The organism is Streptomyces sp. NPDC002144 (assembly GCF_053593695.1).
In genome coordinates this window covers 1-57671 of the sequence record NZ_JBSFDB010000039.1, presented here as the reverse complement: position 1 = coordinate 57671, position 57671 = coordinate 1, and the positions used below count along the sequence as shown (strand labels likewise).

The 57671-nt window shown below is 69.1% G+C and carries 44 protein-coding genes and 11 pseudogenes (1 of these 55 running past the window's edge); 24 read left to right on the top strand and 31 right to left on the bottom strand.

From position 1 onward, the window contains the following. Window positions 1-1366, top strand: partial view of a PucR family transcriptional regulator gene (locus ACWCQ1_RS39555; protein WP_451028553.1) — the 3' portion only. It extends 113 nt beyond the left edge of the window; 1366 of the gene's 1479 nt are visible here — the last part of the coding sequence; its start codon lies beyond the left edge, outside the window; the stop codon is at window positions 1364-1366. 26 nt (window positions 1367-1392) lie between these two features. Here the strand turns inward: ACWCQ1_RS39555 and ACWCQ1_RS39550 are convergent, their stop codons facing one another. Further along, window positions 1393-2232: an SDR family NAD(P)-dependent oxidoreductase gene (locus ACWCQ1_RS39550; protein ID WP_451028552.1), complete on the bottom strand. Its 840-nt coding sequence runs from the start codon at window positions 2230-2232 to the stop codon at window positions 1393-1395. Window positions 2233-2290: 58 nt separating this feature from the next. Continuing rightward, window positions 2291-3790, bottom strand: a complete 1500-nt coding sequence (locus ACWCQ1_RS39545; RefSeq protein ID WP_451028551.1) for an FAD-binding oxidoreductase — start codon at window positions 3788-3790, stop codon at window positions 2291-2293. Window positions 3791-3971: 181 nt separating this feature from the next. Here ACWCQ1_RS39545 and ACWCQ1_RS39540 point away from each other — a divergent pair. Together ACWCQ1_RS39540 and ACWCQ1_RS39535 are read left to right on the top strand one after the other, a co-directional pair. Next, window positions 3972-4445, top strand: a pseudogene (locus tag ACWCQ1_RS39540) (FAD-dependent monooxygenase); the annotation flags it as partial. Next, window positions 4333-4875 (top strand): hypothetical protein, encoded by a 543-nt coding sequence (locus ACWCQ1_RS39535; protein ID WP_451028569.1) that lies wholly within the window; start codon window positions 4333-4335, stop codon window positions 4873-4875. The pseudogene ACWCQ1_RS39540 and the gene ACWCQ1_RS39535, both read left to right, overlap by 113 nt. A 6-nt stretch (window positions 4876-4881) precedes the next feature. Here the strand turns inward: ACWCQ1_RS39535 and ACWCQ1_RS39530 are convergent, their stop codons facing one another. Then, window positions 4882-5784, bottom strand: a complete 903-nt coding sequence (locus tag ACWCQ1_RS39530) for a LysR family transcriptional regulator (RefSeq protein ID WP_133049591.1) — start codon at window positions 5782-5784, stop codon at window positions 4882-4884. 228 nt (window positions 5785-6012) lie between these two features. Here ACWCQ1_RS39530 and ACWCQ1_RS39525 point away from each other — a divergent pair, with 228 nt between their 5' ends. The 3 genes from ACWCQ1_RS39525 to ACWCQ1_RS39515 are packed head-to-tail and all read left to right on the top strand — an operon-like array spanning window position 6013 to window position 9379. Continuing rightward, window positions 6013-7254, top strand: coding sequence for an acyl-CoA dehydrogenase family protein (locus tag ACWCQ1_RS39525; RefSeq protein WP_451028550.1), 1242 nt, complete (start codon window positions 6013-6015; stop codon window positions 7252-7254). Continuing rightward, window positions 7251-7823 (top strand): flavin reductase family protein, encoded by a 573-nt coding sequence (locus tag ACWCQ1_RS39520; RefSeq protein ID WP_133049589.1) that lies wholly within the window; start codon window positions 7251-7253, stop codon window positions 7821-7823. The genes ACWCQ1_RS39525 and ACWCQ1_RS39520 overlap by 4 nt, the downstream gene beginning before the upstream one ends. 26 nt (window positions 7824-7849) lie before the next feature. Continuing rightward, window positions 7850-9379 (top strand): acyl-CoA synthetase, encoded by a 1530-nt coding sequence (locus ACWCQ1_RS39515; RefSeq protein WP_451028549.1) that lies wholly within the window; start codon window positions 7850-7852, stop codon window positions 9377-9379. 822 nt (window positions 9380-10201) lie between these two features. Here the strand turns inward: ACWCQ1_RS39515 and ACWCQ1_RS39510 are convergent. Next, entirely contained in the window at window positions 10202-10345 is a 144-nt protein-coding gene (locus ACWCQ1_RS39510; RefSeq protein ID WP_165955185.1) for a hypothetical protein, read from the bottom strand. Window positions 10346-11212: 867 nt separating this feature from the next. Between ACWCQ1_RS39510 and ACWCQ1_RS39505 the strand changes: the two genes are divergently transcribed. Beyond that, window positions 11213-11428 (top strand): hypothetical protein, encoded by a 216-nt coding sequence (locus ACWCQ1_RS39505; protein WP_451028548.1) that lies wholly within the window; start codon window positions 11213-11215, stop codon window positions 11426-11428. Between the two features lie 109 nt (window positions 11429-11537). Then, window positions 11538-11809: pseudogene (locus ACWCQ1_RS39500) on the top strand (IS630 family transposase); the annotation flags it as partial. Between the two features lie 199 nt (window positions 11810-12008). Here the strand turns inward: ACWCQ1_RS39500 and ACWCQ1_RS39495 are convergent. Continuing rightward, on the bottom strand, window positions 12009-13769 hold the full coding sequence (locus tag ACWCQ1_RS39495; RefSeq protein WP_451028568.1) for a S8 family peptidase: 1761 nt from the start codon (window positions 13767-13769) through the stop codon (window positions 12009-12011). A 326-nt stretch (window positions 13770-14095) separates the two neighbouring features. On the opposite strand from ACWCQ1_RS39495, the gene ACWCQ1_RS39490 reads away from it, so the two are divergent. Then, entirely contained in the window at window positions 14096-14989 is an 894-nt protein-coding gene (locus tag ACWCQ1_RS39490) for an HAD-IIA family hydrolase (protein WP_451028547.1), read from the top strand. 211 nt (window positions 14990-15200) lie between these two features. Here ACWCQ1_RS39490 and ACWCQ1_RS39485 read toward each other — a convergent pair. The 5 genes and pseudogenes from ACWCQ1_RS39485 to ACWCQ1_RS39465 all read right to left on the bottom strand — a co-directional run. Beyond that, window positions 15201-15842: pseudogene (locus tag ACWCQ1_RS39485) on the bottom strand (IS701 family transposase); the annotation flags it as partial. Between the two features lie 176 nt (window positions 15843-16018). Continuing rightward, window positions 16019-17200, bottom strand: a complete 1182-nt coding sequence (locus tag ACWCQ1_RS39480) for an XdhC/CoxI family protein (RefSeq protein WP_133049585.1) — start codon at window positions 17198-17200, stop codon at window positions 16019-16021. Further along, a complete protein-coding gene (locus ACWCQ1_RS39475; RefSeq protein ID WP_451028546.1) occupies window positions 17193-19319 on the bottom strand; it encodes a xanthine dehydrogenase family protein molybdopterin-binding subunit in 2127 nt (708 codons plus the stop codon). The genes ACWCQ1_RS39480 and ACWCQ1_RS39475 overlap by 8 nt, the downstream gene beginning before the upstream one ends. Continuing rightward, a complete protein-coding gene (locus ACWCQ1_RS39470; protein WP_451028545.1) occupies window positions 19316-20308 on the bottom strand; it encodes an FAD binding domain-containing protein in 993 nt (330 codons plus the stop codon). The genes ACWCQ1_RS39475 and ACWCQ1_RS39470 overlap by 4 nt, the downstream gene beginning before the upstream one ends. Beyond that, a complete protein-coding gene (locus tag ACWCQ1_RS39465; protein ID WP_451028544.1) occupies window positions 20305-20880 on the bottom strand; it encodes a (2Fe-2S)-binding protein in 576 nt (191 codons plus the stop codon). The genes ACWCQ1_RS39470 and ACWCQ1_RS39465 overlap by 4 nt, the downstream gene beginning before the upstream one ends. A 354-nt stretch (window positions 20881-21234) precedes the next feature. On the opposite strand from ACWCQ1_RS39465, the gene ACWCQ1_RS39460 reads away from it, so the two are divergent. The 4 genes from ACWCQ1_RS39460 to ACWCQ1_RS39445 all read left to right on the top strand — a co-directional run bounded on the left by ACWCQ1_RS39460 (window position 21235) and on the right by ACWCQ1_RS39445 (window position 27109). Beyond that, a complete protein-coding gene (locus ACWCQ1_RS39460) occupies window positions 21235-21822 on the top strand; it encodes a TetR/AcrR family transcriptional regulator (protein ID WP_133049581.1) in 588 nt (195 codons plus the stop codon). 432 nt (window positions 21823-22254) lie between these two features. Further along, window positions 22255-23082: an FAD binding domain-containing protein gene (locus ACWCQ1_RS39455; RefSeq protein WP_451028543.1), complete on the top strand. Its 828-nt coding sequence runs from the start codon at window positions 22255-22257 to the stop codon at window positions 23080-23082. Then, the gene (locus ACWCQ1_RS39450) at window positions 23079-25796 is read left to right on the top strand and encodes a molybdopterin-dependent oxidoreductase (protein ID WP_451028542.1); all 2718 of its coding nucleotides are present in this window, start codon (window positions 23079-23081) and stop codon (window positions 25794-25796) included. Before ACWCQ1_RS39455 ends, ACWCQ1_RS39450 begins: the two co-directional genes overlap by 4 nt. 341 nt (window positions 25797-26137) lie before the next feature. Then, window positions 26138-27109: an antibiotic biosynthesis monooxygenase gene (locus ACWCQ1_RS39445; RefSeq protein WP_451028541.1), complete on the top strand. Its 972-nt coding sequence runs from the start codon at window positions 26138-26140 to the stop codon at window positions 27107-27109. Between the two features lie 7 nt (window positions 27110-27116). Here ACWCQ1_RS39445 and ACWCQ1_RS39440 read toward each other — a convergent pair. Beyond that, window positions 27117-27294: pseudogene (locus tag ACWCQ1_RS39440) on the bottom strand (helix-turn-helix domain-containing protein); the annotation flags it as partial. Between the two features lie 131 nt (window positions 27295-27425). After that, the gene (locus ACWCQ1_RS39435) at window positions 27426-28280 is read right to left on the bottom strand and encodes a LysR family transcriptional regulator (RefSeq protein ID WP_451028540.1); all 855 of its coding nucleotides are present in this window, start codon (window positions 28278-28280) and stop codon (window positions 27426-27428) included. Between the two features lie 81 nt (window positions 28281-28361). On the opposite strand from ACWCQ1_RS39435, the gene ACWCQ1_RS39430 reads away from it, so the two are divergent. Then, window positions 28362-28856 carry a cupin domain-containing protein gene (locus tag ACWCQ1_RS39430; protein ID WP_451028539.1) on the top strand — a complete coding sequence of 165 codons (495 nt, stop codon included), beginning with the start codon at window positions 28362-28364 and terminating at the stop codon, window positions 28854-28856. Between the two features lie 89 nt (window positions 28857-28945). Here ACWCQ1_RS39430 and ACWCQ1_RS39425 read toward each other — a convergent pair. The 11 genes and pseudogenes from ACWCQ1_RS39425 to ACWCQ1_RS39375 all read right to left on the bottom strand — a co-directional run. Continuing rightward, window positions 28946-29107 (bottom strand): annotated as a pseudogene (locus tag ACWCQ1_RS39425) (KPN_02809 family neutral zinc metallopeptidase); the annotation flags it as partial. Window positions 29108-29683: 576 nt separating this feature from the next. Beyond that, window positions 29684-29812, bottom strand: a pseudogene (locus ACWCQ1_RS39420) (ATP-binding protein); the annotation flags it as partial. Beyond that, the gene (locus tag ACWCQ1_RS39415; RefSeq protein WP_133042598.1) at window positions 29800-30435 is read right to left on the bottom strand and encodes a CoA transferase subunit B; all 636 of its coding nucleotides are present in this window, start codon (window positions 30433-30435) and stop codon (window positions 29800-29802) included. The gene ACWCQ1_RS39415 and the pseudogene ACWCQ1_RS39420, both read right to left, overlap by 13 nt. A gap of 20 nt (window positions 30436-30455) precedes the next feature. Further along, window positions 30456-31238, bottom strand: a complete 783-nt coding sequence (locus ACWCQ1_RS39410) for a CoA transferase subunit A (RefSeq protein ID WP_358610883.1) — start codon at window positions 31236-31238, stop codon at window positions 30456-30458. Between the two features lie 46 nt (window positions 31239-31284). Continuing rightward, complete coding sequence (locus ACWCQ1_RS39405; RefSeq protein WP_451028538.1) at window positions 31285-32034, bottom strand: SDR family oxidoreductase; 750 nt, start codon at window positions 32032-32034, stop codon at window positions 31285-31287. Further along, entirely contained in the window at window positions 32031-33002 is a 972-nt protein-coding gene (locus ACWCQ1_RS39400) for a fumarylacetoacetate hydrolase family protein (RefSeq protein WP_133042178.1), read from the bottom strand. The genes ACWCQ1_RS39405 and ACWCQ1_RS39400 overlap by 4 nt, the downstream gene beginning before the upstream one ends. A 114-nt stretch (window positions 33003-33116) precedes the next feature. Next, on the bottom strand, window positions 33117-34055 hold the full coding sequence (locus ACWCQ1_RS39395; protein WP_133042179.1) for a VOC family protein: 939 nt from the start codon (window positions 34053-34055) through the stop codon (window positions 33117-33119). Between the two features lie 12 nt (window positions 34056-34067). Further along, a complete protein-coding gene (locus ACWCQ1_RS39390) occupies window positions 34068-35078 on the bottom strand; it encodes an amidohydrolase family protein (protein WP_358610877.1) in 1011 nt (336 codons plus the stop codon). Next, entirely contained in the window at window positions 35075-36247 is a 1173-nt protein-coding gene (locus ACWCQ1_RS39385; RefSeq protein ID WP_133042181.1) for an FAD-dependent oxidoreductase, read from the bottom strand. Before ACWCQ1_RS39385 ends, ACWCQ1_RS39390 begins: the two co-directional genes overlap by 4 nt. A 175-nt stretch (window positions 36248-36422) precedes the next feature. Further along, on the bottom strand, window positions 36423-37421 hold the full coding sequence (locus ACWCQ1_RS39380) for a cyclase family protein (RefSeq protein ID WP_358610871.1): 999 nt from the start codon (window positions 37419-37421) through the stop codon (window positions 36423-36425). Further along, the gene (locus ACWCQ1_RS39375; RefSeq protein WP_451028537.1) at window positions 37418-38401 is read right to left on the bottom strand and encodes a fumarylacetoacetate hydrolase family protein; all 984 of its coding nucleotides are present in this window, start codon (window positions 38399-38401) and stop codon (window positions 37418-37420) included. The genes ACWCQ1_RS39380 and ACWCQ1_RS39375 overlap by 4 nt, the downstream gene beginning before the upstream one ends. Before the next feature lie 119 nt (window positions 38402-38520). Between ACWCQ1_RS39375 and ACWCQ1_RS39370 the strand changes: the two genes are divergently transcribed. Continuing rightward, on the top strand, window positions 38521-39504 hold the full coding sequence (locus tag ACWCQ1_RS39370; RefSeq protein ID WP_358610865.1) for a LysR family transcriptional regulator: 984 nt from the start codon (window positions 38521-38523) through the stop codon (window positions 39502-39504). Between the two features lie 56 nt (window positions 39505-39560). Here ACWCQ1_RS39370 and ACWCQ1_RS39365 read toward each other — a convergent pair whose 3' ends face one another. Together ACWCQ1_RS39365 and ACWCQ1_RS39360 are read right to left on the bottom strand one after the other, a co-directional pair. Beyond that, the gene (locus ACWCQ1_RS39365; protein ID WP_358610862.1) at window positions 39561-40829 is read right to left on the bottom strand and encodes an MFS transporter; all 1269 of its coding nucleotides are present in this window, start codon (window positions 40827-40829) and stop codon (window positions 39561-39563) included. A 341-nt stretch (window positions 40830-41170) separates the two neighbouring features. Then, window positions 41171-41620, bottom strand: a complete 450-nt coding sequence (locus ACWCQ1_RS39360; RefSeq protein ID WP_451028536.1) for a DUF6069 family protein — start codon at window positions 41618-41620, stop codon at window positions 41171-41173. 133 nt (window positions 41621-41753) lie between these two features. On the opposite strand from ACWCQ1_RS39360, the gene ACWCQ1_RS39355 reads away from it, so the two are divergent. The 3 genes and pseudogenes from ACWCQ1_RS39355 to ACWCQ1_RS39345 form a co-directional block, all read left to right on the top strand. Next, a complete protein-coding gene (locus ACWCQ1_RS39355) occupies window positions 41754-42257 on the top strand; it encodes a MarR family winged helix-turn-helix transcriptional regulator (protein ID WP_451028535.1) in 504 nt (167 codons plus the stop codon). Between the two features lie 21 nt (window positions 42258-42278). Continuing rightward, window positions 42279-42408 (top strand): annotated as a pseudogene (locus ACWCQ1_RS39350) (IS5/IS1182 family transposase); the annotation flags it as partial. Beyond that, a pseudogene (locus tag ACWCQ1_RS39345) lies at window positions 42405-42594 on the top strand (ISAzo13 family transposase); the annotation flags it as partial. The pseudogenes ACWCQ1_RS39350 and ACWCQ1_RS39345, both read left to right, overlap by 4 nt. A gap of 175 nt (window positions 42595-42769) precedes the next feature. Here ACWCQ1_RS39345 and ACWCQ1_RS39340 read toward each other — a convergent pair. Next, the gene (locus ACWCQ1_RS39340; protein ID WP_451028534.1) at window positions 42770-43276 is read right to left on the bottom strand and encodes a MarR family winged helix-turn-helix transcriptional regulator; all 507 of its coding nucleotides are present in this window, start codon (window positions 43274-43276) and stop codon (window positions 42770-42772) included. Window positions 43277-43388: 112 nt separating this feature from the next. Between ACWCQ1_RS39340 and ACWCQ1_RS39335 the strand changes: the two genes are divergently transcribed. Beyond that, on the top strand, window positions 43389-44522 hold the full coding sequence (locus ACWCQ1_RS39335) for an ABC transporter substrate-binding protein (protein WP_451028533.1): 1134 nt from the start codon (window positions 43389-43391) through the stop codon (window positions 44520-44522). Between the two features lie 486 nt (window positions 44523-45008). Then, window positions 45009-45332: pseudogene (locus ACWCQ1_RS39330) on the top strand (cupin domain-containing protein); the annotation flags it as partial. Window positions 45333-45488: 156 nt separating this feature from the next. Here ACWCQ1_RS39330 and ypfJ read toward each other — a convergent pair. Continuing rightward, window positions 45489-46376: a KPN_02809 family neutral zinc metallopeptidase gene (gene ypfJ, locus ACWCQ1_RS39325; RefSeq protein WP_451028532.1), complete on the bottom strand. Its 888-nt coding sequence runs from the start codon at window positions 46374-46376 to the stop codon at window positions 45489-45491. A gap of 178 nt (window positions 46377-46554) precedes the next feature. Between ypfJ and ACWCQ1_RS39320 the strand changes: the two are divergent. Beyond that, window positions 46555-46659, top strand: a pseudogene (locus ACWCQ1_RS39320) (polysaccharide lyase family 7 protein); the annotation flags it as partial. A 248-nt stretch (window positions 46660-46907) separates the two neighbouring features. Here the strand turns inward: ACWCQ1_RS39320 and ACWCQ1_RS39315 are convergent. After that, window positions 46908-47951 (bottom strand): PP2C family protein-serine/threonine phosphatase, encoded by a 1044-nt coding sequence (locus ACWCQ1_RS39315; RefSeq protein ID WP_451028531.1) that lies wholly within the window; start codon window positions 47949-47951, stop codon window positions 46908-46910. Window positions 47952-48424: 473 nt separating this feature from the next. Between ACWCQ1_RS39315 and ACWCQ1_RS39310 the strand changes: the two genes are divergently transcribed. Beyond that, entirely contained in the window at window positions 48425-51106 is a 2682-nt protein-coding gene (locus tag ACWCQ1_RS39310; protein ID WP_451028530.1) for a SpoIIE family protein phosphatase, read from the top strand. Window positions 51107-51833: 727 nt separating this feature from the next. Then, window positions 51834-52967 (top strand): outer membrane protein assembly factor BamB family protein, encoded by a 1134-nt coding sequence (locus tag ACWCQ1_RS39305; protein WP_451028529.1) that lies wholly within the window; start codon window positions 51834-51836, stop codon window positions 52965-52967. 288 nt (window positions 52968-53255) lie between these two features. On the opposite strand, the gene ACWCQ1_RS39300 is transcribed toward ACWCQ1_RS39305, so the two are convergent. From ACWCQ1_RS39300 to ACWCQ1_RS39290, 3 genes and pseudogenes are all read right to left on the bottom strand, one after another. After that, window positions 53256-54788, bottom strand: a complete 1533-nt coding sequence (locus ACWCQ1_RS39300; RefSeq protein ID WP_451028528.1) for a hypothetical protein — start codon at window positions 54786-54788, stop codon at window positions 53256-53258. A 514-nt stretch (window positions 54789-55302) separates the two neighbouring features. Further along, window positions 55303-56409 (bottom strand): hypothetical protein, encoded by a 1107-nt coding sequence (locus ACWCQ1_RS39295; RefSeq protein ID WP_451028570.1) that lies wholly within the window; start codon window positions 56407-56409, stop codon window positions 55303-55305. A gap of 318 nt (window positions 56410-56727) precedes the next feature. Then, a pseudogene (locus tag ACWCQ1_RS39290) lies at window positions 56728-56946 on the bottom strand (helix-turn-helix domain-containing protein); the annotation flags it as partial. A gap of 469 nt (window positions 56947-57415) precedes the next feature. On the opposite strand from ACWCQ1_RS39290, the gene ACWCQ1_RS39285 reads away from it, so the two are divergent. Continuing rightward, a partial coding sequence (locus tag ACWCQ1_RS39285; RefSeq protein ID WP_451028527.1) for a hypothetical protein occupies window positions 57416-57671 on the top strand: 256 nt, incomplete at its 3' end.

Below are 57671 nucleotides of genomic sequence, written 5' to 3'. Positions count from 1 at the left end.
GAGCTTTGCCGAATCCGCCCACGACGCGATGACCGAGAGGATGGCCGACAGCCTTGTCGCGCCGATCAGTGAGGGCGCCACGACGGCGCGGATGTTCGTGCTGAGCCGCACACCCGGCATGTTCACCACCGCGCACGTCGCGTTGCTCGCTGAGCTCGCGCGGATGGTCGGCGCGTTCGCGCCCGTGGTTGGTGAGCTCGAGAATCTCCGGCGCGACGCCGCTCTGCTGGACGGCGCGATACAGGCCGTAGCGACCGGATCGGGCATCGACGAAGTGGCGCGACAGGCCGGCGTCGCGCTCGGCACCGAGGTCCGGGCGGAATTCGTGTCTTCGGGTCCCGCCAGCCCTGCCGCCGCCTCGTCGCCGGCCGGGCACACCGCCGACGACGACACGTGCCACCCCGTTCCCCATAGCCGGCTCGCGCTGCGCGCGGCGGCGCGTGGCGGCTCGCACGGGACGGTCCTGGGACGCCTCGCCGACCTGCTCGGCGTCTCGATCGCCGCCAGGCGGACGGAGTTCGACCTGGAGCTCCGCATGAACGGCCGTTTCCTCGAAACACTCGTCAGCGGCCTCAGCGACCAGCTGGAATCCGCCACGGAGCGGGCCAGGTTGCTGGGGATCGATCTCAAGGCCCCGCACGCCCTGGTGGCGTTGGGAGGCGACACCCCCGCCGAACGCTCGATGCTCGACCGTGTAGCCGGCGGGCTCCGCGCCCTGTCGCCGCAAAGCCTACTGAGCACCTTCCGGGGATGCGTCATCATCCTGTGGCCGATGGCCGCGGACGGCACCGGCGAGGATCTGCGCGGCGAAGTGTCGCGGCTGCTGGACGCGGCCGTACCGTCCGGGCACTTCGCCGGGATCAGCAGGGTCTGCCATACGCCCGAGGCCTATCGGGACGCGCTGCGAGAGAGCATGTTCGCGATGCACGTGGCACGGCACACTCCCGGCACGTCGCGGGTGATGGTCGCCCAGGAGCTCGGAGTGTTCCAGATCGCGGCGTACATCGTGGGCTCCGGTGCCGAACGGGAGGCCGTCGAGCGGACGCTGGGACGCCTGCTGGACGCCGACCGGCGCCTGAAGTCCGATCTGGTCAATACCCTGCGCGCCTACCTCGTTAACGAGCGCCGGGCTGCCTTCACCGCCCGGGCGCTGTTCATCCATCCCAACACGCTGCGCTACCGGCTGGACCAGATCCGGGAGAATCTCGGCCTCGACCTCGACGACCCCGACGCCCGCTTCGAACTCCTGGCGGCACTGCAGCTGGAGTCGATCCTGAGCTCATTGCGCTCCGACGGGGACAACAGCGCGTCCCGTCTCGGATGGCTGACGCATCCCCCGAGGGAAGGTGGCTCCGTGGTCACCTGACGGGCTCGGCATGCAGGAAACCGGGGCTAGGCTCCGGGGATCTCCGGGGGTTCGTTGGTCTGCATCCAGTGCAGACGCTGGCGGAGAAAATCGAGCTGCTCGTCGGGATGGGTGAGAATGAAGAACCGGTCTTCCCGGACGGCTTGGATGACCTGTTCGGCGACTTCACTCGGCTCCTTGGCGCCGGCCATGAAACTCCGTACCGACTTTTGCACCGCGGCCCGGAGGGGGTTGGTCTCGGTGTCGGGAACGTCGGCGGGGGCATGGCGCTGCGCCCAGGGCAACTCGCTCTTGACGAACCCCGGCACGAGAAGGGACATCCCGACCTTCGATCCCTGGAGTCTCAGCTCGGCGGCCAGGTACTCGCTGAGCGACAGCACGGCGAATTTGGACACCGAATAGGGAGCGAACGTGGGCATGACGGCGTTCAGCGCCGCGGAGGAGGCGACGTTGATCAGGTGTGCCTCCTCCTGCTCGGCGAGCAAGGGGAGGAAGACGCGGCAGCCGTGCAGGGTGCCCCAGAAGTTGACGTCCATCACCCACTTCCAGCCCTCGATCGGGGCCTCCAGGAACACAGTCCCCCACTCCACGCCGGCGTTGTTGCACACCAGGTGAACGGCACCGTAGGTGTCGATCGTGTGCCTGGCCAGCGCCTGAACCGCGGACTCGTCACGGACGTCGGTCCGGTGGACACTCGCCTCACCGCCGGCGGCGGCGATCAGCCGCCTGGTCTCCTCCATGCCGGGTTCGTCGATGTCGGCGAGGACGACCTTCATGCCCTCGCCCGCGAACCCGAGAGCCAGTCCGCGTCCGATGCCGCTTCCGGCGCCGGTGACCACGGCGATCCTGCCGTTCAGCTTTCTCATTTGCACTCTCCCTGAGCCGTCTGCGAAGCGTTCGATGCCAGCGGCGACGAGCCGTGCATCACATCCCCCGCTCGCCACGAAGGCGGCTGGGCCAGATTCCGGACTTGCCCGGCGACAGGATGCCGTTCGGATCCAGCGCGTCCTTGATCTTCTCGGTCGTCCGCAGCAGCGCGTGGTCGTTGAACCCGAACTGCTCGGCGACCATGTCCATCGTCGAGACGTGTGTCCGGTACTCGCCGTACCCGAGTGCCGTAGCCTCGTGCACCATCGTGCGGTAGGTCTCGAAGACCGCCTCGGCGGCTCCGCGATCGTCGCGGGGGAAGGGGATGAGGCCCAGGTTCGTGATGTACCGGCCGTTGACCACGAGCGACTGCCCTCCCGGCAACCCCGTCCGACGCATGTGCCTGCGGAAGAGTTCGGTGATCGCCCGGGCGTGGGCGCCGGTGTTCGGGACGATCGAGGAGAAGACGGTGTGCCCCAGCGGGAGGTTCGGGTCGTCCAGGCCGATCTCGTCGATCATGTCCTGGTTGGGCACCCCGGCGTGCACCTTGTCGGTCTGCGATGCCTCCTGCGGCGGCTGACCGTGGTACCGGTTCTCGGACACCGTCGCGCCGTCGATCGCCGCGAAGGCGTCCCGGATCGTCGCGATCTTTAGGTCGACTTCAGCTTCGCGGCCGTAGAGCCCGAAACGGAGCGTCCATGGGCCCGATACCCAGCCGGCACGGGGCAGCGGTGAGAAGATGCCCGGCTGACCGGTGATCGTCCCATCGAGCACCAGCGGCCGGAGTGTGTCCACGAGAGCCTCAAGATCACCATCGTCGATGACAGAGACGAGACAGGAGGAGTAGACCTGCGGCCTGGGCATCAGCCAGATGCCGACCTTGGTGACGATGGCGAAGTTCGACTGCATGAACAGGCCGTCGAACGTGGGCCCGAAACCGCGCTTGGACAGATGCCGGCTCGGGCTGCCCTCCATGGCGCCCATGCCGGTCCGCACGATCGTTCCGTCGGCGAGCACGACCTCCATGCCACAGACGCTCTCCGCACGGTCGCCGTTGGGGGCGTACCCGATCCCGTGGTCGACGGCATTGCCCAGGACGCTGCCCCAGCCGAGGTCCGGCACCGCCGCCCACAGGCGATGGCCGTGCCTGCCGAGTTCCTCGTACAGGTCGTAGAACGAGACGCCCGGCTCGACGACGGCGTACGCCAGTTCCTCGTTCACCTCGGCCACCTTGTTCATGCGGCCCAGGTGCACCAGGACCGACCCGGGATGGGCGACCGCCGAGCCTCCGTAGCCGTTGTTCTTGCCCCGCGACACCGTCCACAGGGCCAGCCGGTGCTCGTTGGCAATCCGGACGACGGCCTGGACCTCCTCGAGCGAGGCCGGTTGTACCGCCAACGCGGGCCGCGGATTCGCCCACGCCGGAGGGGCATAAGGATCACCGAACTCGCGCAGCGAGGCCGCGTCTGTCAGTACGGCGTCCTCTCCAAGGGCGGATGTGAACTCTTTGACGGCCGCGCCGAACTCCGCGGCGGACGCGTCCCCTTCCGGATGCATGGCACCCTGTGACATGGCATTCACCAGCCCTTTCGCGATGGAGATCCACATTTCCCGGCGCATCTGCGGGTCATCGGTCCCGGTCGCTCTCATGGTTGGCGCGCCGAGTGGATGTGACATCGGTGGCCTCGCACAGAGTTCCTCGCGGATGTTGTGCCCTTGCTCCAATGGCAGCCATTCCCAGTCGTCCTCCGCGTGGACGGTCAACGAGATGTACGCCGAGACGTACTCCAGCGGCCGGGTGTTCTGCGCGGGCGACGCCTGCCACCGGTACCCACCGTCCAACGGGCTGGGCTCCAACACCTCCATCCAGGACTCCTACAACCTGGCGTGGAAGCTGAAGCTCGTCCTGGACGGCACCGCGTCCCCGTCCCCGCTGGACACCCACAGTGCCGAACGCGCACCGGTCGGCAAGCAGGTCGTCACCCGGGCCAACCAGTCCATCGGTGAGACGGCACCCGTCTTCGAGGCGCTCGGCGGCCTGGCGCCGCAGACCCCCGAGCAGCTGTGGGCCAACATCGCCGCCCGCAAGGACGCCACCACTGAGGCCGAGGAGCAGCGGGCGCGGCTGCGGGAGGCGATCGCCTTCAAGGCATACGAGTTCAACGCCCACGGCGTGGAACTCAACCAGCGCTACACCTCCGCCGCGATCGTCGCATGACGCGCGCAGCCGCGCGCTGTACCGGGCGCGGCTGAGCGGTGCCTGTCTCGGCGCCACCACCATGGGGCTGCACCACAACCTCTGCCATCTGCTCGGCGGCACCTTCGACCTGCCGCACGCCGAGACACACGCCGTCGTCCTGCCCCATGTACCGGCCTTCAACGCGCCGGCGGTTCCCGAGGCACTGGCGGCGCTGCGCCGGGCGCTCGATGTCCCGGATCCGGTACGGGAGTTGCACGAACTGGGCGAACGGCCGGGCACCCCGCGATCGCTCACCAACCTGGACCTGACCACCGCCGACATCGACCGCGCCGTCAAGGTCGCAGTCACGGCACCATACGGCAACCCTCGCGAGGCGTCCGCAGACGACCTGCGGGCCATCCCGCACGCGGCCTGGGCGGGCGAGCCCCGGTACGGCGGCTGACCCCTCCTACCGGGAGATCTCGGCGTACGGAACGCCGGTCGCGCGTCGGGCCACCCGGCGTGCGAGCTCGGCGAACGCCGGGGCGGCGGGCGAGTGACTGGCCTCCGGAAACACGACGGCGGCCACCAAGCCGAGGGGCTCCTTAGGAGCGACGTTCTCCACCCCCGGGTGCGGGAACATACGGGTGGCCGACAGCGGCATCAGTCCCACCATGTGCTGGTAGGCGATCTTCAAGGACACGTCCAGGGCCGAGCGGGCGTGGAAGCCGACCGTCGGGGCGTCGTCGTCCCCGTTTCGTCCGCCCACCCAGAAGTCGAGGCCCGGCGCGGGGGTGACCCAGGGCTGATCGAAGACCTCGGTCACGTCTACCGCGGCTGCCCCAGCCAGCGGATGCCCCTTCCACAGCGCGAGGGAAAGGGGCTCGGTGAAGATCGGTACGCGTGTCAGGCCCGGCATGTCGATGTTCAGGGGCAACAGCGCCACGTCGTACTCGTCGGCCAGCAGCGGGGCGAGCCCCTGGTGGAAGTCCACTTCGTGCACCCGGATCGTGGCTCGCGGATACCGCTCGCAGAACGCCTCGATGACGGGATGCGTCAGCTCCGCGAGAGCCACCCCGTAGAGCGCGATCCGCACCTCGTCCCGTCGCCTGGCCCTGATGGCGCCTGCGGCGGCGGCGAGTTGGTCGGCATCTGCCAGCACCTCAGACGCCCGTTCGAGCAGTTCCGCGCCGTCGGCGGTGAGCGCCACATGCCGTTTGTCGCGGTCGAACAGCTGGACGCCCAGCTCACGCTCGAGGGCGGCGATCGAGCGCGTCAGCGCAGGCTGGGTGAGGTGCAGACGCTCGGCGGCGACCCGGTAGTTCAAAGTCTCGGCGAGCGCCGAGAAATGGCGCAGGCTCCGGAGTTCCACTCAGCCCTCCAGAAAGGCGAGGTCCACGGCGTTGTGGTCCGCGCCACGTTACCGCGCGCTTCCCCGCACGTCACCAGTCAGAAATGTGCGGCATTCCCGTCACCCCCTCCGACCTGCTGTGATGCACGACACTCATCAAGCCCCCGGTTACCGGCATTGGACGGTCCTTCGCCGCGCTGCCAACACTCCCTTCAGGCCGACCCAGAACAGCAGCGGATGGGGTGCGAATTGTCCGAGACAACCGAGGCAGCCGAGAAGATCATCGAGATTCCGCAGCCGGAGCCGGACCTGACACCGGAGGAACTGGTGCGCCGGGCCGCCGGCATGAGGGCCTGGCTACGTGATCACCAGGACGAGACCGAACAGCGGACCGGTATCTCCGAGGACACGCACAAGGCGTTCCTGGAGGCGGGTTTCTACCGGTCCCTCCAGCCTCGCCGCTTCGGCGGCTACGAGTTCGATCTGCGCACCTACTCCCGGATGGTCACCGAGGTGGCCCGCGGCTGCCCGTCCAGCGGCTGGAACCTGTGTCTGGCCGCCTCCCACAGCCTGGTGGTGGCCGGCCGCTTCCCCGAGAGCACCCAGCGCGAGGTGTTCGGGCCGGACGGTGACTTCCGGGCCCCACTGCCGATCGCCCCGAGCGCCACCGCGACGAGGACCCCTGACGGGTACCTGGTCAACGGCCGCTGGGACTACTCCTCCGGAGTCAACGTCTCCACGCACTTCCTGGGTGGCGTGCTCATCATCGACGAAGAGGGCGGCATCCCCACGCCGGGCATGGTGCTCGTGCCCTCCGGCTGGCGGATGCTCGACAACTGGGGCGAGATCCTGGGCTTCCGCGGCAGCGGCTCCAACAGCGTCGTGGCCGAGGACGTCCTCGTACCGTACGAGTACGTGTCCAGGACCCATTTCGCGGCGAACGACGCCACCGACGGGCCGGGTGTGGAACTGCACGGCAACCCGATGTACGCGGGCCGGCTGATGTCGTTCTTCAACATCCAGCTGTGTTCGATCGTGGCGGGCACAGCCTGGGCCGCGGTCGACGAGTACCGGCGGATCATCACCTCCAAGAACAGCCTGCTGCCGCCCTTCAAGCCGCGCAGCCACGATCCGGAACACCAGCGCAACCTCGGCCTGGCCACGGCCCTGGCCGACAGCGCGCAGCGGATCATCCTGTCGGTCGCGGACGACTACTCCGCGTACGCCGCCCGGGGCCTGGCAGGGGGCGAGCCCTTCTCCGAACTGGACGACCAGGCTCTCTCCCTCACGGCCCGGCAGTCCGGCCAACTCGCCTGCCAGGCCGTCGAGATGCTGGCCTCGGCCAGTGGCTCCAGCGCGCTGGCGAACGGCCAGCGCATGCAGCGGTACCTGCGCGACGTCGCCACGTACAAGACCCACATCAATGCGCAGCACGGCTCGTGGGCTACGGCGTACGCCCGTTCTCTGCTCGGCGTGGAGAACTCGGCGTGAACCGCCCGACGCCCGCCGCGACGGCGCCCGGCGGCGGCCCGGCGGACGACCCCGGCCGGTTCCGGCACGTGCTCGGCCACTACCCGACGGGTGTCACGGTGGTCACCGCGAAGGAACCCGAGGGCACCCCGGTCGGCATGGTGATCGGCTCGTTCACCTCGGTGTCCCTGGACCCTCCGCTCGTCGCGTTCTTCCCTGGCCGCTCCTCCACGACCTGGCCAAGGATCATGGCCGGCGGCGCCTTCTGCGTGAACGTGCTGGCCGCCGGCCAGGAGGGCCTGTGCCGGGATGTCAGCGCCAAGGCACCCGACGTCTTCGACCGCCACCCGTGGCGCGGCGCGGCCTCGGGCAGCCCCGTCCTGGCGGGCGTCGCCGCCTGGGTCGACTGCGACATCGCCGACGTGTGGACCCTCGGCGACCACTACTTCGTCCTCGGCCGCGTCCGGGAACTCGGGGTGGAGAAGACCGGCGCCGCACCGCTGGTCTTCTCCCGGGGGCGGCTCGCCCCTTTGCCGTCCCGCCGGGACCACGACGACTCGGCCGACTACGCCTGGCCCGACTGGCTCTGAGAACTCTGAGAGAAGAGAGACGCACCATGCGCAATCAAGGGCTCGGCTCGTGGCCCGCGCGGCGTGCCCGCATGGCACCGGAGGCCACCGCCGTCGTGCACGACGGTGGATCCCTGTCCTACGGAGAGCTGGCCGCGCGCGTGACGCGGCTCGCTCACGCCCTGCGTGCCCTGGGGGTCGGGCACGGCGACCGGGTGGCCTACCTCGGCGCGAACCATCCGGCCCTGGCGGAGACCCTGTTCGCCGCGAACGCGCTGGGCGCCGTCTGCGTCCCGCTCAACACCCGCCTCGCGGCACCCGAGTTGGCCTTCATCCTGGGCGATTCGGGAGCGTCGGTGCTGGTGTTCGCGGCCGAACTCACCGACATCGTCGACGCGTTCAGGGACGACGTCGAGGTGAAGCACTACGTCGAGGTGGGGAAGGCGTACGAGGAGCTGCTCGCGAGCGCGCCGGACAACCCCCTGGACGAGACGGTCGGCCTCGATGAGGTGTGCATGATCCAGTACACCTCGGGCACCAGCGGCCGTCCCAAGGGCGTCATGCTCACCCACGCCAACATCGCCTGGAACTGCTTCAACATGCTGCTGGACGTGGACATCGCCTCCGACGACGTGGCTCTGGTGGTGGCACCGATGTTCCACACCGCCGCCCTCAACGCCGTCTTCCTGCCGGGCTTCCTCAAAGGAGGGATGTCGGTGCTGATGCGCGGCTTCGATCCGGACCGGGTGCTCGACGTCATCGCCGAGCACCGGGTGACGAGGATGTTCGGCGTGCCCGCGATGTACCAGGCCATGGCCCGGTCGTCGCGGTGGGCGACGGCCGACCTGTCGTCGATCCGGATCCTGCAGTGCGCGGCGGCACCCGTACCCAAGGCCCTCATCCACGCATATCAGGATCGCGGCCTGACCTTCCTCCAGGCATACGGCCTGACCGAGACCGCCCCCGCCGCGTTGGGCCTGCGCGCACAGGACAGCATCCGCAAGGCCGGCTCGGCCGGCACACCCTGCTTCTTCACCGACGTACGCGTGGTGCGGCCCGACCTCACCGATGTCGCACCGGGCGAGGTCGGCGAGGTGATCATCGAGGGCCTCAACGTGATGAAGGGCTACTGGCAGTGGCCCGAAGCGACCAAGGACGCCTTCCTGGAAGGAAGTTGGTTCCGCTCCGGAGACGCGGCCACCGTCGACGAGGAGGGGTACGTCACGATCGTCGACCGAATCAAGGACATGTACATCTCCGGCGGGGAGAACGTCTATCCGGCCGAGGTCGAACAACTCCTCTACCAGCATCCCGCGGTCGCCGAATGCGCGGTGATCGGCGTACCCGACGAACGATGGGGCGAAGTGGGCAGAGCGCTGGTCGTGCCCCGCGCGGGCGCCGAGGTGTCGCCCGACGACATCATGGACTCCCTGTCCGGCCGACTCGCCAAGTACAAGCTCCCCAAGTCGGTCGTCCTCGTCGACGCCCTGCCCCGCAACGCCACCGGCAAGATCCTCAAGGCCCGCCTGCGCAGCCAGTACGGCTCCCTGTCAGACCGCGACGGCGAGGAGGTATGACTCCAGGCCAGGGAATCCGAACATTCTCTTGTTCGGGACGGTCCTGTCCCGGGCGGTCGCCGACCACGTCGTCCTCGACGCGAATCGGGAACATCGCCAGCGGCATCGCCCATCACACCCCGGACGGCGTCGACGACCGCACCGCCGCCACGCTTGCGATGGCGGGCCGCACCTCGTCCGCCGCTCTCAACGTCCTTGACGTCGGTCCAGACGACACAGTGCTGGTCGGCGGTGCCGGTGGCGGAGTCGGCATGTTCGCAGTCCAGCTGGCACGGATCGCAGGCGCGCGCGTCATCGGGACCGGCTCGCCGTCGTCAGCGGAGTACTTGCGAAGCCTCGGCGCCGAGCCGGTCGCGTACGGCGAGGGCCTGGACGACAGGGTCCGCGACCTCGGTGCGGCGCCGTCACCGCAGCCCTGGACCTGCACGGCACGGACACGGTGCACGTCGCACGCGAGCGGGAGTCCCGGACGACCGGATCTGCACCATCGCGGCCCAGCTCGACGGCGTTCCCGGTGCCATCGGCGCCAACGCCGCGCCGGGCGCCCTTGAGAACATCGCGCGCCTTGTCGCGGCAGGCCGCCTGCGTGTATCCCTCGCAGCGACCTACCCGTCGAGGACATCCGCGCGGCCGTCGAGCTCCAGGCGGCCCGGCACGTCCGCAGCAAGGTCGTCATCGACCTCCAGCCCCAGCCCTGACAGCGCGGGCCGGACTCAGAAGCGTGCGACGCGGCACGCAGACACCGCCTGAGTTCCGGTCCCCAGCCGGGCCGTAGCAGCGCCGGGAACCGAAGCAATGGCCGACTGCAGGTAGATGGGGTGATCAGCGTTCCCTGCGGGCTATGTCTGCCGCGTAGTCGCGTCTCGTGTTGCCGGCGTCGTGGGACCAGGCCACCGCGCAGGTGACGGAGGTGCCCAGTACGTCGCTGCACACCGACGCCGGTATCTGAGCTGCAACCGTGATCACGATGCCGCCCGTTTCCTCGGTGCGTCAGCAGCAATTTCGTCGGTGCTCCTGCTATTCGCTTGAAGGGGGCAGGATCACGGAGTCGTGTCCTGTCCGGTCCTCTTGTTGTGCTTGGCGAGGCTGACATGACCCACGGTCGCGGTGTAGCGCTGGCGGTGTTGACGGTGAGGCCGAAGAGGTCCGCGAGGCGGCGGGCGTCTCCCTCGCTGGCGTGCGCTTCGTCGAGGATGGGGTCTTCGCGCAAGGCCTGGGCGGAGGTGCCGAGTACCTTGTTGTCCTGGCCGCGGCGGCTTCCGCAGCCAGGCCCCTCGGGTTCCGCCGAGGTCAGGCGGTTCGCACCTCACCCTTGAGGGAGAGGGCCTCCCAGCGATTGAGCTCTTCCAGTCGGGACTGAAGTGAGGCGCGGATGTGCTGAACGGCATCGGCGCCGACGGCCAGGCGCAGAGGCGGTTCGTCCAGGCAAACAACGCTCATGATGGCGTCGGCGACGGCGCGGGGGTCACCGAAGGCCTCTGCGGGGAGCGCGGAGAAGTCGGTGAGGAATTTGCCGGGGATGCTCGCGTCTTGGGCGACCGACGCACCCGCCCCTCACGGATCCTACGAGCGCCTCCCCGGAGGTGGCCGGCTCTAGCCCGGGCCTTTCACGGGCGGTGATCACGAGAGGGTGACGTAGACGCAGAAAGTGCTCCTGAGCTGGAACGATCGGACTTGCTGAGGGTCCAAATCGGTCGAGCCAAGGAGCACTCTCTCGGTGAAGCAGCTCACCGGGTTCTGTCCGCGCGTCCGGGTCGATGCGGCGGGCTCGGCGGTGGTGTCGCACGCCGGTGCGATGGTCCTTGTCGAAGCCGGCAGCGTCTGGGGCTGGACTTGTCTCAGCGCGACCTGCGCGACGGGCTCACCCTCGCCCCGGCCGGTGAAGCCGCGGCCACGACATCACCGGCCGGCCTCACGTGGCGACCGCTGCGGGGCGCACCCACCGTGACGATCCACCTGGTCCTCCCGCGCGTGCCGTCACCACTGCACCGCCGCATCCGTACCATCGCCAAAACCCTGGCACACGAGCTGCACTGGCTGCCGGACTGACGCACATCAGGTCACGCGAGACGGACGCCGACGGCGGCGAGGCCCATTCACCAGCGCGGATCGTCTCCGAGATCAATAACATCGCCAAGTTCAGCCGGGTGAGCACAGCCTGCCGTTCTCGACTTGCACCCTGGCCAAACCGGTTGACTTCCTGGTCGCTGAGGGGTGGTCGACGACATCAGCCACGAGGGCCTTCGCCTTCTCCTCCATGAGGAGGGCGTGTCCTATCAACGCCTCAAGACCTGGAAGGACTCCCGCGATCCTGGATACGCGGCCAAGAAGGCCCGCATCGAACGCTTCTGCGCGTTTCCCGACGGCGAGGTCATGGCCGAGGACGGCGAGCCTGAAGTCGTCTTCTGCCTGGACGAGTTCGGCCGCCTAAGAACGCCTACGGCAGAAGGCACCAGGCTCCACTGTCATAGGCGTCCGTCAGCTGAATGCCTCTCCAGGCCGTCCGCGGCCTTCCTGTACGCCTCCGGCATGGGGCCCCGACTGCGGCGTACACCGCCGCCGAGGCCCATGTTCCGTCTGCCGCCCAGCAGTTCGCCCGTACTCTACGCGGGCGTTGCAGAGCCCTGCGCTAGAAGGTCAGGTTCCAGGCGTCGATCTTGCCTGTGTCGGAGGCGGCGTTGTCGTTGACGCGCAGCTTCCAGGTGCCGTTGGCGACCTCCGAGGAGGCGTTCACGGTGTAGGTCTGGGCGATGTTGTCGGCGCTGCCGCCGGTGTGGTTGTGCAGCGTGTAGACGGTGCCGTCCGGCGCCACCAGGTCGACCTTCAGGTCACCGATGTAGGTGTGCTTGATGTCCACACCCACCTTGAGGGTGGCCGGGGCGTTGCCGGTCACACCGGTCACGGCGATCGGGCTCTCCACGGTCGCGTTGTCGTTGATGGCGAAGTCCGCGAGGTTCTCGAAGTACTTGCCGGGCGGCGGCGTGGCCCCGAGGGCCTTGAGCGCGTCGACCTGCCCCTCGCCGAAGAACGAGTTGTTGGCCGTCGTACCCGTGCAGCGGCTGTCAGAGGGGCAGGCGATGTCGTTGGCCTGCTCGGCCAGCTTGGCGCGGAGCTGCGCCGGGGTGATGCCCGGGTTGGCGCTGGCGATGAGCGCCGCCACGCCGACCACGTGAGGGGTGGCCATCGAGGTGCCGCTCTTGCTGCCGTAGCCGCCGCCGGGGACGGTGGAGTACACGTTGCTGCCCGGCGCCGCGACGTCGATGACGCCCTGACCGTAGTTGGAGAACGAGGCCTTGGTGACGCCCGTGCCGTTGGCCGCGACCGTGACCACGCCCGGCAGCTCGGTCGGGATGTCGAGGCAGGCGTTGGTGATGGTGCGGGTGACCGGCGTCGAGTCGTTCGGGCTCGCGGAGTCGGTCGTCTTGTGGGCCAGGTCGTAGTTCTCGTTGCCCGCCGCGGCGATCTGGAGGGAGCCCTTGCTCTCGGCGTACTCCTGGGCGCGCTTGACGCCCTCGATGATGGCGGCCTGGTCGATGTTGTCCGGGCAGTTGAACTGCCACGGGTCCGTGTAATAGCTGTTGTTGGTGACCTTGAAGCCGTGGTCACCGGCCCAGACGAAGCCGCAGATGGTGTTCTCGGCGAAGAAGAAGGAGTTGCCCGGCTCGGCAACCCGCACCGCGGCGATCTTCACCCCGGGGGCCACACCGACGACGCCCTTGCCGTTCTTGGCCGCGGCGACGGTGCCCGCCACGTGGGTGCCGTGCGTGTCGACGTCCCGCCAAGCGCCCGCACGGGTGTCGGGCTTGCCATAGGCGCAGGAAACCGAGTCGGCCGCGTCGAAGTTGGGCGCCAGGTCCTGGTGCTGGTCGTCCACACCGGTGTCCAGGATGCCGACCGTGACGGAGGCGGAGCCCGGGTTCACGGCCCATGCCTGGTCGGCCTTGATCTGGCTCATGTCGGCCCGGACCGGTTCTCCGGCCGGGGTCGAGGACTGGGCCGGATTGGCCGGGAGCGCCGGGCTGTAGGCGTCGGCCGGGACATCCGAGGTGCGCGTGGCGCCGACCTGCTGCACGCCGGCGACACCGCGCATGGTGGCGGCGAATCCGCTCGACGCCGAGTGGGCGACGATCACACCGATGGCGTCGAAGCTCGAGAAGACGGTGCCGCCGTTGGCCGCGATCGCGGAGCGGACCGCCGAAGTGTCACCGGGGGTGGTGATCACGAGGTAGGCACGCGTGCCGGCCACCCAGGCCGCAGTCTGGGAAGCCGGCTTGGCGGCCGGCGCGTGGGCCTTGGCGGCCGGCGCGGTGGAGGGGACGACCGGGAGCGTTCCCGCGAAGGCGCCCGGGGCGCCGAACGCGAGGGCGGCGCCGAGCGTGGCCGCCAGCACCAGCGTGCGTCTCGGTCGGCTGGATCTGTGGGGTATCAATGCGTCCTCCGTAGGCGGCTCGGCTGTGCTGGTGGCACCGACCGGGCCGTACGAAACGAGTGGTGGAAGCAAGATGTCAGGTGCATGCCCGTGGACGGAAGTACCTTTCCGTGCAGGGACGCTGTCGAGGCATGGCTGAAAAGCGACGTCCTGTGTGCCGACGCGGCGGCGCGGGCGCAGGGGGCGTCGCAGACGGGATGCCAAGGAGTTCGCCGCGGCGGCGGGCGAAGGGGCGGGTCCCCGGTCAGCGGAAGGATCGCCTCCTCGAACCTGAGCGCTCAGGTGGGGTGCGACCCACTCGCCAGGGTTCTCCAGCATCGACCGGGTCCAGTGCAGTGGTCCGCGGCGTCGTCTTCGACATGGACGGCACTCTCGTCCTGGGCGACCGACGCAACCACGGGCTCACCCCTCTCCCCGGGGCCCTGGAAGTCACCGCCGTCCTCACCGCCCGCGGCCTGCCCTGGGTCACCTTCATCAACGGCACCACGCGCACCCCCACGGCCTACGCCGAGACGCTGCGCCGCATCGGGTTCGACCTGCCGGACAACGCCATGCTCACCCCCGCGACCAGCGCCGTCGACCACTTCCTGGCCAGGGGGCACCGCAGCGCGGTGGTGCTCGGTGGCGACGGCCTGAAGGAGCCGCTGCGCCAAGCGGGCATCGAGATCGTCGAGGCCAAAGGCAAGCCGGAGGCCGACGACGTACTCGTCGGCTGGTACCGCGAGTTCACCATGGACGACCTGGAAGCCGCCTGTCATGCCGCCTTCGGCGGCGCCATCCTGTACAGCAGTTCGCAGTCGGTGTTCTTCGCCAGCGCCGACGGTCGGGCACTGGGCACCTCCCGGGCCATCTGCGCCATGATCAGCAGTGTCACGGGTGTCACCGAACAGGTCGTGGGCAAGCCCTCGCTGACCGCCCTGCGCTGCGCCGCGCGCCGTCTGGGCGTCGCCCCGCAACACCTCGCCGTCGTCGGAGACGACCCGGAACTGGAGATGGCCATGGCCCGGCGGGCCGGCGCTCTCGGCATCGCCGTAACCACCGGCATCCACGCGGCGAACCACTTCGCCACGCTGCCCACGGAGCAGCGCCCGCATCTCACCGTCGAGGGTGTGGGCGGACTGACCACCCTGTTGCCCGCCGTTCGCTCCCACCCCATCGCGAACGGATCCCTACCGGCATGACTACCACGACCGCCTCCCTGCGACCGAGCGCCCATCCCCGGAGTATCGAAGTCCTCGATGGAGGTGATCTGCAGGGCGGCCCAGTGGTAGACGCGCGGGCCTTCGCGCCGTCACCGCACGAACGTTGCTCCCATGCTTCGGTGGGCGCTTGGGAGAAGAGGTGATCGACACGTCCGAAGTGCGGCACCTACTGTGACTTGGGGACTGCCAGGACATAGCCCACGCCGGTCTCCTCCAGCATGCGGTGCAGCCGCCACTCCTGGCCGTAGGCGGCGTCGGCGGTCACCCAGGCGATGGGCAGCGGTGAGGCGATCGCCCGCAGCACCATGGTCTTGGCCAGGTCGGGCTTGGTAGCGAAGGTCCGCTCGTCTGGGATGTGGGCGGCGCGGCAGCGGTCGCGGTCGTTGGTCCAGGACTTGGGCAGATACAACTCCCTGTCCACCAGGGCGCGTCCGCGTGGGGTGGCGTAGGCGGCGAACACGCCGATCTGGCAGTTCTGGGTGCGGCCGGCGGTGCCGGAGTACTGGCGCTGCACGCCGGCCGAGGTGGTGCCCTTCTTGAGGAAGCCGGTGTCGTCGAGGACGAGGATCCCGTCGGGCTCGCTGAGCCGTTTGGCTACGTAGTGCTGGAGGTCGTCGCGGAGTTCGTCGGCGTCCCAGCGGGCACCGTTCAGGAGCCGCTGGAGGCGGTCGGGGGTGCGGTGTCCGGCGTATTCGGCCAGCTGCCAGCCGTTCTTGCGGCCGACCGGGCCCAGTAGTCCGCGGATGTAGTCACGCATTCTGCGGCGCGGCTCGACACGCTGGAAGCGGTGGCCGGTACGCAGGAACAGTTCCTCGAGTTCGTCGTTCCAGATCTCAACTGCACGCTCGTCGATCACGCCGGGAGGCTGCCCGGACCGCTGCCACTATCAGCGTCGGCTGCACACGATCGAGGGGCGGCCCGGGAAAGAGAACACAGGCCGGCAACCAGCCCACTACACTCATCCAAGCCGCCCCTGACCAGGGAAAACAGCGAAGTGCTGCTGGAGTGTTAGGAAGCGGTGCCCGCAACCGCGTTCGGCAGTGAAGGGAGGTCGGACGACAGGTCGGAGCGGGCCGTTGCGCCGTGGTGGATCGGTGTTTCTGTATCGGTCAGTGAACGGCCGGTTCCGCCTCTGTGTGACGCGACGATCTCCGCGGCGATCGACAGCGCGGTCTCCTCGGGCGTACGGCCCCCGAGGTCGAGCCCGATGGGCGACCTCAAGCGAGCCAACTCTGCGTCATTCAGACCTACTTCACGCAGCCTGCGCTTTCGGTCGGCATCGGTGCGTCGTGAACCCATCGCGCCCACGAAGGCGACGGGAAGCCGCAGCGCGACCTCCAGCAGGGGAACATCGAACTTGGCATCGTGAGTGAGGACACACAGGACAGTCCGCGCGTCGGTCCGGGTGCCCCGCAGATATCTGTGCGGCCAGTCCACGACGACCTCGTCCGCGTCGGGGAAGCGTGCCTGTGTGGTGAACACCGGCCGGGCGTCGCACACCGTGACGTGGTAGCCCAGGAACTTCCCGGCCCGAACCAGCGCCGCGGCGAAGTCGACCGCACCGAAGACGATCATCCGCGGCGGCGGTGTACCGGCCTCGACGAGCAAGGTGAGCCCCGCGGGGCAGGAGGAGCCGTCCGGCGACAGCTCGACCGTGCCCGTGCGGCCGGCATCGAGGGCGGCCTGGGCGTGCTCCGCGGCCGTGCGGTCAAGGTCCTCGTGGATCCCGAGGCTGCCTTCTGTGGAGCCATTGCCGTGGACGAGGAAAGTGGTGCCGAGGTGCTCGGGCGGCCCTTCGACCACTCGTACGAGGGCCATCGGCTCATCCCGCTCCATGGCGTCCAGGGCGGACTGCAACAGTGCCCTGGCCGGCGCCTTCGCGGGCAGAGGTGTGACCATCACGTCGAGGACGCCACCGCAGGTAAGGCCCACGGCGAAGGCATCCTCGTCGCTGTAGCCGAAACGCTCCACGACACTCTGGCCCGTCTCCAGCACCTGAGCGCATAGGTCGTAGACCGCGCCCTCCACGCAGCCGCCGGACACCGATCCGATGACGGTGCCCGCACGGTCGACGGCGAGGGCGGCACCGGGGCCGCGTGGAGCGCTGTCGCCGACGGAGACCACGGTGGCGACGGCGAAGTCACGGCCCTCGTGGAGCCAGTCCTTCAGTTCCGCAAGCAGGTCAAGCATCGTTGCCTGCCGCCGTGAGGACGCGGTCCGGGCGCATGGGCAGGCGGCGATGCCGTATGCCGGTGGCGTGCCAGACCGCGTTGGCGATGGCGGCCGCGGCGCCGACGACGCCCACCTCGCCGATGCCTTTGATGCCGACGGGGTCGTCGGGATCGGTGTCTTCCACCCAGTCCGCTTCGATCCGCGGGACGTCGGCGTGCGTAGCCACGTGACAGGTGGCGAGGTCAGCACCGACCGGGCCGCCGAAGGCCGGGTCGCGCACAGCTTCTTCGTGCAGCGCCATGGAGATGCCCCAGATCATGCCGCCGGTGAACTGGCTACGCGCGGTGAGCGGGTTGACGATGCGGCCGGCGGCGAACATGCCGAGCATGCGTCGTACCCGTACCTCACCTGTAGCCGGGTCCACCGCGACTTCGGCGAACTGGGCTCCGTAAGAATGTCGTTCCCTGCTCGCGAGCGCGGCGATCTGGGCCGTGGTGTCCGAGCGGACAGTGATTCCCTCGGGCGGCATCGCCGTACCGGGGACGAGTCGCTCGCGCAGATCGCGGGCGGCCGCGATGACGGCCATGGACCAAGAACGTGTGCCCATCGAACCGCCCGCGATCATCGCGAAGCCGAACTCGCTGTCACCGATCAGCACCGTCACCTGCTCGGGTGGGACGTCGAGGGCATCGGCTGCGACGAGGGTGAGCGCGGTCCGTGCGCCGGTGCCGATGTCGGCCGCCGAGATCCGCACGGTGAAGCGGCCGTCGGGCTCGGCGGTGATGGCGGCAGTGGAGGGGGCGGCGCCCGCGGGGAAGGACGCGGCGGCGGTCCCGGTACCCAGCAGCCATCGGCCCTCGCGCCGCACCCCCGGCCTGGGATCGCGCTCGGCCCAGCCGAAGCGGCGGGCGCCCTCCTCGAAGCAGGCGCGCAGGTTGCGGTTGGCGAAGGGCAGGCCGGAGACAGGGCCCTTGTCCGGTTCGTTGCGCAGGCGCAGTTCGATCGGGTCGATCCCGCACTTCTCGGCGAGTTCGTCGAGGGCGGACTCCAGGGCGAAAGCCCCCGGAGCCTCGCCCGGCGCGCGCATGAAGGTGGGGCTGGGCACGTCGAGGCGTACGACGCGGTTCTCGGTGTGGTGGGCGTCGGCGTCGTACATCACCCGCGCCACGCCGGCACTCGCCTCGACGAATTCGTACACCGTGGCGGTACGACTCACCGAGCGGTGGTCAAGGGCACGCAGCCGTCCATCGGCGTAGGCCCCGAGCCTGATCCGCTGAACGGTGGGACTGCGGTGCCCGGCCAGCGCGAACATCTGAGACCGAGTCAGAGCGACACGCACCGGACGCTGGAGGACCGTGGCCGCCATCACAGCCGCCACCTGGTGAGCGCGTACGCCCTTGCTGCCGAAGCCCCCGCCGACATGCTCCGAACGCACCCGCACCGACGCGGGATCCAGCGAGAACAGGTTCGCCAGCTCGCTGACCACCCAGGAGGAGCCCTGATTGGAGTCGACCACCTCCAGCCGGCCGTCCTCCCAACGGGCGGTTGCTGCATGGGGCTCCATGGGATGATGGTGCTCCTCCGGCGTCGTGTATTCCTCGTCCACGACGACTGCCGAGGCGGTCAGTTCCGCCTCCAGGTCGCCCTTGTCGGTCACGGCGGGCATGTGACCGTCCACTGGGTGGGAGTCCGGGTGGTCTCCTGTGAACTCGATGTCGTGCGGCAGCGTTTCGTATTCGACGGCCAGAGCCTCGGCCGCTTCCCGCGCCTGCTCGGGCGTCTCCGCGACGACCAGGGCCACGGGCCAGCCGACGTGAGGCACGGTGTTGTCCTGAAAGACTGCGCAGGTGGGGTCGGGCCTGGTGCCCAGCATGCCGACGAAGTCGGTTTCCAGGCGTGGCGCATTGCGGTGGTCCAGAACAGCCAGGACACCGGGCATCTCAAGCGCGGGGGCGCTGGCTATGTCACGGATGCGGCCGCGCGCGACGGTGGACAACACCAGCCATCCGTAGGCAAGTTCGGTGAAAGGAATATCGCCCGCGTAGCGTGCCGCGCCAATGACTTTGTCCCGGCCCTCCACTCTCACGTGACCGCTGCCCACCGCGCGCACGGCTGCCGTCTGTGCAGTGGTGGTCATCGGGCGACCGCCTCGGTGAGCTCGCTCAGCACGGCCACGGTCAAGTTGCGCATCAAGGTCACCTTGTATCCGTTGTGCGGCAGCGGCCGTGCCGCGGCCAGTTCCGCCTCCGCGGAGGCCGCGTACGTCTCGGCAGTCGCCGGTGCCCCGATCAGGGCCCGCTCGGCAATACGGGCGCGCCAGGGCCGGGACGCCACCGCGCCGAACGCGAGGCGTGCGTTGAGTATGACTCCGTCGCGGACGTCAAGGGCGGCGGCGACGGAACCGATCGCGAAGGCGTAGGAGGCGCGCTCGCGGACCTTGCGGTACTGGGAGTGAGCCGCGACCGACACAGGTGGCAGTGAGATACCAGTGATCAGAGCACCTGCCGGCAGGGCCGTCTCTCGGTGCGGGGTGTCGGCGACGGGCAGATAGAGCTGATCGAGCCGCAATTCGCCCTGCCCTTGGGCGGTTTCGTAGTGCACGACTGCGTCAAGGGCGGTCAGAGCGACGGCCATGTCCGAGGGGTGCACGGCCACACATCTCTCGGACGCGCCGAGGATGGCGTGGTTGTGGTGCTCGCCGCTGAGGGCGGGGCAGCCGCTGCCGGGGGCGCGTTTGTTGCACGGCTTGGTGGTATCCGTGAAGTAGGCGCAGCGGGTGCGCTGGAGGAGATTGCCGCCGACCGTGGCCATGTTGCGCAGCTGACCGGATGCACCGGCGAGCACCGCCTGGGCCAGCATCGGGTAACGGCTGCGTACTTCGGGATGGGCGGCAAGGTCGCTATTGGAGACCGTCGCGCCGATGTGGAGTCCGCCGTCCGGGGACGGCTCAATGCGGTCCAGGGGAAGTTCCCGTACGTCGACGAGGCGGGCCGGACGCTCTACGCCGCTCTTCATCAGATCGACCAGGTTGGTGCCGCCGGCAAGGTAGCGCGCGTCTGGGGTGTTGTCGAGGAGGGCGACGGCGCCCGCCACGTCGGGCGCCCTGCGGTAGTCGAACCCTTTCATGCGCTCGCCCCGGACTGCACTGGTGCGGCCGCCTTTGCTGGGTCGGCGGTCTCGGTCGCTCGTGCGACGGCCTCGACGATCGACGTGTAGGCGCTGCAGCGGCACAAGTTGCCGCTCATTCGCTCACGGATCTCATCCGTGGTCAGCGGTGTCGGTCCGGCCGTCGGACGGATGTCGCCGGAAGCGGCGCTGGGCCAACCGGCAGCGTGTTCCGCGAGCATGCCGATCGCCGAACAGATCTGTCCGGGTGTGCAGTAGCCGCACTGGTAGCCGTCGAGATCGAGGAACGCCTGCTGCACCGGGTGCAGTCGGTCGCCGTCCGCGACGCCCTCGATGGTCGTGATCTCACGTCCTTCGGCGGCAACCGCGAGCTGCAGGCAGGAGACCGACCTGCGGCCGTCGATCAGGACGGTGCAGGCACCGCACTGGCCTTGGTCGCAGCCCTTCTTGGTGCCGGTCAGGTCAAGGCGCTCGCGTAGAGCGTCGAGCAGGGTGGTGCGGTGGTCGACGGGCAGGGTGTGTTTCTCGCCGTTGATGTGCAGGGTGATGACGCTGGACGTCAGTAAGGTCATGAGCGATTTCCTTGCGACGTTCTGTTGTTGACGTAAGTGGGCCCCGGGAGTGCCGGGTTCAGCGGCCCCTCGGAGGGGGCGCCGCAGTGGTGGTGGCTGCCTGCCAGGGGTGGGCTGATCGCTGGTGAAAAGGCTGGCGAGTGGGAAATGCCGGTCGGGCTCTCGTAGGGCGGGACGAACTACTGGGCAGGACGGTGGACGGACAGCGCTGACGGCAGCAGCGGACGGACGGTCAGGCCATGGCAGCAGCTAGAATGGACTCCAACCGGACGATTGTCCGGTACTGGGAAACGTAGCGGACGATTGTCCACTTAGCAAGGGTGCGCTTCGGCCACGCGCCTTAAGGAGTGACAAGTGCAAGACAAAAAGGGCACTCCTCTACGCTCCGATGCGCAGCGCAATCGTGAACGCATTCTGCGTGTCGCTCTGAGTGAACTGACGCAGTCTCCGAACGCGCCACTCAGCTCCATCGCCAAGAAGGCGGGAGTGGGCCAGGGCACGTTCTACCGCAACTTCCCCAACCGCGAGACCCTGATCCTGGAGATCTACCGTCATGAGATGCGGCAGGTCGCCGACAGTGCGAACCAACTGCTCCTGGAGCTGCCGCCTCAGCGGGCTCTCCGCACTTGGATGGACCGGCTGGCCGAGTTCGCCATGACCAAGGCGGGCCTGGCCGATGCGATCCGCCTCGCCACGAGTGCGCCCGGAGGCCCCTCGAAGCCCTCGCCCACTCCCATTGCCGAGGCAGCCGAGCTCCTGCTGCGTACCAACGAGGAAGCGGGCACCATCCGTCCCGGGGTCCATGCCGACGACTTCCTTCTCGCCATCGCGGGCTTGTGGCAGATGACTCCGACCGAAGACTGGCCACCACGCGCCGCCCGCCTCCTCGACCTCGTCATGGACGGTTTGCGTACCGGCGCGCCCGATCGCAGCCCGGATTGACTTCCTCCCCCGCCTAAGACGGTGTCCTATGTGGTGAGGCGGGGGAGGAAGTCAAGTGTTGGCTAACGCCCCATCAGGCACCACCATTGCAAGGTTAGTTGCAGCATTCTGTCAGGAGTTCTTAAGCCCGCGATTTCTGGCGCAGCACACTACGCGCCCGGTCTGGGCGGGGCGGGAGGCCCAGGTCAGCGGCGCAAGTACACCGGTGTGACTGTCCGGAGCGCGTCGGCCACTCTCAGCTGTCTTCGGGCGGGCCGTCATCCGCATGCTGCGATAAACTGAGGCAAAACTGTGTGAGCCCGCCGTTCCCTCGCGGCTCGGCCGCCCGACTGTGCGGCACGGTGGTACCCGCTCGGTCAGCGGGAAATCCACGCCAACAGCCCCAGGGGACGTTGCCTTCCCGTAGGTCCGTTCTCCCGTAGGTCGGTTTTCATGGACCTCAACACCATCACCGAAGTAATCCGGCAGCCGTCCGAGCAGCCAGGCATGGACTGGCGCGAGGGCGACGCCTGGCTCGCAGGCGGAACATGGCTCTATTCAACGGAGCAGCCGGACCTGCGACGGCTGATCGACCTGACGGCGTTGCGTTGGGAGCCTCTTGTTCCGACGGAGGAGGGTCTGGAGATCAGCGCCACCTGCACCATTCGCGAGCTGTACGCCTTTCCATGGCCGGAGACCTGGACCGCCGGAATTCTCTTCCGGAAGAGCTGCGAGGCGTTCCTGTCCTCGTTCAAGGTCTGGAACGCGGCGACCGTCGGCGGAAACATCTGCATGTCCTTGCCCGCAGGCCCAATGATCACGTTGACGGTCGCGCTCGAGGCGCGGTACGAGCTGTGGGCGCCCGACGGCTCCGTACGCTTCGTCGACGCCCTCGATTTCGTCACGGGCGACCACCGCAACATTCTCGCCCCCGGGGAGATCCTCCGGCGCATCACCGTTCCGGAGTACGCGCTGCGCAAACGCGCCGCGCACCGTCGCTTTACGCTGACCCGGCTCGGCCGCTCCACGGTGTTCCTCGTCGGCACGCAACGTCCGGGAGCGAATGACCTGCTGCTCACCGTCACCGCTGGCACCACACGGCCGGTCCGCATCGCTTTCGTGTCCCTGCCCGATGCCCAAACCCTGCGGCAGAGCATCGACGCCGTGCCTGCCGACGTCTGGTTCGCCGATCCCAACGGGACCCCCGACCACCGTCTGCACCTGTCACGGCACTTCGCCGAAGAGATCCGCCGCGAACTCACAGCTGGGGACCTGCCATGACCTACATCGTGAACGGCCGGAGATTCGACCGGGAACCGGCCCCGGGCCAGTGTCTGCGCACGTTCCTGCGCGCACTCGGCCACTTCGGCGTCAAGAAGGGGTGTGACGCGGGCGACTGCGGCGCCTGCACGGTGTGGCTGGACGGCGTACCGGTACACAGCTGCATCACCCCCGCCTTCCGCGCGGGCGGCTGCGAGGTGACCACGATCGAGGGCCTTGGGCGACCAGGCGCCCTGCATACCATGCAGCGGCAGTTCAAGGACGCCCCGGGGTTCCAGTGCGGTTTCTGCACCGCAGGGATGATCATGACGTCGGCGACCTTCACCGAGGACCAGAAGTCAGATCTGCCACGGGCGTTGAAGGGTAACCTCTGCCGCTGTACCGGATACCGGGCGATCGAGGACGCCGTGAAGGGCGTCAGTGCGGTGGAGACGGCAGCACCGGGCAAGGCCGTCGGGACGAGCGTCGGCGCACCCGCGGGCCATGACGTGGTGACCGGTCACGCCGAGTTCACCATGGACACGCGCATCGACGGCATGCTGCACCTCAAGGTGCTGCACTCGCCCCACGCCCACGCCCGGATCCTCTCGATCGACAAGAGCGCCGCCCTCGCGGTGCCCGGCGTGCATCGGGTCTACACCTGGGAAGACGTACCCCGCAGACGCTTCACCACGGCGATCCACACCGACCACCTGGTCGACCCGGACGACACCTACATCCTCGACGACACGGTCCGCTTCGCCGGTCAGCGCGTCGCCGCGGTCCTGGCCGACACGATCGGGGCGGCCGAGGAGGGCTGCCGGCGTCTCGCGGTCGAGTACGAGGTGCTGCCGGCGGTGTTCGACCCGGAGGCGGCGATGGCCGACGGCGCACCCCAGCTGCACGGCTCCCACGATCCGTTCGTCCGCGACCCCGGCCACAACATCCTGGTCGAACTCCACTCGCACATCGGTGACGTCGACGCGGGGTTCGCCGCGGCCGACGTGATCCACGAAGGCACGTACTTCTCACCGCGGGTGCAGCACGCACATCTGGAGACCCACGGTTCCATCGCCTGGATGGAGGACGGTCGGCTGAACGTCCGCACCAGTTCCCAGTCGCCCTCGATCGCGAAAGTCAAGCTGGAGTTCCTGTTCGCGCTGCGTCCCGACCAGGTGAGGGTGTTCTGCAAGCGCGTCGGCGGCGGATTCGGCGGCAAGCAGGAGGTGATCGCGGAGGACCTGGTCGCGCTCGCCACCCTGGACACCGGAAGGCCCACCTGTTTCGAGTACACCCGTGAGGAGGAGTTCACCACGGCCTCGCCGCGGCATCCGATGTGCCTGACGGTCAAGCTCGGCGCAAAGGCTGACGGAACGCTCACCGCCTTCCAGGTACGCAACGTGTCGAACACCGGCGCCTACGGGAACCACGGCGGCGAAACACTGTACGCGGGCGGAGCCGCCGTCATGATCTACCGCTGCCCCAACAAGAAGTACGACGCATACTCCGTCTACACGAACACCGTGCCGAGCGGGGCGCTGCGCGGTTACGGCATGACGCAGCCGGCGTTCGCCGTGGAGTCGGCGATGGATGAACTGGCCCACGCCCTGCACATCGACCCGCTCGAACTGCGCCGGCGAAACATTGTGCGGCCGGGTGAGCCTCTGCTCGCGATGCACGAGGGCCCCGACGACGTGATCTTCACCGAGGACGGCCTCGCCCGGTGCATCGACCTGGTGGGCGACGCCCTGGCGCGTACGGCCGACCAGCTGCCCCCCGGCCCCGAGTGGCTCGTCGGAGCCGGCGTGGCGAGTTCCCTGCACGAGACCGCGCCCCCGACGGACCACCTCTCCGAGGCATGGGTCACGCTGGGCGATGATCTCATCTACGAACTGGCCGTCGGCACCACCGAGTTCGGGGAGGGAACCTCCACGGCCCATGTCCAGATCGCGGCCAACCAGCTGGGCACGACGCCGTCACGGATCCGTCTGGTGCAGTCCGACACCGACCGCACGGGATTCGACACCGGTGCCTTCGCCAGCGCGGGCCTCTTCGTGGCGGGCAATGCGGTCCTGCGGGCGGCCAATGGCGTGCGCGACCGCATTCTGCAATTCGCCGCCGCGCACACAGGCGTCCATGTCGTGATGTGCACGATGGACGACGACGGTGTCGTCTGCGGGGACCGGCGGGTGTCGCTGGCCGAACTCGTCGCGCTGGCCCGGAGACGTGGAATCCGCTTCACCGCCGCCCGCAAGGCATACGGCTCACCCCGGAGCGTCACCTCCAACACGCAGGGGTTCCGGGTCGCCGTACACCGCGTGACGGGTGAGATACAGATCCTGTACAGCGTGCAGGCGACCGACGCCGGGGTGATCATCAACCCGGCGCAGGTTCGGGGACAGGTGGAGGGCGGTGTCGCCCAGGGAATCGGCTTCGCGCTGACCGAGAACCATCAGGTCGACGGCAACGGCGCCATGGTCAACCCGAACCTCCGAAACTACCGCATCCCCACCTATGCCGACATCCCCCGTACCGAGGTCCTCCTGGTGGGCTCGGCGGATTCGGTCGGGCCCCTGCGGGCAAAGGGGATGGCGGAATGCTGCATCAACCCAGTAGCCCCCGCGCTCGCGAACGCAGTGCATGACGCCACGGGTGTCCGCTACCGTGCGCTGCCGCTGACCCCGGAACGCATCTACGGCCGACTCCCTGCGGAGCAGCCGGTGTCGACAGGTTGAGCCACCTTGACTTCTCCCCCAGCTGAAGTCGGGAGATTCTTCCCCCGCGGGTTGAGCTTTCTGCTTCTCAGACAGCAGCTGCCCCGAATTAACGGCAAGGGACGTGCGTACGCCCAGCAGTCTTACGCCAGCTCCACAGACCTGACATCCCGCCAGCCCGGCGGTAGGCCCGGCCGGCTTGGTTATCGCCCGCCGGACGGCATACAAAATACCCCTTACCTGCGGGTGGTTGGGGGTGAACGCCGATCCGCCCTGGCGGCGCATCGGCTTTTCCTGCCCTGCTCCGCAGGAGTCCGTTTCCTCCCCCGCCTGAAGGCGGGGGTATCCACGGAGGAATCCCGATGAACACCGAAAAGAACGTAGCCGCCGCGGCGACGGCGATCATCGGCCAGAAGGTCCTGTCCGGGATGGAGCGGGAATTCGAGTCATGGCAGGAGAATCTCAACGCCGCGGCCGCCTACTACCCCGGGTTCCTCGGCGCCGAAATCTCCCCGCCGACGGCGCTGCAGTCCGATTGGGTCGTCGTGTACCGGTTCGACTCGGTGGCGCATCTTCAGGCGTGGATCAACAGCGCGACCAGGCAGACGTATCTCGACGTCGGCGCCAAGTACTTCGACGGTCCAGCGACCCAGCAGGTGGTCAGCAGCGGCACCCAGTCACTCGATCCGCTGGTCACCGTGGTGGTCACTCACCGCGTCTCCCCGAACCAGGTCGACGACTTCCTCGCCTGGCAGCACCACATGGTCCAGGAGGAGAGCAAGTTCGAGGGGTTTCGCGGGACCGAGCTCTTCCGCCCCATCGAGGGGCTTCAGGAGGAATGGACCACGCTGTACCGCTACGACAGCGCGGAACACCTCGACGCGTGGCTGACGTCGTCCCAACGGCAGCGGATCCTGGCCGAGGGCGAGAAATTCAGCGACTTCCAACTGCATACGATCGACAACTCGTTCGGTAGTTGGTTCGCCTTCGAGGGCAACGGCAAAGAGGCACCGTCGCCACCCTCCGAGACCAGGACCTCCATCGCGGTCTGGGTCGGCCTGTACCCGACTGTCGTGCTGCTGACGCTTGCTCTGTCCCCGCTGCACATGCCGCTCTGGATCGGCCTGCTCGTGGGCAACCTGCTGTCGAGTTTCCTCATGAGCTTCCTGACCATGCCCTACTACGTGAACCCGATGCTCGGGCGATGGCTGCGGCCGGCACCGGACGAACCGGCCAGGGCCACCCTCCGTGGTCTCGGTATCGTCGCGGTGGCGATGGTCTTCTGGGTCGTCGTCTTCTACCTCGTCACGGTCCGGTTCTGGACGCTGCCCTGACCGGCGACAGCAGAGCCAGGCTCCGAGCGCCGCCACGGTGTTTCCACCAGCGGCCAGGTCTCCTTCACCCAGCCGGTGACGGCGTCCTCGTCACGCTCCATCGCGCGGCGGACGGGGACCTGATGGCTGAAGCCGTGCCGGTGGAGCATCTGCGCGACGGCGGAGAACCCCCGGCACGAGCGCCGGGATCGCGCCCGTCTCGCCCGCGCGCAGCGGGAGCTGTCGCGCAAGGCGAAGGGCTCGGCGAACCGGCTGGAATCCCCCGCCTTTAGGCGGCGGAGGAAGTCAAGGGATACGGCAGCACCGGTTGCAGCGTTCAGTGGCGGTACGCGGCTGTCGCGATCTCGACGAAGGATCGGATCAACGGGTTGGTGTCACCTTCGTTCCATACTGCCACCACTCGGCTCGGCACCATGTCGATCAGCGGTACCACGGCGAACTCCGCGGGCAGGTCGTGTCCGAAAGGGGCCAGGCCGACCGTGCCGTTCCACAACACGGCCTGTAGGCATTCCTGGACGGCGCGCACCATTGGTCCCTCGCGCGGCCTGCCGCCGTTCCAGTACGACTGCCAGATGGGGTCGGTGCCCTGGGGGAACTGGAACCAGCGGCGGTCGCTCAGCTCGGCCAGCCGCAGCTGGTCGCGGCGGGCCAGCGGATCGTCGGCGCGCAGGACCACGCCGACCCGATCGCTTCGCAGCGCACGCACCGTCAGGGCGGTCTCGTCGAACGGCGCCCGGGTGAGGGCGACGTCGACCAGTCCGGCGCGCAGCCCGCACGTCGGGTCGGTCAGGTCGGTGTCGCGAATGCGGATGTCGATGCCGGGGTGGTTTCGGCGGTAGGCGGCGGCCAGCCTGGCTGCTCCCGGGTCGGTGCCGTCGCCCAGGATGCCGACGGTGATCGTCGCGGCGCCGACAGCCGCGTCGCTGACGCGTATACGGACGCGGTCGGCGTGGTCGAGCAGGGCTCGCGCCTCGTCGAGCAGCACCATGCCCACCGGCGTGAGCGTGACGCCGGTGGGCGAGCGGGCGAAGAGCAGGGCCCCGATGTCGGCCTCCAACTGCTTGATCGCCCGGCTCAGCGGCGGCTGGCTCATGTGCAGTCGGGTGGCGGCCCGGCCGAAGTGGAGTTCCTCGGCGACCGCCACGAAGTAGCGCAAGGTCCGTAGCTCCACGCTGCAACGATACCCACGAAGTATCGGCGCTGCGGGATGGGTCTTGGACACTGGCGGGGTCACGGCGGTGCACTCGTGAGCATGACCGAAAAGGCAAAGCCCAGCGAGCCGCAGGCCGACCCCGCCGTATGGGTGGTGGGTCCCGGCGCCGGTGAGACGATTGTTCTGGGTACCACGCGCATGCGCGTTCTGGAGGACGGCAGCCACACCGGGCACCGCCTCGCGATCGCCGAGTCCGTCCTCGCCCCGCGCACCCAGGGACCGCCGCAGCACCGCCACGCCCAACACGATGAGGGCTTCTACGTCCTCTCCGGCACCGTGCGGTTCACCGTCGGGGCCGAGGACTACGACGCCACCGCGGGCACGCTCGTGATGGTTCCGCCAGGCACCCCGCATACCTTCGCCAACGTGACCGACCAGCCCGCCGTCATGCTCAGCACATTCACCCCCGATCTGTACGTGCAATACTTCCGAGACCTCCAGGAGGTGTTCGCCGACGGCCGGCCGCTGACGCGACAGTCCAACATCGATGCGATGAGCCGCTACGCGACCGAGCCCGCCACCGACTTCGACTGAAGCCGACGGTACGGAACGGCCCAGCCACCTTTCTTCCGACCGGCGAGGCCGTGGCACTGGCGCCCTTCGCGTCCGGCCCTCTGGGACGACTGACCGGGGTCGACACCCAACAGCACGGACACGACCAGCACCACGAGCCCGACCAGTCCCCCACCGACGGTCTTCCCGCCGCCCGGGATCCCGCCCAGCGCACCCCCCCGACCGTCCTCGACCTCGGATGTGTCCAGAGCAGCATCGTCGTCGAATTGCATCCCGTTGCCCCTTCCTCAAGCAGCGCGCCGGACCGCCCCGCGTCGTCCCGCACGCTTACCCCGTACGAGCACATTCCCGCCCCCGTCCCCTTCCTCCTCCGCCTCTCGAAGCAACCGGCGGGCGACGCCGCGACACCGCTCGGTGGGGGAACGGCAGACCGCCATACGCGGTAACAATCCCTGCATTCATCGACCGCACAGCGGCACCCCGCCTGCCGTCGGTGCCGGGACGGTACCCGCGAGGCTCGGACGACGGACGGCCGCCGCCTGTCGGTTGGAAAGATCGCAGACTTCACCGCCGCCTCGGCAAGCCACTCGGCCCAGGGTGGAGACCGTGCCGGGGACGGCCCGACGCGCTTGCCTCGGGCCGCCCGTCGTTCAGGCCTAGGAGTGCATCGTGCCGTGCAGAGCGACTCCGCCTACCTCGCAGTGCCGCCCGTGCGCTCGCGGCGGAGAGGGGGGCCAGCACCAGGAGATCCGATGAACGTCAGGTACGGATCCGGGAGGTGCGTCGACGGCTTGCCCAGGAGGGGCCGCCCTGGGCTCCGAACCGTGAAGCGAGTTCGGCGAGAGCACATAGAGGTTGCTGCTGACGGCGACCGAGCGTCGTTCGTAGGCGGCGTCGACGAGGCGGTAGAAGCCCTCAGCGGCGTCTGGCGGGACCGGCAGCAGGCCGATGTCGTCGACGACGTTCAGATTCGAGCGATCAGAGGTGCATCGGTGCGGGCGGCGATGTCCTCGGCGGTGACATCCGGTGCGCATTCCACGAGGGCGAGGCCCTCGGGTGTGACGTCGAGGACGCCGAGGTCGGTGATGATGCGGTGGACGCACTGTTCGCCGGTGAGCGGCAGGGTGCATTCGGTGAGGATCTTCGGGCTGCCGTCCTTGGCGGTGTGTTCCATCAGGACGATGACGCGGCGGGCGCCGTGGACGAGGTCCATCGCGCCGCCCATGCCCTTGACCATCTTGCCCGGGATCATCCAGTTGGCCAGGTCGCCTGCGGCGGAGACCTGCATCGCGCCGAGCACGGCAGTGTCGATGTGGCCGCCCCGGATCATGCCGAAGGACAGGGCCGAGTCGAAGAAGGAGGCCCCGGGCAGCACCGTGACGGTCTCCTTGCCCGCGTTGATCAGGTCGGGGTCGACCTCGGCCTCGGTCGGGTACGGGCCTGTGCCCAGGATGCCGTTCTCGGAGTGCAGGACCACATGGACGTCCGGGGGCAGGTGGCCGGGGATGAGGGTGGGCAGGCCGATGCCGAGGTTGACGTAGGAGCCGTCGGTGAGTTCGGCGGCGGCGCGGGCGGCCATCTGGTCCCGGGTCCAGCCCAGCCGCGTTTCCAGGGTGGTGCTCATGCGCGTACGGCCCCTCGTGTCGAAGACGCGGAAAGGGAAAGGTGCTCGATCTGCTTGTCGGCGGCCTCGGTCGGGGTGAGGACCACGATCCGCTGGACGAAGATGCCCGGCAGGTGGATGTCGTCCGGGCTCAGCGCGCCCGGCTCGACGAGTTCCTCCACCTCGGCGATGGTGATGCTGCCCGCCATCGCGGCCAGCGGGTTGAAGTTGGCGGCGGACTTACGGAAGACCAGGTTCCCGTGGCGGTCGCCGCGCCAGGCCCGTACGAGGGCGAAGTCGGTGGTGATGCCGTGCTCCAGGATGTAGGTACGGTCGTTGAAGTCGCGGGTCTCCTTGGGCGGGGAGGCCACCGCGACCGTGCCGTCTGGCCGGTAACGCCAGGGCAGCCCTCCCACGGCCACCTGGGTGCCCACCCCTGCCGGGGTGTAGAAGGCGGGGATGCCCGCTCCCCCGGCGCGCAGCCGTTCGGCCAGCGTGCCCTGCGGCACCAGCTCCACCTCCAGCTCGCCCGACAGGTACTGACGGGCGAACTCCTTGTTCTCGCCCACGTAACTGCCCGTGACACGGGCGATCCGGCCGTCGGCCAGCAGGACTCCCAGTCCGCGCCCGTCCACACCGCAGTTGTTCGACACGACCTCCAGGCCGGTGGTGCCCTGGGCGTGGAGTGCCTGGATGAGCACGGCGGGGATGCCGCTGAGGCCGAAGCCGCCGACGGCCAGCGACGCGCCGTCGGGGATGTCGCCGACCGCCTCGGCGGCGCTCGCGCGGACCTTGTCCATGAGAGAGAGGGCCTTTCTGTCGTGGCTTTCCTGCGTGGTCGCCGGTTCAGGCGTCCGTGCGCAGGGCGTCAGAGATCGACTTGGCGCCGCCGTGCGCGGTGAGTCCGCCGTCGACCGGTATCTCCGCCCCCGTGATGAAGGACGCCTCGTCGGAGAGAAGGAAGACGACGAGCGGGGTGATCTCGTCGACGGTTCCGGTGCGGCCGAGCGGTGTCTCGCGGACGTTCGCCTCTCGGAAGCCGGGCGCCGCGGAGGCGGTCATGTCCGTTTCGATGAAGCCGGGGTGGACGATGTTCACGCGGATGCCGACGGGCCCCAGTTCCATGGCGGCGGTCCGCGACAGGCCGCGCAGCGCCCACTTGCTGGCCGTGTAGGCGACCGGGTAGTGGCCGGTGAGCGCCGCGGACGAGCCGACGTTCACGATCGAGGAGCCGGGTGGCATCAGTGGGGCAAGGTACTGGATGCCCAGCAGCGGTCCTGTGACGTTGACCGCGTGGACCCGGGCCATGTCCTCGGGGCGTACGTCGCTGATCCGGGCCCGCCAGGTGACGCCCGCGTTGTTGACCAGGCCGTGCACCTGCCCGTACGCCTCACGCAGGTCGGCGGCGAGTTCCGCCCAGTCCTTCTCGTTCGTGACGTCGAGACGGCGGCAGCCGGGTGACTCCGAGACGTCGGTGGCGATCACCCGGGCGCCCTCGCGGGCCAGCGCCTCGGCCTCCGCGGCGCCCTGGCCACCTGCCGCGCCCGTGACCACGACGACCCGGCCGAGGAGCCTTTTGGGATGGAGATCGGTCACGGCCGCTCCCTCGTGCGGCGTCGGGCGACGGGAACGGTCATGGGGTCCGGGCCGGCCACCACGGTGTTGGAGACGGAGCCGATGCCCTCGACGGTGAGGGTGACCGTGTCGCCGGGCTTCAGGGGAGGCGGGGACTGTTCACCCCGTACACCCCACAGCTCGGCGAGGCAGCCGCCGTTTCCGCAGGTCCCGGAACCGAGGACGTCACCGGGGCGGACGACCGTGCCGCGCGAGGCGTAGGCGACCATCTCCTCGAAGGTCCAGCTCATGTTGGACAGCAGATCCTTGCCGACGACCTCGCCGTTGATCTCGGCGGTGAGCGCCAGGCGCAGGAAGCCGTCCGCGTCGCGGTACTTGGCCAGCTCGTCGGCGGTGACCAGGTAAGGACCCAGCGTGGTGGCGGTGTCCTTGCCCTTGCAGGGGCCGAGGCCGACCTTCATCTCGGCTGACTGCAGGTCCCGTGCCGACCAGTCGTTGAAGACGGTGTAGCCGACGATGTGGTCACGGGCCTGCTCGGGCGTGAGGTCGCGGCCCTCCTTTCCGATCACCGCGGCGACCTCCAGCTCGAAGTCGAGGACGCTCGACCCCGGCGGCATCGGGATGTCGTCGTGCGGCCCGTACATCGCGTAGGGGTTGCCGAAGTAGAACGTCGGGGCCGCGTACCACCGCTCCGGTACCCCGGCAGCCCCGTCCACGGACCGCCGTACGCCCTCGACGTGTTCCTCGAAGGTGACGAAGTCCCGCACGGTGGGCGGCTGGAGCGGCGCCAGCAGTCGTACATCGGAGATGTGGGGGCCGGCCGGGACGTCGAGGGTCGCGGAGCCCGCGTCGAGCAGTTCGGGCAGGCCGCCGCCCTCGGCGAGCAGGCCGGTCAGTGAGCTGACACCGGGCAGGGGGTGGAGCGTGCCGTCCTCTGAAACGACGGCCACGTGGCGTCGGTTGCGGTACTCGTACGCGGCGAAACGCATAACGGTTTCCTGTCGGCTGTCGGCGTGAAGGGTGCACGAAGGCCGGGGGTGCGGCATGGGAGTCAGGGCAGTTGACAGGGCAACCGCACCCCCGGGGACTGAAGGCTGCGCCGATCAGACCGGCGGAGCGACGAAGACGCCGCGGTCGACGTCGTTGAACGACTCCTTGGTCACCAGTTCGTTCATGGGGTTGGCGGTGCCCCACTGGTCGGTGACCTCGGGCTTCGAGAAGTCGTAGACGTGCGGGTGCCAGGTGTCCTCGTCCAGCAGCTCCAACTCCGTCGTGTACTCCACCGTGTTGCCGTGCGGGTCGAGGAAGTAGGTGAAGGTGTTGTCCCCCGCCATGTGCCGGCCCGGCCCCCAGATCTTGCGGGCGCCGGAACGGATGACACGGCCGGAGCCGCGCATGTACTCGTCGATTCCGCGCATCTCGAAGGAGATGTGGTGCAGCGAGGTGTGCGGGCCCTTGGCGATGGCCATGGAGTGGTGCTGGTTGCTGATCCGCATGAAGTGCATGACGTCGCCGATGTGCGGATGGCCGAGCGTGTCGGACAGCCGGAAGCCGAGGTGCTCCTCGTACCACGCCTTGGTCTTGTCCAGATCCGGCGAGTTGAGGACGACGTGCGACAGCTTGACCGGGATCGACTCCTTCTCCTCGATCTTGCGGTGCTGCCGCACCTCGACGTCGGCCGAGACCTCGATGGTGCGCCCGTCGACGTCGAAGAAGCGGAAGCCGTAACCGCCGCCGGGTGTTTCCACCTTGCCCGGCTGGTGGATCAGCTGGACGCCCCCGGCGAGGAGTTGCTCGGCGAGCGTGTCCACGTCGGCCGGGCTCGCGGCACCGTAGGACACGAGGTCGAGGCGCTTCTCCTCGGCCTTGCGCAGCCGGACGACGTACTGCTCCGGGCTGCCCTCGGCGGCGAGGAAGGAGATGCCGGAGTCCTCGGCGACCTTGGTCAGGCCCCAGACGCCGGCGTAGAAGTCGAGTTGCTTGTCGTAGTCCGGTACGGCGAGGTCGACGTGGCGGAGGTGGGTGAGCAGGCGGTTGTTCATGGGGGGAACTCCTCAGACGAGGTTGAGCAGAGCGGCGGCGTTTCCGCCGCGGACGGAGTGGAAGTCGGCGTCGGGCAGGTCCGCGGCGCGCAGCGCGCCGAGCGGGTCGTCGGTGCCCATGTCGAAGGGGAAGTCGGAGCCGAGCAGGACCCGTTCGGGGCCGACCGCTCGCAGCAACTCCCGCAGCACCTGAGGGTCGTGGACGAGGGAGTCGAAGTACAGCTGCTTCAGATAGCTGCTCGGTTCCCGCTCACAGCCGCGGGCGTCGGGACGGGCCCGCCAGGCGTGGTCGGAGCGGCCGATGTGGGTGGGCAGGTAGCCGCCGCCGTGCGCCGCGATCAGCTTCAGGCCCGGATGACGGTCCAGGACGCCGGAGAAGATCAGGTGGGAGAGGGCGACCGCGTTCTCGGTGGGCTGGCCGACGGTGTTGGACAGGTACCACCGGTCCAGCCGCTCGTCGAGGGAGCAGCCGAAAGGGTGCAGGAAGACCAGGGCGCCTGTCTCCTCCGCACGGGACCAGAAGGCTTCGTACGCCGGGTCCGACAGTTCGTGGCCGGGCGCGTGCGAGGAGATCTCCACGCCCCTCAGCCCCTGGTCCAGGGCGTGGTCGAGCAGACCGAGCGCGAGGTCGGGATGCTGGAGCGGGACCAGACCCAGGCCGTGCAGGCGGTCGGGAGCCTTCGCACAGTGTGCGGCGGTGCCCTCGTTGGCCAGTCGGCAGACCTTCTCGGCCAGGTGGGGCTCGGCCCAGTAGTGGTAGTGGGACGGCGAGGGGCTGACCAGCTGGATGTCCACGCCCTGAGCGTCCATGGCCGTCAGGCGCACCGCGACGTCCGTCAGCTGCGGCACGCGCGCGCCGACCATCGGACCGTTCACTGCCAGGGCCGCCGGGCCGTTGCGGCGCGCGTCGAGGGCGCGGGCCTCGGCGAGACCGGGATGACCGGCGACGGCCTCCTCGACCTCCGGGAGCAGAACGTGGGCGTGGACGTCGATGGTCGGCACGGAGGATGCGGTGGGGGTCACGGCCGCTCCTTGAGGAGGTTCATGGTGCGGGCGACCAGCCCGGCCATGTCGGCGTCGCGCACACCGTCCAGCTGCCACTGGCCGATCTGCAGGGACGCCTCGACGACGGTGCGCACCCGGGGAATGCGGCGGTCGTGGTAGGCCTGGAGCAGCTCGTCGTCCCAGTCCCGGCCGTCGGCCACGGCCCCGAGCAGCTCGGCGAGGACGAGGGCGTCCTCCAGGGACATGGCCGCGCCCTGGGCCAGGGTGGGCGGGCAGCAGTGGGCGGCGTCGCCGATGAGCACGACCCGGCCCCGGTGCCAGGAGTCCTCGACCAGCAGGCGGTCGAACCAGGTGTAGTTGACCTTCTTCGAGTCGGTGATGTGCTCGGTGATCTCCGGCCAGACCCCGCCGTAGCTCTGCGCCAGGCGGCGCATCTCGTCGGCGTAGGTGGCCGGGTCGATGGAGGCGCGGTCGCGGCACCCTTCGACGACGTACGCGTAGATGGTGTTCTCGCTGGTGGGGCAGTAGCCGGCGATGTAGGCGGGGCCGCCGTAGGCGAGGTCGGTGCGCGTCACGCTCTCGGGCCGCGGGGCGGCGATGCGCCAGATGGCCATGCCGGTCGGCTCGGGTTTGTCCGTGATGCCGATCGCGGCGCGGGTGGCGGAGTTGACTCCGTCGGCGCCGATCACCAGGTCGTAGCGGCCCTCGCTGCCGTCACTGAAGCGCACCGACACGCCGTCGGCGTCCTGCTCCAGCGCTTCGGCGGTGATGCCGAGACGAACGCCGGCGCCGGAGGCGCGGACCGTGTCGATAAGGATCTGCTGCAGCTGGGGGCGCTGCATGCCGAGGGTGGCGGGCAGGTCCTCGCCGCCGGTCTGGATGTCTTCGGCGACGAACAGGACGGTGCCGTCGGGGGTGGTCACGCCCAGCGAGCCGAAGGCGTATCCAGAGGCTTTCACCTGTTCCCACACGCCCAGTTCGCGCAGGACCCGCAGGGCGTTGCCCTGGAGGGTGATGCCGGAGCCGGTGGTGGCGTTCCAGTCCGGCTTGGCCTCGATCAGGTCGACGGCGATGCCGGCGCGGCGCAGCAGGATGGTGACGGCGTTGCCTGAGGCGCCCCCGCCGATGACCAGGACGGTGGGTGTGCCACCGGCCGGAGGCTGGGAGAGAGTGCGGCTGTCAGCCATGTCGGGGATTCCTCCCGGGATTGGGCCGCGCGGCTTCGGGCGGCGGGGGCTGTGGCTCGCCCGCTGCGAGTGCGGGCCAGAGGCGGGGACGGGTCACCCGGCGAAGCGGGTGGAGCGGTGGGGGCCGGATGCGCCGCCGCTGTCCGGAGAACGGCGCATCCGGCAGTGGTGCGGGTTACTTGACGGCGATCGGGTTGACCGGGGAGCCGACGGCTCCGGTGATGGGGAGGGGAGCCGCGGTGAGCCAGAACTCGTACACGCCGTCGTCGGCGCAGTCGGCGGCGAGTGCGTCGAGGTCCCACATCTCGCCGATCAGCAGGCCCATGTTGGGGATGACAACCTGGTGCAGCGGCTGGAAGGCGCCCTCGAACTCGTTGGGACGGACCTCGAAACCCCAGGTGTCGGTGGCGATGGCGGCGATCTCGGTGCGGTGCAGCCAGCCGGCGGTGGTGAACGACAGGCCGGGCGCGGGGCCGCCCGCGTAGTCGCCCCAGCCGTCGCGGCGGGCGCGGGTGAGGTGTCCGGTGCGGACGAGGACGATGTCGCCGCGGCCGACGGTCACCCCGTGGGTCTCGGCGGCCCGGGTGAGGTGTTCCTCGGTGATGGCGAACCCGTCGGGCAGCTCTCCCCCACTCTCGGCTCCGCTCGAGCGGGAGGTGCCCCCACCCGTGCCGACGACCTGGCCGACGTCGAGGAGCACGCCGCGTCCGGCGACGTACGGCGCCATGTGCTCGATGCCGGTGACGAGGTCGCCCTCGGAGGTCACCACCTTGTGGGCGCGCCGCCCGTTCCAGGCGAATCCGTGGTCGAAGATGTGGCCGAGTCCGTCCCACTGGGTCGAGCACTGCAGCGGCATGGCGATCACGTCGTCCGCGCCGCCGATGCCGTGCGGGAAGCCCTGGTTGCCCAGTGCCGCGTCGGTCCCCGTGTCGAGCATGGTGTGCACCGGGTTGGTCCGCCGGCGCCAGCCCTTCTGCGGGCCGTTCATGTCGAACCGCTGCGACAGCGAGAAGCTCACGCCGCGGCGCACGAGCGCCGCGCCCTCGCGCCGCTTGGCCTCGTCGAGGAAGTTCAGCGTGCCGAGCACGTCGTCCCCACCCCAACGCCCCCAGTTGGAGTACGCCTTGGCGGCCTCGGCTATCGCGCCCTCCGGGTCGCGGCGGTCCAGGCTCATGCCGATCCCTCCGCGACACAGCGGGTGCGCTGCACGCCCAGACCGGTGATGGAACCCTCCATGACGTCGCCGTCGCGCAGCAGGCGTCCCCAGTGGATGCCGTTGCCGGCCGGGCTGCCGGTCAACACCAGGTCACCGGGCAGGAGTTGAGCCGTCTGCGAGGCGTACGACACCAACCGGGCGACTCCGAAGAGCATGTCCTTGGTGGACTCGTCCTGCATGGTCTCGCCGTTCAGCTTGAGCGTGACCCGCAGGTCACCGGTGTCCGCGATCGACTCGGCCGGTACGAGCCACGGGCCGAGCGGCGTGAAACCGGGAGCGTTCTTGCAGCGCAGCCAGTCGGTGCCGATGGCTTTCATGTCCCGGCGGAACACGGTGGCGCGGTCGGTGAGGTCGTTGGCGATGGTGTACCCGGCGACGTACTCCAGGGCCTCCTCGACCGTCACCCGGTAGGCGGGCTTGGCGACGACGGCCGCCAACTCCAGCTCCCAGTCCGGCTGCTCGGCCCAGGCTGGCAGGACCACGTCGTCGTAGGGGCCCGTGATCGCGCTGGGCAGGCCGATGAACACGTAGGGCAGGTCCTCGGCGGCCCGGCGGTCCATGACCGCGGCGATCTCCGCTCGTGCCTCCTCGACGGTGCGGGGGTCGTCGGGGGAACGGTGGGCGACCTCCAGATCGATCACGTGTTGCCGGTAGTTGGCGCCGGACTGGAAGATCTGCCGCGGCTCGATGGGGGCGTGCACGCGCAGGCCCTCCAGTGGCAGCCAGCCGTGGGCGTCGTCGTCCGCCAGGGTGCGCAGGACGGGGAGGGTCTCCTCCCACCGCTCCAGGACTGCGCGCAGATCCGACGGTGCCCAGTCCAGGGCGCTGCGCAGATCGAGTACCCGGTCGTTGGCCAGGAGGCCGGGAAACGACTCCCCGTCCTGAGCGGAGAACGTGCCGAGCGCGAACGGGCCGGCTGATTGCGCGAGCATTGCCATCAGATTTCCTCCTGCGGGGTTGGGGTCTACTCTGACCCCGATCGGCCAATCACGGAAATTAATCCTGTGGATGTGCCAAATCCATGCCATGGATGACTCTCGCTGCTAGGTGGTTGCCGGTGAACCTGTCCCGACTCGATCTCAATCTGGTCCTCGCCCTTCGCGCGCTGCTGGAGGAGCGCAATGTCACCCGGGCCGGCGAGCGCATCGGTCTCAGCCAGCCGGCCATGAGCGCCGCGCTGTCCCGGTTGCGCCGCCATTTCGACGACGAATTGCTCGCCCGCACCGGCAACGCCTACGAGCTGACTCCGCTCGGCACCGCCCTGCGCGACCGCAGCGCCACCGCGTGCGACCTGCTGGAGCGGGTCTTCTCCAGCCAGGCCGACTTCGACCCGGCGGCGGAGTCACGTGAGTTCACCCTGCTCGCCTCCGACTACGGGGCGGCCGTGTTCGGTGCCGCACTCGCCCGTACCCTGCACGAGGAGGCGCCCGGCATCCGGCTCACCTTCCAGCACCCGGCACCGTCCGTCGTGGACAACACCGCCGCGGTGCTGAGCACCGTCGACGGACTGCTGATGCCGCACGGCGTCATCGACGGATTGCCCGCCGTCGACCTCCACCAGGACCGCTGGCTGTTCCTGGTCGCCGACGATCACCCCGAGATCGGTGACGAACTCTCCCTGGACCAGCTGGGGCGTCTGCCCTGGGCCGTCTACCAGCGTCCCTACGACGCCCCGGCCGCCCGCCAGCTCAGCATGATAGGGATCAGTCCCCAGGTGGAGGTGTCCGTGCAGACCTTTCAGCTGCTGCCCCTCATGGTCGAGGGCACCCGCCGGATCGCGATGATCCAGGAGCGCCTGGCCCGCAAGGCGGTCCGATCGGCCGCGGTGCGCGTCATGCCCTGCCCCTTCGAGGCGGTACCGGTGCGGGAGGCGATGTGGTGGCACCCGGTGCACGCTCAGGACGCGGGCCACATCTGGCTGCGGCAGAAGGCCGCGGAAGTGGGCGCGACGCTGGCGGGCAACGGCTACAGCTACGGCAGGGGCCCAGGGAAGGCCGGGACCGTCGCCCAGAGCGCGGGATTGCCGCCGGGCCGGCTCTGACCGGGCCCGGCGGCAACCCGTGATCGACGCGCTCTTGGCGGTCTTCCCGCACGCCCTCAGGCCAACTGCTCCGGCAACGGCCGGGGATCGACGGCGCCCACCCGGCGGCGGGCCGCCCACAGCCCCGCCGCGACGAGGGCGGCGGCCAGGCCCAGCACGCCCACCGCACCGGCGAGACTGCCGACCGCGGACTCCCCGGCGAGCAGCACCAGCGGGCAGATGAACTCACCGCCGAAGAAGGCCGTCATCCACAACCCCGTCCCGCGGCCGCGGTCCTCGAACGCCAGGCGGGACATGGCACTGGTGAGAAGGGCGGGCAGCAGCATGCCGGTGCCCACACAGTTGACGACCGCCCCGATGACCAGCAGCGGGGCATTGCCCGCGAGGAACATCACCCCGAAGCCGACAGCGCAGACCGCGAAGACGGCGGGCAGCATCGGGTCGGGAAAACGCTTGAGCCGGGCGAAGGTGACCGCTCCGCCCACGGTCGCGGCACTGGCGATCGCGGTGGCCAGTCCGATCACGCCGGTGTTCTCCACCCCGAGGTCGTCGAGCAGGTACGACATCTCCACCGGGACGGTGTAGAAGACCACCGCCCCGAAGAAGGTGAGCGCACAGATGCCCCCCAACTGCCGCCAGGGGAAGGAGCGGCGGGTCTCCGTCAGGGCCGGAGTCTCCTCGCCGTCCGCACGGGCCGCCGGGTTGGGCAGGGCGGTTGCCATCAGCGGGGCGAGCGCCAGGCTCACGGCGTAGACCCAGAAGGGCACGCGCCAGCCCGCCGATCCGGCGGCGCCGCCGAGCACGAAGAAGACGGTGGCCGACGCGGAGGCGCACATGGTCTGCAGGGCGAGGTACTTCACCCGCCGGTGACCGCTGTAGTAGTCGCCGATCAGAGTCGTGCAGCAGGTCATGATCGCGGCCTCGGCGACTCCGACCAGGGCGCGGCTGGCGATGATGCCGCCCAGCGAGTCCAGCCACAGCGGTGCCGTGCCGAACAGCGCGTACAGGACGGTCGCCACGACCAGCAGGCGCTTACGGCCCACCCGGTCCACGATCACCCCGGCGAACGGGGCCAGCAGCGCCAGCGCCAGCGCCGGGACGGTCAGCGCGAGGGGCACCAGCGCCTTGGCCCCCGGGACCGACGCGAAGTGGTCCTGCATCTTCGGCAGTACCGGGGCGATCAGCACCGCCCCCAGGATCGGCAGACAGCTGCCCGCCATCAGAAGGGTCACCCGCAGCAGATGGGCCGGGCCCGAGACGGCGACGGCTGACGGAGTGGTGGCATCGACCGTCGCGTGAGGCGGCGGGAGCACGGAACCGGGCATGGCGACTCCAGGGGCGGTGTAAGGGAGTAGGCATGCCTCACGTGCGCCGCGGCGCACGGCATGCTGGGGAAGCTCGCACGCCGACGGCATCCGGACAGCGGCGTGCGGTAGCGACGACTATGGGGGCGCCAAAGCGCCGGTGCCATCCCCTGCGCGATCCGAATCCCGTATCCGGGTTATCCACGCTGTGGATGGGATGGGCAACCGTCACGCAGACGGAAGACGTGCACGACCGTTCCTGCGCGCGAACACCGGTGTCCCGGAGCTCGGTCGTCCCGACCTCCGGGACACCGCCGACTGCCGGCCACCGGCAGCCGACCCGTCGCGTACGCCGGGCAGCGTCAGCGGACCGGCAGCGGCAGGACGCGCCGGTAGGCGGCGACAGCGACGACCGCGACCACCACATGCATCACCATCAGCGCGGCGACGGCCAGCGGCCCACTGCCGGGCGTACCGCCACCGAGCAGGGACAGGTCGGGCCCGAACGACACGACCACGAGCACGGGCACCAGCCACCGCAGCAGCCCCGCCGGGTTCTTGGCGACACGACGAACGACCGCCCAGCCTGCCGCGCCGAGGACGACGCCGAACACCGTCAGCGGCCCGTACGCGGAGACGTGCAGCGGAGCGAAAGCGCCCGAGGCCCCCGCCGCGCGGGCGAGCAACGCGACCAGCACGTTTCCGAGGACGGACACGACAACCGCGGCGAGAAGCCCCGCGACCACGGTCAGGCCGCGGGAGCGCGGCGCGGGCGGGGCGGACGATACGGCTTCAGGGACGGGACCGGGCATGGGAACCTCCTGTGGAGAACTCAAGAACGACACGGGTGCAGCGCCGCATAGGCGGACGTTTGATTCCTCAAACATGCGGGGACGCTACTCCCAAGTGTTTGATCAGGCAAACATCTCGATTAGGATGACCACCATGACATCCCCCCGGTGGCTCGCTCCCGAAGAGCTGCGAGCCTGGATCAACTACCTCGACTGCTCGACGCTGCTGAACGACTACCTCGATCAGCAGTTGCGGCGCGACGCGGCCATGACGCACGCGGACTACAGCCTCCTGGCCCGCCTGTCCGTGGCACCCGACCGCGCCCTGGGGATGTCCTTGCTCGCCGAGCAGTTGAAGTTCACCCGCAGCCGCCTCACGCGCGCGGTGATCCGCCTGGAGGAGTCGAGCTACGTGCGCCGCCGGGAGGATCCCGCCGACGGACGCGGACAACTGGCCGAACTCACCGACGCCGGCATGGAGTTGATGACCAAGGCCGCCCCCGGCCATGTTGCCGCCGTGCGCCGCGTGGTGTTCGACGCCCTCAGCCCCGAACAGGTGGAGCAACTCGCCACCATCACCGCCACCGTGGTCGCCTCCCTCAAGCAGGCCGGCGAGGAGGACGCCTACCCCGCGGCGCTGCCGTGGCATCGCCGCTGACTCCGCGAACCTGCCCCGTTCATCGGGCTGAGCCTGCGTCAGTTCGGCAGGCCGATCACCGCGTTGCGGCGCGAGGGTGCGGATCCGGTGCGCAAGGGCCAGCCGTGGAGCCTGCCGCTCGAGGGGCCGCGTGCTGCTGGTCGCCGCGTACAGGAACTTCTCGGGCAGCTCTTCAACACCACCGCCATGACCATCAGCCGCGCAGTCAAAGACGTCCGTCCACTCCTGGACGCCCACGGCGTCCGGATTTCCACCTCAACTGCCCCGATTCCGCACGCCAGCTGACATCGCCAAATTCCTAGCCCCGGACAACACCAAGATCAAACCAGCGTGTTGATTCCCGGCAAGCCCTTGGGCAGATCGCGCCCCTCGATGTCCATCGTTCGGCAGGATCTTCTGCGGACCGCGCGGCAACCACCAGCCGGCCCGGCCGACCCACATGAGTGGTGAGCCCTTCAGGACAGCCCGGCGGGCGTCGCCGCCACGGGCGTATCAGCCGCGGCGATCCGTTCCTACCGCCGACGCCAGGGCAGCGTCTCTTGATCGTCCTGACCTGCATCCACGTGCTGAAGTGCGGCGTTGATCGCCTCGCCGATCTCCGCGAACTGGCGCACCTGATCAGGCGTCAACGCGTCGAAGACCGCTTGTCGTACGGTCTCGACATGGCCGGGGGCCACCCGCTCCAACAGTCGACGCCCTTCCTCGGTGAGCGCGGCGAGCTGGTTGCGCCGGTTCGCGGGATCGTCGCGGCGGTCCACGTAGCCCGCCTGCTGAAGGCGCGTCACCGCATGAGTGAGCCGACTGCGGGTGATCTTCAGGCGCTCGGCCAGCTCCGACATGGTCAGGGTCTGATCCGGGACCGAGGAGAGGTGGGCGAGCAGGGTGTAGTCGGCATGCGTCAGCCCCGCGTCGCGCCGCAGCTGCCGGTTCAGGTGGTCGGACAGATGCGTGGAGAACTCGACATAGGCGAGCCAGGCGCGCCGCTCCTCGCTGTCCAGCCAGCGTGGCGTAGTGGGCATGGTCACACTCTAACAATCCTTGTTTGAACCATCAAACTAAACGGCGTAGCGTGCTCGGCACCGAAACGTTTGAAAACTCAAACGATTGCTCTCAAGAAGGCAGCACAACGCCATGCAGCACAGGAACAAGCTGATCGGCGCGGCCATCGCCACCGCCCTGGCCCTCACCGCCGTCACCACGACCGCCATGGCCGACACCACCGCGCACCGGCACTCCACCGTGAGCGAGCAGAACCAGCTCCAGGCCCTCCACAGGGCGGCCGTGGCCGAGGGGGGCAAGGTCACGGTCTACATGGGCGGCGACGCCCCCGGCCAGTGGGACAACCTGGCCGCCGCGTTCCACCAGCAGTTCCCGGACGTCCAACTGCACCTGGTCACCGACCTGAGCAAGTACCACGACGCCCGCATCGACAACCAGATCGCCAGCGGCCGGCTCGTCGCCGACGCCGCGATCCTCCAGACCACCCAGGACTTCGACCGCTGGAAGAAGCAGGGGGACCTGCTCAAGTACAAGCCGGTCGGCTGGGACAAGGTCTTCGCCAACGCCAAGGACAAGGACGGCTACTACACCGGCGTCTTCTACGGTGCCTTCTCCTACATCGTCAACAACAAGCAACTCCCGCCGAAACAGGGCGACTTCAAGGCCACGGACCTGCTCAAGCCTGTGTTCAAGAACAAGTTGATCCTGACCTATCCCAACGACGACGACGCCGTGCTCTTCGGCTACCGGGAGATCGTCGACAAGTACGGGTGGAACTACCTGGCCCAACTGGTCAGGCAGAACCCCAAGTTGATCCGTGGCGTCCCTGGCTCGGCCGCTGGGGTGACGAGCGGCGACTACCTCGCCTCCATCGCCGTCGGCGGCGACGCCCGGCCCAACGGCACCCAGGTCTTCTCCAACTCCGAGCGCTTCAACTCCTGGGCCCAGCGCGGCGCCATCTTCAAGCACGCACCGCACAAGGCCGGCGCCAGGCTCTTCCTGAGCTGGCTCGACTCCCAGGCGGTGCAGAAGAACGCCATCGCCACCTGGACCTGGTCCGTCCGCAAGGACGTCGCCCCGCCGACGGGCCTCAAGGCTCTGGACTCGTACAAGAACACCAACCCCGATGCCTTCGCGAGGTTCATGTCGAACCGCGGCGCCGTCGAGCGCTTCCGCTCCCAGGTCGAGCTCTACTTCGGTCAGGTCAAGGGCGCAGACCCCGGCGACCCCGACGGAACCCTCGGCCGTACGCCCGGAGCGTTCTGACCTCTGAACACGCCTCGTCCGGAGCGGTTCCACGACGGTGGAACCGCTCTGCGGGGTCCCGGCCGACGCCTGCACCTGGCCGAACCCGGGCCGTCGAAGCCCTCCTCCTCAGCCGCTACCCCACCGACTCCCCCGCCCTCGAGCACAGCCGACTCGACCTCCAGCCCACCACGCGTCAGGAGCCGGGTCTTCTTTGAAAGGACATAGCTCGGGAGGCCGGTGTCAGTGCTTCTACGTTGACGCGGCTGGCCCAGAGCCGCAGGCCTGACGTGAACGGACTCGCCGCCCTTGCCACGTGGTCCAGTGCGGATGACTTTGTGCGCCGGGCCGACGAACCACGCAGTCAGGACACGTTGACAAAGGTGGCCACGCACCTGCGAGGTGACCGCAACCTCACGTCTGAGGCTGCTGCGGAAGCCCTCGGGGCCCTGATTACCGTCGCCTACAAGCAGTCGGTGGCTGATCACCCGGAGTAAGGGAACTCCCATGTCGTTGCGTCATGGCTTCACGGCTGAGGCCAATCGCTTGGCAGAGCAGCCGCAGGCCGATCCCGCCGTATCGGTGGTGGGTCCCGGCGCCGGTGAGACGATTGTTCTGGGTACCACGCGCATGCGCGTTCTGGAGGACGGCAGCCACACCGGGCACCGCCTCGCGATCGCCGAGTCCGTCCTCGCCCCGCGCACCCAGGGACCGCCGCAGCACCGCCACGCCCAACACGATGAGGGCTTCTACGTCCTCTCCGGCACCGTGCGGTTCACCGTCGGGGCCGAGGACTACAGCCGCCCGGTGCAGAGCACGGTGACCGTGCCGCTGTCGCCAGCCGTTGTGGACAGAGCCCGTGGCACACGAACTGCTCCCCCCTCGGCCACGTCCTGCGGTGCCGCGGAGACCCGATGCAGCATCGAACCTGCGCAACAACGCCCGCCAGCGCATCCTTTCGCCCCTCCCTACCACCAAACGCCGCGGTCAGCCGAACGTGTTGCAGCCGGTGACACGGCCGGAGCGGTAGCCGGTGGAGAACCATTGCTGGCGCTGGCTCGCGGAGCCGTGCGTCCAGGTGTCGGGTGTGACCCTGCCCTGGTAGCGCTGCTGGATACGGTCGTCTCCAACGGCAGCGGCCGCATCCAGCCCGCGGTCGATGTCGTCCCTCGTCAAGTCGGTGATCAGCGGCTTGCCGCTCTTGGGATCGGGGGTGGTGGTGGCGTGGTGAGCCCACACTCCGGCGTAGCAGTCCGCCTGCAACTCGAGTTTCACCGAGCCGCTGTTCTGGCCCTGTCCGCTGCCGCGGGAGATCGTTCCGCTGAGATCCTGCAAGTGGTGGCCGTATTCATGCGCGATGACGTAGGCCTCGGCGAACGGGCCGCCCCTGGCGCCGAACTTGCTGCTCAGGTCGTCGAAGAAGCCGAGGTCGAGATAGACCTTGTCATCCGCTGAGCAGTAGAAGGGGCCGACCTCGGACGTCGCCTTCCCACAACCGGTGTTCACACTGCCGGTGAACAGGAACGTCGGGGCCTGCTGGTAGGGCTTGCCGGCGGCCGTCTCCGTCTGCTTCCAGAACGCCTGCACACTGTCGACCACGGCGACGATCCGGCACTCCTCCTTGCGGTTGGCGTCGGCACCGGTCCGGCAGTCCGCCGCAAGGTCCGCCGCCGACTCGCCGGACGAGGACGTGTCGCTGCTGCCGGAGCCGAACATGCCGGGGTCGACACCCAACAGCACGGACACGACCAGCACCACGAGCCCGACCAGTCCCCCGCCGACGGTCTTCCCGCCGCCCGGGATCCCGCCCAGCACACCCCCCCGACCGTCCTCGACCTCGGATGTGTCCAGAGCAGCATCGTCGTCGAATTGCATCCCGTTGCCCCTTCCTCAAGCAGCGCGTGCCGGACCGCCCCGCGTCGTCCCGCACGCTTACCCCGTACGAGCACATTCCCGCCCCCGTCCCCTTCCTGCTCCGCCTCTCAGAAGCAACCGGCGGGCAACGCCGCGACACCGCTCGGTGGGGGAACGGCAGACCGCCGTACGCGGTATCAGTCCCTGCAAGACCCGGACGTACACGATCGCCGTCTCCGGTGAAAACCCCATCGACCTGACGGTCAACGGCAGCACCACCCACTACCCGATCCCGTCGTCTTTCGGTTATCCGCTGTTGAGTTGTCCACGCGCTATCGTCCCCCGTCATGTCGATCACGGGTTGGCGGGTGCACTTCACTCGCCGAGACCCGGCCTGGCCACGCGAAAGACCCCTCTCGCTCCCTGACCGTCGGTTGACCGGGGATCAACCCCGCTGCCGGGCTCACGCTTCACAGAGCCCGGCAGCCGTCGTCCCTCGCAGGAAGGCGTCAGCCACCGGCCTCGCATGTCGGTTCGCCGCCTCGGGGAGGCCTACGGGCGGTAATCGCTGGTCCAGGTGTCCGGGCAGCGCACGACAAGGGCGGCGACGTCGTCGTCGAGCTTTCCTCCGCTGTAGTGGAGCAGGGCCGTATGAAGGCGGTCGAGCAGCTCGCGGGGCGGCGTTTGGCCCTGCTGCTGCGTCCAGTCCGGCAGAGGGAAGAACGTGCCGGTGCGGTCCCGGGCCTCCGTCACCCCGTCGGTGTAGAGGAGCAGCTGGTCGCCGGGGGTGAAGTCGAAGGCGTCCACGTGGTGGTGCTCGCCGACGAGCGTCGTCAGGTTGAGCGGCGGCGAGGGGGCGGTGGCTTCCAGTAGCCGGGTTTTGCCCTGGTGGACGAGCAGGGGTGGGGGGTGCCCGCAGCTGAGGATTCTGACCTGGCCTCCGTCCTGGGGGATCTCGGTGATGAGGGCGGTGGCGAAGTGCTCCGGCCGGTCCAGGAGGGGGAACGCGGCACTGTGACGAGTGATGGTGACCTCCAGGCGATGAATGATGCCGCTGAGATCGGGCTCGTCGTATGCGGCCTCCCTGAAGCAGCTGATCAGCGCGGAGGCCGCTCCGACCGCGGACAGGCCCTTGCCGCGCACGTCGCCGATGAGGATCCGGATCCCGTACGGCGTGTCGGCCGCCTCATAGAAGTCGCCACCGATGCGGGCCTCCTCCTGGGCCGCCAGGTACAGGGCCTCGATCTCAATGTTGTTCATGGAGCGCGGCAGAGGGCGCAGCAGCACCTCCTGGGCGGCCTCGGCGACAAGCCGGACGTGGAACAGCGTCTCCTCGCGCTGCAGCCGGACATGGCTGGCGTAGGCGGCCGCCAGGGTGACCGCGATGATGGCTGCCGACGTGTACGGCGTTCCCAGGTCGGTGTAGACGAAGCCGAGACCGATCATGACCAGGAGGCAGAACAGTCCGAGCAGGAGCGTGGGAAGCACGGGCCACATGGCGGCGGCGAGAGCGGGAGCGGTGGGAAGGAGGCGGCTGAAGGCGATCTGCCGTGGGGTGGAGAACGCCAGAACGGCGATGAGGGCGGTGAGGATCACCGGTGACAGCGTGGCCGCTTCCCATCGGCCGCCGCGGAGAGGATGCCGACGCCACGGCCGCCCAAACCCGATCACAAAATGCATCATAACGATAGGAACCAGGCATCGAGCTCGGATGGACGACGCGGCTCAGTCCTGATGATCAGATACGTGCGGTGGATCGTCTCCATCCGGCCGACGGAAGGCGCGCGCCGGGCCTGGGCCCGCCGCAGCTGAGACCCTCACCCGGCGCGCGGCTCGGGCTGTCCCCCGTCACCGCCCTCCGGTTACTCGTCCCGCCGCGGGTTCACCCTCTCCGGACAGGCGTCGTCAGTCATCCCAGGTCTGCGCAGCGGTGTTATCAAGGGTGTATGGAGGGATATCCCAGCCGATTGCGGACCTCACGTCCTCCGCCCGACGGTGGCCGGCGGACTCGGCGCCTGTCCCTGCTGAACCCGCGCACCGCGGCGGGGCAGGTGTTCCTCGTTCAGAGCATGATCGTGCTGCTGCTGGTGGTGGCCGCGGTGGCGTGCATCATGCTGCAGGCGGCGTACGACGCTGTGCGGCAGGGACGTCGGGAGTCGGTGGTGGCCGCCCAGTCGTTCGCCAGCGCCCCCGGTGTGAGCCTGGCACTGCGCAGCCCGGACCCGACCGCCGTGCTGCAACCGCGAGCCGAGGAGGCGCGCAAGCGGGCAGGCATGGACTTCATCGTCGTCATGAGCACGGACGGAATCCGGTACACGTATCCCTACCCCTCGGAGATCGGCAAGAAGTTCGTCGGCACCATCGAGCCGGCACTCGAAGGCCGTACCGTCGTCGAACAGGCGGGCGGTCCCCCTCTGCCGGCGGGCAAGGGGACGGCCATCCAGGCGGTCGTCCCGGTGACCGATGCGCGCGGCCGGATCGTCGGCCTGGTATCTGCGGGGATCACCGTCACGAACGTGGCACGACTGTGGATGCCGCAGCTGCCGATCGTCCTGGGCGTCGGCGCGATCATGCTGCTGCTGGCCGCGGCAGCGACGACCGCGGTGTCCCGGCGACTGCTGCGTCAGACACATGGCCTGGCCCCGACGGAGCTGGCGCGGCTGTACGAGCACCACCAAGCCGTGCTGCACGCGGTACGGGAGGGGGTGCTGATCACCGACGAGGACCGACAGCTGCTGCTGGCCAACGAAGAGGCGAAGCGGCTACTGGGTCTGCCGGCCGACGCACAAGGGCGGCACGTGCGGGAGCTGGGGCTTCCCGAGCAGATGGCGCGCGTGCTCGCATCCCCGGACAAGGTCACCGACGAGGTGTACCTCGCCAACGACCGGTTGCTGGCTGTGAACAAGCGGCCCACGTTCCCGGAGGCCGACGACGCGGGCAGCGTGGTGACGTTGCGGGACACCACGGAGCTGGCGGCGGTGTCGGGGCGAGCCGAGGTGGCGCTGGGGCAGCTGAAGCTGCTGTACGAGGCGGGGATGCGGATCGGGACGACGCTGGATGTGGAGCGCACGGCCCAGGAGCTGGCCGACGTGGCGGTGCCCCGCTTCGCCGACGTCGTCGCGGTGGATCTGCTGGAATCGGTGGTGCGCGGCTCTGAGCCGACGACGAAGGGCTGGCGCCACCTGCTGCGGTCCGCGATCAGCGGAGAACAGCCGATGCTGCCGGTGTACCGGCTGGGTGAAGTGATCACATTCTCACCCGAGACTCCGCAGATGCTGGCGCTCGAACAGAGCCGGGGCGTCCTGGAGGCGGACCTGCGCCAGGCCCACGGCTGGCAGGAACAGGATCCGGAACGCGCTCGAAGGGCTCTGGAACTCGGATTGCACTCCCTGGTGACCATGCCGCTGCGGGCGCGCGGGGTGCCCCTGGGCCTCGCGCACTTCTACCGGACGGAGGGCTCGCCCGCGTTCGGACCGGAGGACGTGGCCTTCGCGGAAGAGCTCGGCGCGCGGGCGGCGGTGGCCATCGACAACGCCCGGAGATTCACCCGCGAGCACGCGATGACGGTGACGCTGCAGCGCAGTCTGCTACCGCGGGGCCGGCCGGAGCAGGACGCCCTGGAAGTGGCCTGGCGGTACCTGCCGTCGGAGGCGGGAGTGGGTGGGGACTGGTTCGACGTCATTCCGCTGCCGGGCGGACGCGTCGCGCTGGTGATAGGGGATGTCGTCGGCCATGGGCTGCACGCCTCGGCGACGATGGGGCGGCTGCGCGTCGCCGTGCACAACTTCGCCACGCTGGACCTCCCCGTCGACGAGGTCCTCGGGAAGCTGGACGATCTGGTCGCCCGCCTGGACGACGAGGACGACTCCAGCGCTGCCCCCCACGACCAGGAGGGGACGGGGTTGACCGGAGCGACGTGCCTGTATGCCATCTACGACCCGGTGACAGGGATCTGCACGATGGGCCGTGCGGGGCATCCCGGCCCGGTGGTGGTGAACCCGGACGGGACGGTCGTCTGTCCCGACGTGCCGGCCTCACCCCCGTTCGGCCTCGGAGGCTACCCCTTCGAAACCGCCGACGTGCACCTGGCGGAGGGCTCCCAGCTGATCCTGTACACCGACGGGCTGGTCAAGAACACGGCCCGCGACATCGACGCCGGCCTCGAAGAGCTGCGCCGGGCGCTGGGCGGAGCCGGGACCGGGGAACGCACTCCCGAGGAGACCTGCCGAGCCGTGATCGGGGCGTTGAAGCCGACCCGGCTCTCGGACGACATCGCACTGCTGGCGGCGCGGACCCGGCGGATCCCGTCCTCTTCCGTGGCCGAATGGGATGTGCCCCCGGACACGGCGGCGGTGCCCTCGGTGCGGGCCCAGTGCAGGACGGTTCTGAGCGGCTGGGGGCTGGAGGAGACCGCGTTCACCACGGAGCTGATCCTCAGCGAGCTGGTCACGAACGCGATCCGCTACGGATCACCACCTGTGAAGGTGCGCCTGCTGCGCGGACGCAGTCTGATCTGTGAGGTGTCGGACGGCTCCAGCACCTCTCCGCGACTGCGTCGGGCGGCGACCACGGACGAGGGCGGACGTGGGCTGTTCCTCGTGGCGCAGTTCGCACAGCGGTGGGGGACGCGGTACACGTCCCGCGGCAAGGTCATCTGGGCGGAGCAGATCCTGCACGACGGCGCGTCCGACCCCGCGGACGATACGTCGGTCGACGCGCTCCTCGAACAGTTCGGGGATCCCCTGATGTGAGGACTAAGGCCTGTTGTGAAAGTGCTGGTCACAGCCACTCGTCCAGCACCGGGCGCCCGCCAGCAGCGACATCGGCCAGCGTGCGGTCATACCGACTGTGCAGCCGCGCAGAACCGCGACCGCAGTCCGGGCACTCCCCGCCAACTCGCGGGTGCAGGCCGCGATGCGGACCACGCCGCCCGCCACCCACACTCGCTCCAGCCGCACCGCATCCAGATGCCGAGACAAGATCCGTACCAGGTCATCACACTCGTCGACGCGACCGCTCTTCGTGACGGAGCGTCACCGGAGCACGGTGGCACGCGCCTGCTTCACGGAAATTCTGCCGGGCCACTCAGACGGGGACAGCGTGTGCTGTTCCGAGGTGGCGGCTACGTGCGTGTCGTCCAGGGGCGGCGCTGACGGGGCGCGGTTGTCGCGGTCGTCGCCGAGGAGCGGCGACCGGCAGGGTTCCCGCGTACTCGCGCATGAAGGAGACGAGCGCCGAGCGCTGCTCGCTGTTCGAGTCGTCGCCCTTGCCGGAGGGGTATCAGCGTGCTCTGTGGACAAGGGCATCCGAGCAGGTTTCCGCCGCTGATCTTTTCCGTAAAGTTGGCCAATTCAGACGCCAGATGATCATATGTTGTCGGTCATGCTGCTTCGAGGCCTTCGCGCCAAGGGAACTCTTGAGCTTTTTGCGGCCAGTTGCTCAGGACTGGGCTGTATCGCTGCACTGATAGCCGTCGTCATGGGTCAGTTGACCCCGTGGTGGGTGCTGGTCGTCGTGCCCCTGGGGCTGTTCAACGCGATCGAGGTCATCGGCTACTTCGCCTACCTGCCGGTTGTCGTAAAACCGTACGTCCTGGGTCCCGCCCGAGCCACCGACGGTGACCGGAAGGGGCGGGAAGAAGGCCAGCGACGCGGCGCCTTGCTCTGGCAGCTGGATACCGGCGGAGCCGTGAAGGAATCATCACCAGTCGTGGTCGACGGGACTGTCTACGTCGGCTCCTGGAACCACCTGCTGTGGGCCGTCGACGCCAAGTCCGGCAAGGAACGCTGGCGCTGCAGGACCGGCGGCGTGGTGGCAGCCTCCCCGGCCGTCGGCAACGGCACGGTGTACATCGGCAGTTGGGACAAGAACCTGTGGGCGGTGGACGCCGCCTCGGGTCAGGAGCGGTGGAGGTTCCCGACGGCCGGCCTGGTGCGGTCCACACCGGTGGTGGCAGACGGCATGGTCCTCTTCGGCAGCAACGACGGTTACTTCCGGGCGGTCGACGCCGCTACCGGCCAGGGCCGGTGGCAGGTCGGCGTCGGCAAAGGCGTGCGCTCCTCGCCGGCCATGGCGGGGAACTCGGTGTACGTCGGCAGCAACGACGGCTTTCTGTGGGCGCTGGACACCGCGTCCGGCCAGGTACGGTGGCGGCTGAAGACGCTGAGCGGGCTGTGGTCCTCGCCGGTGGCGGCCGATGCAACCCTCTACGTCGGCAGCGCCGACCGGCACCTGTGGGCAGTGGACGCGGCGACGGGTCAGGTCCGTTGGAAGCGCCCGGCCGGCAGATGGGTGAAGTCCACCCCGGCCGTGGCCGACGGCATCGTCTACTTCGGCACCACCGACGGGTATCTGTGGGCGGTCGACGCGGCCTCCGGCGAGAGCCGGTGGAGACGCAGGGTGGGGGTCTGGGTGCGATGGGCTCCGCTGGTGGCCAACGGCACGCTGTACATCGGAACCAACGACGGCCGCATCTGGGCGCTTGACGCGCTCTCGGGCGACGAACAGTGGACGGCGCAGACCGGCAGCCCCATCTTCTCCACCCCGGCGGTGGCCGACGGCGTCCTGTACTTCGGCCTCCAAAACGGGCGCCTACTGGCCGTCCGCGCTTGACCAGACAGGGACCGGGTCACGGCTACAGGACCTGGCTACCCCTGGCAATGTCCTGCCAGACCACCTGGGACGGGGCTGCTGCAGCGCCGTGTTGCTGAAGCAGCGTCCTCCTCGATGCGGGCGGCTGTGGTGCTTCCTCGGCTGGTTAACCAACTTTGATGATGTGCCGGGCACGCGTCGCGTTTACGGTCATGTCGGGGCCTTCGGCCGTGTCAGCTGTGAGGCCCCGTTGCCGGGCTCGTCCCTCGTCGAGTCCGGCAACGGGGCCGCTGCAGGGTCGACGCCTTTCTACGGGGTCGGCCAAGTGAGTGCGTCAATGGTGACCGTGCCGGTGCCGGAGGAGGCGTCGAGGCCGATGGCGCCGACGCTGCTCACGGACGGCACGGTCCAGGTGATGGTCGTCCACTGTCCCTGGGTCAAGGCGACCGAACCGGCCATGGTGGCGGTGTAGTTCTTGTCCCGGACGAATGGGGTGACGGTGGTCGCGGACTGGGCGGCATACACGTGATAGGTGACGGTCGATCCGGCCCTGACAGCACCGAGGTTGCTGGAGGTGCCCACCGCACTGTGACCACTGCTGCTGAGGCTGAAACGCAGGGCGTGGCTGCCTTCGTAGGCGACGTCCGCGGTCACCACCGGGTTGGCGCCGCCGTAGAAGCCCGACCAGTTGTCGCTCGTACCGTCCTCAAACCCGACCGTCACAGAGCCACCGCCCGGCCCGCCACCAGAACCACCACCGGAGCCACCCCCCATGGCGTCATGGAACGCGGTGCCCTGCGCGGTGAGCGTGGTGCTGCCCGTGACCAGGCCGAAGTTACCGTGATCGGTGGCCGTGTAGATCATGGCGCTTGCCGGTGCCGGGCTGAGAGAACGCAACTCGTTGACGGCGGCCTTCGTCCATGTCGCGAGGTCGCGGGCATGGGTACTGGTGTAGGCCGCCCCCTGGTCGCTGGCGTCTATGTTCCACTCCGAGATGAAGTAGTCCAACGCGTGACCGAGCTCCGAGGTGACCTTGTTCTCGATGGTCGTCACATGCTTCTGCCAGTTGAGCAGATGGGTCGTGCAGGTGTCCCCGGAGGAGCCGGGATTGTTCCAGCCGCCGCTGCCGTCCGGCTTGACGGTGGTGTCACAGACGTACTCGTGCCAGGACAGCGCGTCGGGCTCGGGGTCCGCGCTCGCCGCGAAGGTGGCGATGTAGTCGGCGGAGGTTCCGTCGGAGCGGGAAAGGACCGGCCCGACGAATCTGTAGTCGACGTTTGGGTATTGAGCCTTCAACGTGGGGATCACCGCGTTCCAGGCGGCGGTGTAGTCGGCGACGCCCACCCCCGCGTAGTCCGGCTCGTTGCCGAACTCCAGATAGACGGTGCTGTCGTGGAACACCTGGTGGACGAGGTCCATCAAGTGGGAGTCGGTGGCCTTGATGTCGGCTGTGGTGCGGCCCCCACCAGGACCGCGGAGGATAACGACGGGGGTGGCGCCGACCTTCTGGACGGCCTTCATGGCGGTCAGCCAGTCCGCGTCCTGCAGTGCCGCTTTGGTGGTCGGGTACGTCGCGCGCAGCGGCACGCGGACGGTCGGCGTCCCCCATCCCGCGAACAGCGCCTGTGTGGCGGAGTCGGTGGCCAGGTGGTCACCGCTGTCGAAGAAGGACATGTTGACGCCGAAGACTGGGGCGGCCTGATCGGCGGCATCGACGGCGCGAGCGGGATAGGGCACAGCTAACGGGAGCAGGGCGGTGGCGGCCAACCCGGCGGCCGCGGTGACGCCGACGACGGCCCGCCGCAACAGCGCGGGCCCATGACGGGTCAGGGTCTGGGACATGAGGGGACCTCCCGGATCGGTGAGGCGATGGAAGTGACATCGAGGCTGGGCGGGGCAACGTCGATGCGGCAAGGCCGACCTGGGAAATCCCGAACAATCAATCAACTACGCATCAATGCCTGGGACGCGTCCGGGGATCGAGGGCGTAGTGGTCATCACGACACCGGACATGACGATGTGCCTTGCCCGTGAACGCCGGGCGGCCGCGTCGGCCGACTGCGGGGCACGCCACCCGGGCGGCTCTGTTCACTGTCCGTGCAGGAAACGTGCTTGCAGCCCCGGCGCGCGAACCACTGTGCGCCGTCCCGCCGGAACTGCCGTGGAACACTCGACGATGGCAATTCATCGCCATTCGGACGGGCAGAAGCGCCGTGGCTGAACGCGCTGTCCCTACGGCCCTTCTTCCAGTTCGCGGCGCCGGTATGGGGGCGATGCGGCGGACGACTTGCGACACCGCCCGGCCCGGTCGGACCAACCGCCGGTTGAAGGAGCCCTCTGCACGAGGGCACCGCGATCACCAGTGGACGCCGTCCAGAAGGACGTGTACCGGCGTACCGCGGGTGGTGATCTGAAGGCCGACGGCGTGAACGGAAGGGACAGGTGGCACGGTCCACTCAAGCGTCGTCCACCCGCGGTGGCAGGGCAGCGGGCGTTCGGCCGCTGGATGGGCGGCGTAGTCGGAGCCGGCGTCCTGGACCAGTGGCTGTACCGCTCCCGCGTCACACCGACCGTCGGTCCACAGGTGGAAGACGACGGTACTCCCGGTGTGCAGGCTGCGGGCCCCGTCCGGCGTGCCCACGGCGCTGTACTGCTTGCGGCCTGTCGCGGTCAAAGCCAGGGCGTGCCGTCCGTCGAAGGAACGCACAGCGGTTACATCGACCTTGATGTCACCCCACAGCGGGCTCCATCCGTCGTCACTGCCGCCCCCTGCCTCGAAGCTGTCCTTTGGCGGGGCGGTGACAGTGACGGCAGGCGCCCGGCTGTCCGCCCCACGCGAGACGGGCACCGAGGCAGCCGGCGGCCTGCCGCCGGTGCAGCGTACCGACAGGGCACCCGCAGCGACGTTGTCCCGGGTTGGCCCCCGGTCCGACAGTCGCACCGACAACTGCCCACCGGTCAGCGGGAACCGGCCCGCATCGACCCACTGGCCGTGATGGCGCACCTGGTCGACGGTGAACGCGCCGACCACCGTACCGCCGGCGCCGGACCGGACGGTGTAGTACGCGGGATGGCCGCCGACGTACCAGGTGCCGGCCTGCGGTATGTGCAGCCGCACCGAACAACTGCCGGTCCGCAGGCGCGAGGGCCTGAACCACCAGACAAAACCATCGTGGCCCGGCAGGTCGTCGCCACTGGCCGCGGTGTAGCGGTAGTCGCCCCGGCAGCCGTCCCCCGTCCAGTCGCCGCCGACGGCCAGCGTCCACCCGCTTCCGCCGTCCGCGCCGCCCTGGTTCATGGTCACCCCTCTGGTGCCGTCGTGCGGGCAGTCGTCTCCGGCGGTCGCCGTCCACACTGCCGGCGCCGGAGCGGGTGCCGCCGCCAGCAGCACCGCCGCGATCAAGACACCCGCCGCCATGACGCCGGTCACCAGGCGGTAGCGGAACCTGCGCCCAGTGAGCACGAATGGTCTTCGTGATCTTGGCGGGGTGGTTTGTTCGGACGTAGCCGGTGAGACCGGCGCGCTGGCACCGGCGGGGCCGGTCCGCGGTGGCGCATCCGGTAAACCGGACCGGCTCGACTCCGGGGCGGCGTCCAAACCGGCGGCCCCCTTGGTCGGCGACCGGTCGGACGAAGGACGTGCGTGCTGCTGTCCGGCGTCGAACCGCCCGGGCTCTGCCGCCTGCGGGGGGACGGAACGACCCGCGCCCGCCCCGGCGCGGCCCCTGAGCGCCGCCAACTCCGCGGCCGTAGCGGCCCACTTCCCTGCCCACTCCTCCACGTCCCCGCCGCACGCGGCTACGAAAGCCAGCGTGACCTCGCGCGTGGGCAGTGTCTTTCCGCTCGCCGCCGTGGACAGCGCCGAAGCCGAGTAGTGAGCCCTCGCCGCCAGTTGACGGTATCCCGGCTCACCGACGGCTGCGCGCAGCTGCCGCAACTCCCAGGCGAAGCGTTCGACCGGTCCGGCCGTCGGATCGATCGCGGTCTCACGTCGGCTCACAGCGCCCCCTCATCCGACCGTGAATGGTCGACTCACTGCCGGGCTCTATCTCACCGCGTATGACATGCGCACTGTCCAGACGCCTTTACGCCGTTCGCGCCGGCGGCCGGCACATGGACACAGCGCACGCGGCCCGGAAGGGGGCTCCCCGCGCCCGCACAACGCCTGACCGGGAGGAGCGGCGTCAAGTCGCTGAGGAGAGCGCCACGTCGGTGAGGTGAGGTGCCACTCGTTGGCTTTGATCGATGACGTCCACCGGCACGGTATTCGCCGACTCCACAACCCCCGTCCCGATTGTGCCCTTGCCCGGCTTGAGGCAACACCGGGGCGGGAAAGGGCGGCCGTGGGCCCCGTTGATTGATTGGTTTGCCTTTGTTCAGACCCGTCGGTCGCTCCTTGTCGAGGCGGAGCACTCGTCATCACGCTGACAGCGCCTCATCAATCCGAGAAACAGGGAGCTCATATGCCCATGCGTTCACACGGACTGACCCTTTCCGTGGCCTCGGCCGCGGTAACAGCCGCCGCCCTCGGAGTCTTCGGCGGCCTCACCACCGCCACGCCGGCCTCCGCGGCCTCGGCGGCCGGAAGCGTCTGCTACCTGAGTCCCGCCGCAAAGGTCTGCGACAACCAGCCCGGGTTCGACATAATTCCGTGGCCTGGAGAGGCGAATCCGGGGTCTGACCTGGGCGGACGTGCGTGTGTCCGCCTGGAGGGCGTGTCTCTAG

Coding starts and splice junctions, on each gene's coding strand:
- ACWCQ1_RS39470 (WP_451028545.1), bottom strand. CDS start 20,308: ATGAAAGGGTTCGACTACCGCAGGGCGCCCGACGTGGCGGGCGCCGTC.
- ypfJ (WP_451028532.1), bottom strand. CDS start 46,376: ATGCAATTCGACGACGATGCTGCTCTGGACACATCCGAGGTCGAGGAC.
- ACWCQ1_RS39455 (WP_451028543.1), top strand. CDS start 22,255: ATGGACCTCAACACCATCACCGAAGTAATCCGGCAGCCGTCCGAGCAG.
- ACWCQ1_RS39355 (WP_451028535.1), top strand. CDS start 41,754: ATGACATCCCCCCGGTGGCTCGCTCCCGAAGAGCTGCGAGCCTGGATC.
- ACWCQ1_RS39410 (WP_358610883.1), bottom strand. CDS start 31,238: ATGGACAAGGTCCGCGCGAGCGCCGCCGAGGCGGTCGGCGACATCCCC.
- ACWCQ1_RS39380 (WP_358610871.1), bottom strand. CDS start 37,421: ATGAGCCTGGACCGCCGCGACCCGGAGGGCGCGATAGCCGAGGCCGCC.
- ACWCQ1_RS39450 (WP_451028542.1), top strand. CDS start 23,079: ATGACCTACATCGTGAACGGCCGGAGATTCGACCGGGAACCGGCCCCG.
- ACWCQ1_RS39395 (WP_133042179.1), bottom strand. CDS start 34,055: ATGAACAACCGCCTGCTCACCCACCTCCGCCACGTCGACCTCGCCGTA.
- ACWCQ1_RS39385 (WP_133042181.1), bottom strand. CDS start 36,247: ATGGCTGACAGCCGCACTCTCTCCCAGCCTCCGGCCGGTGGCACACCC.
- ACWCQ1_RS39550 (WP_451028552.1), bottom strand. CDS start 2,232: ATGAGAAAGCTGAACGGCAGGATCGCCGTGGTCACCGGCGCCGGAAGC.
- ACWCQ1_RS39475 (WP_451028546.1), bottom strand. CDS start 19,319: ATGACCACCACTGCACAGACGGCAGCCGTGCGCGCGGTGGGCAGCGGT.
- ACWCQ1_RS39305 (WP_451028529.1), top strand. CDS start 51,834: ATGGGTCAGTTGACCCCGTGGTGGGTGCTGGTCGTCGTGCCCCTGGGG.
- ACWCQ1_RS39430 (WP_451028539.1), top strand. CDS start 28,362: ATGACCGAAAAGGCAAAGCCCAGCGAGCCGCAGGCCGACCCCGCCGTA.
- ACWCQ1_RS39545 (WP_451028551.1), bottom strand. CDS start 3,790: ATGCATCCGGAAGGGGACGCGTCCGCCGCGGAGTTCGGCGCGGCCGTC.
- ACWCQ1_RS39310 (WP_451028530.1), top strand. CDS start 48,425: ATGATCGTGCTGCTGCTGGTGGTGGCCGCGGTGGCGTGCATCATGCTG.
- ACWCQ1_RS39400 (WP_133042178.1), bottom strand. CDS start 33,002: ATGCGTTTCGCCGCGTACGAGTACCGCAACCGACGCCACGTGGCCGTC.
- ACWCQ1_RS39340 (WP_451028534.1), bottom strand. CDS start 43,276: ATGCCCACTACGCCACGCTGGCTGGACAGCGAGGAGCGGCGCGCCTGG.
- ACWCQ1_RS39445 (WP_451028541.1), top strand. CDS start 26,138: ATGAACACCGAAAAGAACGTAGCCGCCGCGGCGACGGCGATCATCGGC.
- ACWCQ1_RS39480 (WP_133049585.1), bottom strand. CDS start 17,200: ATGCTTGACCTGCTTGCGGAACTGAAGGACTGGCTCCACGAGGGCCGT.
- ACWCQ1_RS39375 (WP_451028537.1), bottom strand. CDS start 38,401: ATGGCAATGCTCGCGCAATCAGCCGGCCCGTTCGCGCTCGGCACGTTC.
- ACWCQ1_RS39335 (WP_451028533.1), top strand. CDS start 43,389: ATGCAGCACAGGAACAAGCTGATCGGCGCGGCCATCGCCACCGCCCTG.
- ACWCQ1_RS39465 (WP_451028544.1), bottom strand. CDS start 20,880: ATGACCTTACTGACGTCCAGCGTCATCACCCTGCACATCAACGGCGAG.
- ACWCQ1_RS39365 (WP_358610862.1), bottom strand. CDS start 40,829: ATGCCCGGTTCCGTGCTCCCGCCGCCTCACGCGACGGTCGATGCCACC.
- ACWCQ1_RS39360 (WP_451028536.1), bottom strand. CDS start 41,620: ATGCCCGGTCCCGTCCCTGAAGCCGTATCGTCCGCCCCGCCCGCGCCG.
- ACWCQ1_RS39515 (WP_451028549.1), top strand. CDS start 7,850: ATGCGCAATCAAGGGCTCGGCTCGTGGCCCGCGCGGCGTGCCCGCATG.
- ACWCQ1_RS39300 (WP_451028528.1), bottom strand. CDS start 54,788: ATGTCCCAGACCCTGACCCGTCATGGGCCCGCGCTGTTGCGGCGGGCC.